General features: G+C 33.0%; 58 protein-coding genes and 1 pseudogene (1 of these 59 running past the window's edge). 43 read left to right on the forward strand and 16 right to left on the reverse strand.

What is annotated here, in order from left to right; all coding sequences use genetic code 11:
• Positions 1-193 precede the first annotated feature (193 nt).
• Together C564_RS0115395 and C564_RS0115400 are read right to left on the reverse strand one after the other, a co-directional pair.
• Complete coding sequence (locus C564_RS0115395) at positions 194-556, reverse strand: DUF3958 family protein (protein WP_018765911.1); 363 nt, start codon at positions 554-556, stop codon at positions 194-196.
• A gap of 40 nt (positions 557-596) precedes the next feature.
• Positions 597-872, reverse strand: a complete 276-nt coding sequence (locus C564_RS0115400) for a TIGR04197 family type VII secretion effector (protein WP_018765912.1) — start codon at positions 870-872, stop codon at positions 597-599.
• A 431-nt stretch (positions 873-1,303) separates the two neighbouring features.
• Here C564_RS0115400 and C564_RS0115405 point away from each other — a divergent pair, with 431 nt between their 5' ends.
• From C564_RS0115405 to C564_RS0115440, 8 genes are all read left to right on the forward strand, one after another.
• A complete protein-coding gene (locus tag C564_RS0115405; protein WP_018765913.1) occupies positions 1,304-2,272 on the forward strand; it encodes a YbgA family protein in 969 nt (322 codons plus the stop codon).
• Between the two features lie 215 nt (positions 2,273-2,487).
• Positions 2,488-3,633 (forward strand): acyl-CoA dehydrogenase, encoded by a 1,146-nt coding sequence (locus C564_RS0115410; RefSeq protein WP_018765914.1) that lies wholly within the window; start codon positions 2,488-2,490, stop codon positions 3,631-3,633.
• Positions 3,634-3,647: 14 nt separating this feature from the next.
• Entirely contained in the window at positions 3,648-4,985 is a 1,338-nt protein-coding gene (locus tag C564_RS0115415) for an acetyl-CoA carboxylase biotin carboxylase subunit (protein ID WP_018765915.1), read from the forward strand.
• A 26-nt stretch (positions 4,986-5,011) separates the two neighbouring features.
• A complete protein-coding gene (locus C564_RS0115420; protein ID WP_003197789.1) occupies positions 5,012-5,227 on the forward strand; it encodes an acetyl-CoA carboxylase biotin carboxyl carrier protein subunit in 216 nt (71 codons plus the stop codon).
• 22 nt (positions 5,228-5,249) lie between these two features.
• Positions 5,250-6,161 carry a hydroxymethylglutaryl-CoA lyase gene (locus tag C564_RS0115425; protein WP_003197791.1) on the forward strand — a complete coding sequence of 304 codons (912 nt, stop codon included), beginning with the start codon at positions 5,250-5,252 and terminating at the stop codon, positions 6,159-6,161.
• A gap of 4 nt (positions 6,162-6,165) precedes the next feature.
• A complete protein-coding gene (locus C564_RS0115430; protein ID WP_003197793.1) occupies positions 6,166-6,954 on the forward strand; it encodes an enoyl-CoA hydratase in 789 nt (262 codons plus the stop codon).
• 2 nt (positions 6,955-6,956) lie between these two features.
• Entirely contained in the window at positions 6,957-8,498 is a 1,542-nt protein-coding gene (locus C564_RS0115435; protein ID WP_006094895.1) for an acyl-CoA carboxylase subunit beta, read from the forward strand.
• A 48-nt stretch (positions 8,499-8,546) separates the two neighbouring features.
• Positions 8,547-10,487: an AMP-binding protein gene (locus C564_RS0115440; RefSeq protein ID WP_018765917.1), complete on the forward strand. Its 1,941-nt coding sequence runs from the start codon at positions 8,547-8,549 to the stop codon at positions 10,485-10,487.
• 201 nt (positions 10,488-10,688) lie between these two features.
• On the opposite strand, the gene C564_RS0115445 is transcribed toward C564_RS0115440, so the two are convergent.
• Positions 10,689-11,369: an ArsR/SmtB family transcription factor gene (locus C564_RS0115445; protein ID WP_003207215.1), complete on the reverse strand. Its 681-nt coding sequence runs from the start codon at positions 11,367-11,369 to the stop codon at positions 10,689-10,691.
• Between the two features lie 94 nt (positions 11,370-11,463).
• Between C564_RS0115445 and C564_RS0115450 the strand changes: the two genes are divergently transcribed.
• The 5 genes from C564_RS0115450 to C564_RS0115470 all read left to right on the forward strand — a co-directional run bounded on the left by C564_RS0115450 (position 11,464) and on the right by C564_RS0115470 (position 14,955).
• Positions 11,464-12,078 carry a flavin reductase family protein gene (locus C564_RS0115450; protein WP_018765918.1) on the forward strand — a complete coding sequence of 205 codons (615 nt, stop codon included), beginning with the start codon at positions 11,464-11,466 and terminating at the stop codon, positions 12,076-12,078.
• 23 nt (positions 12,079-12,101) lie between these two features.
• Positions 12,102-12,632, forward strand: coding sequence for a GNAT family N-acetyltransferase (locus C564_RS0115455; RefSeq protein ID WP_003197805.1), 531 nt, complete (start codon positions 12,102-12,104; stop codon positions 12,630-12,632).
• Positions 12,633-12,882: 250 nt separating this feature from the next.
• Positions 12,883-13,368 (forward strand): DinB family protein, encoded by a 486-nt coding sequence (locus C564_RS0115460; RefSeq protein WP_018765919.1) that lies wholly within the window; start codon positions 12,883-12,885, stop codon positions 13,366-13,368.
• A gap of 23 nt (positions 13,369-13,391) precedes the next feature.
• A complete protein-coding gene (locus C564_RS0115465; protein WP_018765920.1) occupies positions 13,392-13,922 on the forward strand; it encodes a shikimate kinase in 531 nt (176 codons plus the stop codon).
• Between the two features lie 265 nt (positions 13,923-14,187).
• Positions 14,188-14,955 carry a glycosyltransferase gene (locus C564_RS0115470; RefSeq protein ID WP_018765921.1) on the forward strand — a complete coding sequence of 256 codons (768 nt, stop codon included), beginning with the start codon at positions 14,188-14,190 and terminating at the stop codon, positions 14,953-14,955.
• Between the two features lie 60 nt (positions 14,956-15,015).
• On the opposite strand, the gene C564_RS0115475 is transcribed toward C564_RS0115470, so the two are convergent.
• From C564_RS0115475 to C564_RS0115485, 3 genes are all read right to left on the reverse strand, one after another.
• Positions 15,016-16,026, reverse strand: a complete 1,011-nt coding sequence (locus C564_RS0115475; protein WP_018765922.1) for a D-alanyl-D-alanine carboxypeptidase family protein — start codon at positions 16,024-16,026, stop codon at positions 15,016-15,018.
• Between the two features lie 713 nt (positions 16,027-16,739).
• The gene (locus C564_RS0115480) at positions 16,740-17,897 is read right to left on the reverse strand and encodes a sensor histidine kinase (RefSeq protein ID WP_018765923.1); all 1,158 of its coding nucleotides are present in this window, start codon (positions 17,895-17,897) and stop codon (positions 16,740-16,742) included.
• Entirely contained in the window at positions 17,887-18,579 is a 693-nt protein-coding gene (locus tag C564_RS0115485; RefSeq protein ID WP_026008582.1) for a response regulator transcription factor, read from the reverse strand. The genes C564_RS0115480 and C564_RS0115485 overlap by 11 nt, the downstream gene beginning before the upstream one ends.
• A 475-nt stretch (positions 18,580-19,054) precedes the next feature.
• Here C564_RS0115485 and mtnN point away from each other — a divergent pair, with 475 nt between their 5' ends.
• The 6 genes from mtnN (at position 19,055) to C564_RS0115520 (ending at position 24,413) form a co-directional block, all read left to right on the forward strand.
• Positions 19,055-19,762, forward strand: a complete 708-nt coding sequence (mtnN, locus tag C564_RS0115495) for a 5'-methylthioadenosine/S-adenosylhomocysteine nucleosidase (RefSeq protein ID WP_018765925.1) — start codon at positions 19,055-19,057, stop codon at positions 19,760-19,762.
• 46 nt (positions 19,763-19,808) lie between these two features.
• Entirely contained in the window at positions 19,809-20,444 is a 636-nt protein-coding gene (locus C564_RS0115500) for an SDR family oxidoreductase (RefSeq protein ID WP_018765926.1), read from the forward strand.
• A gap of 26 nt (positions 20,445-20,470) precedes the next feature.
• Entirely contained in the window at positions 20,471-21,322 is an 852-nt protein-coding gene (locus tag C564_RS0115505; protein ID WP_026008583.1) for a GNAT family N-acetyltransferase, read from the forward strand.
• A gap of 169 nt (positions 21,323-21,491) precedes the next feature.
• A complete protein-coding gene (locus C564_RS0115510) occupies positions 21,492-21,989 on the forward strand; it encodes an SRPBCC family protein (RefSeq protein ID WP_003197834.1) in 498 nt (165 codons plus the stop codon).
• A gap of 463 nt (positions 21,990-22,452) precedes the next feature.
• Positions 22,453-23,031, forward strand: coding sequence for a GNAT family N-acetyltransferase (locus C564_RS0115515; protein WP_018765928.1), 579 nt, complete (start codon positions 22,453-22,455; stop codon positions 23,029-23,031).
• 575 nt (positions 23,032-23,606) lie between these two features.
• On the forward strand, positions 23,607-24,413 hold the full coding sequence (locus tag C564_RS0115520) for an N-acetylmuramoyl-L-alanine amidase family protein (protein WP_018765929.1): 807 nt from the start codon (positions 23,607-23,609) through the stop codon (positions 24,411-24,413).
• A gap of 483 nt (positions 24,414-24,896) precedes the next feature.
• Here the strand turns inward: C564_RS0115520 and C564_RS0115525 are convergent, their stop codons facing one another.
• Positions 24,897-26,582 (reverse strand): M3 family oligoendopeptidase, encoded by a 1,686-nt coding sequence (locus C564_RS0115525; protein WP_018765930.1) that lies wholly within the window; start codon positions 26,580-26,582, stop codon positions 24,897-24,899.
• A 17-nt stretch (positions 26,583-26,599) separates the two neighbouring features.
• On the reverse strand, positions 26,600-27,538 hold the full coding sequence (locus C564_RS0115530) for a DMT family transporter (RefSeq protein WP_018765931.1): 939 nt from the start codon (positions 27,536-27,538) through the stop codon (positions 26,600-26,602).
• Between the two features lie 125 nt (positions 27,539-27,663).
• On the opposite strand from C564_RS0115530, the gene C564_RS0115535 reads away from it, so the two are divergent.
• The 4 genes from C564_RS0115535 (at position 27,664) to C564_RS0115550 (ending at position 30,741) form a co-directional block, all read left to right on the forward strand.
• Positions 27,664-29,034 carry an aminotransferase-like domain-containing protein gene (locus C564_RS0115535; RefSeq protein WP_018765932.1) on the forward strand — a complete coding sequence of 457 codons (1,371 nt, stop codon included), beginning with the start codon at positions 27,664-27,666 and terminating at the stop codon, positions 29,032-29,034.
• A 22-nt stretch (positions 29,035-29,056) separates the two neighbouring features.
• Positions 29,057-29,404: a hypothetical protein gene (locus tag C564_RS0115540; RefSeq protein ID WP_018765933.1), complete on the forward strand. Its 348-nt coding sequence runs from the start codon at positions 29,057-29,059 to the stop codon at positions 29,402-29,404.
• Between the two features lie 12 nt (positions 29,405-29,416).
• A complete protein-coding gene (locus C564_RS0115545) occupies positions 29,417-30,295 on the forward strand; it encodes an SDR family oxidoreductase (RefSeq protein ID WP_003207199.1) in 879 nt (292 codons plus the stop codon).
• Positions 30,296-30,504: 209 nt separating this feature from the next.
• Positions 30,505-30,741, forward strand: coding sequence for a DUF3947 family protein (locus C564_RS0115550; RefSeq protein ID WP_003197850.1), 237 nt, complete (start codon positions 30,505-30,507; stop codon positions 30,739-30,741).
• Between the two features lie 26 nt (positions 30,742-30,767).
• Here the strand turns inward: C564_RS0115550 and C564_RS0115555 are convergent, their stop codons facing one another.
• The gene (locus C564_RS0115555; RefSeq protein ID WP_003207198.1) at positions 30,768-30,983 is read right to left on the reverse strand and encodes a spore germination protein; all 216 of its coding nucleotides are present in this window, start codon (positions 30,981-30,983) and stop codon (positions 30,768-30,770) included.
• A 321-nt stretch (positions 30,984-31,304) separates the two neighbouring features.
• Here C564_RS0115555 and C564_RS0115560 point away from each other — a divergent pair, with 321 nt between their 5' ends.
• The 3 genes from C564_RS0115560 to C564_RS0115575 all read left to right on the forward strand — a co-directional run bounded on the left by C564_RS0115560 (position 31,305) and on the right by C564_RS0115575 (position 33,487).
• Positions 31,305-31,757, forward strand: a complete 453-nt coding sequence (locus C564_RS0115560) for a CHRD domain-containing protein (protein ID WP_003207197.1) — start codon at positions 31,305-31,307, stop codon at positions 31,755-31,757.
• A 373-nt stretch (positions 31,758-32,130) separates the two neighbouring features.
• A complete protein-coding gene (locus tag C564_RS0115570; protein ID WP_018765936.1) occupies positions 32,131-32,685 on the forward strand; it encodes an undecaprenyl-diphosphatase in 555 nt (184 codons plus the stop codon).
• A 304-nt stretch (positions 32,686-32,989) separates the two neighbouring features.
• A complete protein-coding gene (locus C564_RS0115575) occupies positions 32,990-33,487 on the forward strand; it encodes a DUF421 domain-containing protein (RefSeq protein ID WP_003197861.1) in 498 nt (165 codons plus the stop codon).
• On the opposite strand, the gene pdxR is transcribed toward C564_RS0115575, so the two are convergent.
• Complete coding sequence (gene pdxR / locus C564_RS0115580; RefSeq protein ID WP_018765937.1) at positions 33,488-34,954, reverse strand: MocR-like pyridoxine biosynthesis transcription factor PdxR; 1,467 nt, start codon at positions 34,952-34,954, stop codon at positions 33,488-33,490.
• Positions 34,955-35,102: 148 nt separating this feature from the next.
• Between pdxR and C564_RS0115585 the strand changes: the two genes are divergently transcribed.
• The gene (locus C564_RS0115585; RefSeq protein WP_003197865.1) at positions 35,103-36,020 is read left to right on the forward strand and encodes a DMT family transporter; all 918 of its coding nucleotides are present in this window, start codon (positions 35,103-35,105) and stop codon (positions 36,018-36,020) included.
• Positions 36,021-36,200: 180 nt separating this feature from the next.
• On the opposite strand, the gene secY is transcribed toward C564_RS0115585, so the two are convergent.
• Positions 36,201-37,505 carry a preprotein translocase subunit SecY gene (gene secY, locus C564_RS0115590; RefSeq protein ID WP_003197867.1) on the reverse strand — a complete coding sequence of 435 codons (1,305 nt, stop codon included), beginning with the start codon at positions 37,503-37,505 and terminating at the stop codon, positions 36,201-36,203.
• Positions 37,506-38,161: 656 nt separating this feature from the next.
• Here secY and C564_RS0115595 point away from each other — a divergent pair.
• The 11 genes from C564_RS0115595 (at position 38,162) to C564_RS0115645 (ending at position 47,485) form a co-directional block, all read left to right on the forward strand.
• Positions 38,162-38,953: an arylamine N-acetyltransferase family protein gene (locus C564_RS0115595; protein ID WP_003207195.1), complete on the forward strand. Its 792-nt coding sequence runs from the start codon at positions 38,162-38,164 to the stop codon at positions 38,951-38,953.
• Positions 38,954-39,145: 192 nt separating this feature from the next.
• Positions 39,146-39,796, forward strand: a complete 651-nt coding sequence (locus C564_RS0115600) for a YdeI/OmpD-associated family protein (RefSeq protein ID WP_018765938.1) — start codon at positions 39,146-39,148, stop codon at positions 39,794-39,796.
• 326 nt (positions 39,797-40,122) lie between these two features.
• A complete protein-coding gene (locus C564_RS0115605; protein WP_018765939.1) occupies positions 40,123-41,238 on the forward strand; it encodes an NAD(P)/FAD-dependent oxidoreductase in 1,116 nt (371 codons plus the stop codon).
• Between the two features lie 189 nt (positions 41,239-41,427).
• Complete coding sequence (locus tag C564_RS0115610; RefSeq protein ID WP_003197888.1) at positions 41,428-41,991, forward strand: GNAT family N-acetyltransferase; 564 nt, start codon at positions 41,428-41,430, stop codon at positions 41,989-41,991.
• 126 nt (positions 41,992-42,117) lie between these two features.
• Positions 42,118-42,492: a nucleotide excision repair endonuclease gene (locus tag C564_RS0115615; protein WP_003197890.1), complete on the forward strand. Its 375-nt coding sequence runs from the start codon at positions 42,118-42,120 to the stop codon at positions 42,490-42,492.
• Positions 42,493-42,667: 175 nt separating this feature from the next.
• Positions 42,668-43,291 carry a DUF4352 domain-containing protein gene (locus C564_RS0115620; RefSeq protein WP_018765940.1) on the forward strand — a complete coding sequence of 208 codons (624 nt, stop codon included), beginning with the start codon at positions 42,668-42,670 and terminating at the stop codon, positions 43,289-43,291.
• Between the two features lie 142 nt (positions 43,292-43,433).
• Complete coding sequence (locus tag C564_RS0115625; protein WP_018765941.1) at positions 43,434-44,213, forward strand: undecaprenyl-diphosphate phosphatase; 780 nt, start codon at positions 43,434-43,436, stop codon at positions 44,211-44,213.
• Positions 44,214-44,517: 304 nt separating this feature from the next.
• The gene (locus C564_RS0115630; protein ID WP_018765942.1) at positions 44,518-45,849 is read left to right on the forward strand and encodes an NAD(P)/FAD-dependent oxidoreductase; all 1,332 of its coding nucleotides are present in this window, start codon (positions 44,518-44,520) and stop codon (positions 45,847-45,849) included.
• An 81-nt stretch (positions 45,850-45,930) separates the two neighbouring features.
• Positions 45,931-46,452, forward strand: a complete 522-nt coding sequence (locus C564_RS0115635; protein ID WP_018765943.1) for a GNAT family N-acetyltransferase — start codon at positions 45,931-45,933, stop codon at positions 46,450-46,452.
• A gap of 32 nt (positions 46,453-46,484) precedes the next feature.
• Positions 46,485-47,006 (forward strand): YfiT family bacillithiol transferase, encoded by a 522-nt coding sequence (locus C564_RS0115640; protein WP_018765944.1) that lies wholly within the window; start codon positions 46,485-46,487, stop codon positions 47,004-47,006.
• 5 nt (positions 47,007-47,011) lie between these two features.
• Positions 47,012-47,485, forward strand: coding sequence for a GNAT family N-acetyltransferase (locus C564_RS0115645; RefSeq protein ID WP_018765945.1), 474 nt, complete (start codon positions 47,012-47,014; stop codon positions 47,483-47,485).
• A gap of 177 nt (positions 47,486-47,662) precedes the next feature.
• On the opposite strand, the gene C564_RS0115650 is transcribed toward C564_RS0115645, so the two are convergent.
• Positions 47,663-48,040, reverse strand: coding sequence for a PH domain-containing protein (locus C564_RS0115650; protein WP_003197904.1), 378 nt, complete (start codon positions 48,038-48,040; stop codon positions 47,663-47,665).
• Between the two features lie 191 nt (positions 48,041-48,231).
• Between C564_RS0115650 and C564_RS0115655 the strand changes: the two genes are divergently transcribed.
• The 4 genes and pseudogenes from C564_RS0115655 to C564_RS37455 all read left to right on the forward strand — a co-directional run.
• Complete coding sequence (locus C564_RS0115655) at positions 48,232-49,083, forward strand: patatin-like phospholipase family protein (RefSeq protein WP_018765946.1); 852 nt, start codon at positions 48,232-48,234, stop codon at positions 49,081-49,083.
• Positions 49,084-49,287: 204 nt separating this feature from the next.
• Positions 49,288-50,481 (forward strand): alpha/beta hydrolase, encoded by a 1,194-nt coding sequence (locus tag C564_RS0115660; protein ID WP_018765947.1) that lies wholly within the window; start codon positions 49,288-49,290, stop codon positions 50,479-50,481.
• 21 nt (positions 50,482-50,502) lie between these two features.
• Complete coding sequence (locus C564_RS0115665) at positions 50,503-50,910, forward strand: J-domain-containing protein (RefSeq protein ID WP_018765948.1); 408 nt, start codon at positions 50,503-50,505, stop codon at positions 50,908-50,910.
• Positions 50,911-51,001: 91 nt separating this feature from the next.
• Positions 51,002-51,706, forward strand: a pseudogene (locus tag C564_RS37455) (YwqG family protein); the annotation flags it as partial.
• Positions 51,707-52,480: 774 nt separating this feature from the next.
• On the opposite strand, the gene C564_RS0115675 reads toward C564_RS37455, so the two are convergent.
• Positions 52,481-53,407, reverse strand: a complete 927-nt coding sequence (locus C564_RS0115675) for an LAGLIDADG family homing endonuclease (RefSeq protein ID WP_018765949.1) — start codon at positions 53,405-53,407, stop codon at positions 52,481-52,483.
• 429 nt (positions 53,408-53,836) lie between these two features.
• Here C564_RS0115675 and C564_RS0115680 point away from each other — a divergent pair, with 429 nt between their 5' ends.
• A complete protein-coding gene (locus C564_RS0115680; RefSeq protein ID WP_018765950.1) occupies positions 53,837-55,153 on the forward strand; it encodes an erythromycin esterase family protein in 1,317 nt (438 codons plus the stop codon).
• Positions 55,154-55,698: 545 nt separating this feature from the next.
• Here C564_RS0115680 and C564_RS0115690 read toward each other — a convergent pair.
• The 3 genes from C564_RS0115690 to C564_RS0115700 all read right to left on the reverse strand — a co-directional run.
• Positions 55,699-56,475, reverse strand: coding sequence for a Cof-type HAD-IIB family hydrolase (locus C564_RS0115690; protein ID WP_018765952.1), 777 nt, complete (start codon positions 56,473-56,475; stop codon positions 55,699-55,701).
• Between the two features lie 248 nt (positions 56,476-56,723).
• The gene (locus tag C564_RS0115695; protein ID WP_018765953.1) at positions 56,724-57,182 is read right to left on the reverse strand and encodes a hypothetical protein; all 459 of its coding nucleotides are present in this window, start codon (positions 57,180-57,182) and stop codon (positions 56,724-56,726) included.
• A 185-nt stretch (positions 57,183-57,367) separates the two neighbouring features.
• Positions 57,368-57,671 carry the 3' portion of an NUDIX hydrolase gene (locus C564_RS0115700; RefSeq protein ID WP_006094969.1) on the reverse strand. The gene runs 134 nt beyond the window's last position, so only the last 304 of its 438 coding nucleotides appear in the window; its start codon lies beyond the right edge, outside the window — the gene reads right to left on this strand; the stop codon is at positions 57,368-57,370.

Consider the following 57,671-nt stretch of genomic DNA (forward strand, 5'->3'; position numbering starts at 1 on the left):
CCTTGTGCTAAAGGACGAAAGGTTTGTACAAAAAATGATTTTGCACTGCTATATGTTTGTCCTTGTAGAACCGTATCAATTGCAAAAGCGTCAATCGACTGAATAGCTTGTTCCATACCTCGAATGGTAGCGGTACATACAGCGTTCATACTTTGAGTTTAGCTTTGTACTTCGCCTAAATACATATTTAAACTCATGCATTGACCTCCCTTGCTAGTTGTTGTTGCTGACAGGAAAGGTCGTTTTCTAAGTCACTAAGGTCTCGCTTCTCTTTAAGCAACGTTTCTTTTTGGTTTTCCAATTCGAATGTAAGTTTTCGCTCAATGTGTTGTGCTTCTTGACGCATATTCATAAAAAAATGAGATAATTCTTTATCACCGTGCCAAGTTTCTAGAATTCGGTTAAATAAACGATTATTTCGATTTTTCCATTCGTGAAAATCTGCTTCCGCGTGTTCCTGAGTTTGAATCGCAGATTGATTCCGATCCTGTTCTTTGAATACACTTCGTAATTTTTGATTCAATTGATTGATTTGTTTTTCAATATCTTGACTCATCTTTTTCCTCCTACCGTTTTACTTTACGTAGGTTGTCACATTAGCGAAAAGTGTTGTGAAGTTCGTTATCCATTCTCTCAAACTCGTTAGCTACCGAATGAATATTAGCAACTGCTTGTTGAAAGGCAGCGGAAAATTGTTTCGTCAAATCTAACATTTGTTGATTTGCTTCTTGGGCTTGTGGGTTAACAGATAGCGTAGTAAGTTTTGACTTTTTAATAGACTTATTTGTCGCACTTTGGATAGTATCCGAAGCATTCCTCATTTGAGTAGCGATTTGTTGTGCCGCTTGAAAATTACTTTGAAATTGTCCCATCGCTTAAATCCTTTCTATATTTCTATGAACGCATTAATGAAGGGGAGTGCCTAGTATGTATGTCCATTATCTTACTGTTCTTCATAGGAACACTCCTGGAAAAAATACTGCGGATATAATTATAACAATAAATGGTTAAAAATTCCTCGAAAAATACAGTTTATGTCATATGTGTTTCTCGTAGTTCTTAACAGGCTGACAATATAATAGAGGTAAAAAGGGAGAAAAGAATATAATAGAAGAAATATAAAAAAGTGCTAACAAGTTTGCAAACGAACTTGCTAACACTTATATGAAATAGATATAAATTATCGCTGATATGTCACTGATATATAGTCATAATAAAAAGAGACAATACAAACTAACCTTGCTTAGAATACTCATCGTAGTACAATTTATATTATATGGATTAACGCCGCGGAGGTAATAAAATGCGACAATTTGCTAAACCAACAGTTGTTGTAAGTAAATGTTTAGAATTTGGTGCTTGCCGTTATAATGGAGATTTGATTCATGATGTGACAATTCGAAATCTACAGCCGTTTGTTACATTTATTCCGGTATGCCCTGAAGTGGAAATTGGATTAGGAATTCCACGTGAGACAATTCGGATTATCGAAGATAGTGGCATTCATAAGCTTGTACAGCCTTCGACAAGAAAAGATGTTACAGAGAGGATGCAACGGTTTTCTGATCAATTTTTAAGTACTTTACTGGATGTTGATGGTTTTATTTTAAAAAATCGTTCCCCAAGTTGCGGAACTAGAGATGTGAAAATTTATACAGGATATGAAAAATCACCAGTAAAAGAGAAGGGTGCTGGATTTTTTGGTGGAGCTGTACTAAAAAATTTTTCGCATATTGCAGTAGAAGAAGAAGGTAGATTGTCGAATTTTATTATTCGTGAACATTTCTTTACGAGGTTGTTTACAATTGCCCATTTCAAAACAATAAAACAGAGTAAAACTCTGAAAGAATTAGTATCATTTCAGTCAGATCATAAATATTTATTTATGGCATATAATCAGGTGAAACAAAAAGAATTAGGCCGTATTATTGCAAATCATGCAAAGGATAATATTGAAAATATCTTTGAGAATTACGAAAAAACCTTGTATGAATTATTGAAGCGAACACCTCGCTATACATCGAATATAAACGTATGTCAGCATATTTTTGGATATTTTAAAGATAAGCTAAACAAGCAAGAAAAAGAGTATTTTTTAACGCTACTTCAAAAATATGCAGATAAGAAAATACCTCTTAGCAATTTACTTGTAGTTTTAAAGTCGTGGGGCTTACGTTTTGAAGACCACTATTTATTACGACAAACATATTTTGAACCGTACCCTGAAGCATTAGTAGAAATTTCAGATTCCGGAAAAGGAAGAGATTATTAAAGAAAAAACCACATAATTCGACACTGTTATTCCTATGTTGTTGTAGAACAATGTAGGAATTTTTTTGTGCATGAGTACAGATTCTGTTTTAAAATTAAGTTATGACAGAATTATAACAATTATCTAACTACTATTCTTGTCTTTTAAAAGCAATGTTTGTAGTACAGACTCGCACGCTGTCGAAACTCAATATTCGATAAGGGGTGTGTAGCGGAATGGAATTTACTCTAACTCGCGAAAAACAAATGATTAAAGAAATGGTACGAGACTTTGCTGAAAAGGAAATTGCACCAAAAGCTGTGTATTATGATAAAACAGCTGAATTTCCATACGAAACGTTTCAAAAAATGGGCGAACTAGGATTATTAGGAATCCCATTCCCAGAAGAGTATGGAGGTTCTGGCGGCGATACTCTATCGTATGCGTTAGCTGTTGAAGAAATTGGCCGTGCTTGTGGCGGTACAGGTTTAAGTTATGCTGCAACAATTTCATTAGGTGCTTCTCCAATTTATTACTTTGGTACAGAAGAACAAAAGCAGAAGTATTTAGTTCCAATGGCATCTGGAAAAACATTAGGTGCTTTTGGTTTAACTGAACCGAATGCTGGATCCGATGCAGGTGGCACACAAACAAAAGCATTTTTAGATGGTGATGAATATGTGATTAGCGGTGAGAAGTGTTGGATTACGAATGCAGAGTATGCAAATACAATCATTGTAACCGCTGTCAATGGTGTCGAAGAAAATGGAAAAAAACGTATTTCTGCATTTATTGTGCCGACAACAAGTGAGGGATTAACGATTTCAAGTCCATACGATAAGATGGGTGTTCGTGCCTCTAATACTTGTGAAATCGTACTTGATGGTGTTCGTGTACCGAAAGAGAATATTCTTGGTGATGTAAATAAAGGATTTAAACAATTCTTATATACACTTGATGGAGGGCGTATTTCAATTGCAGCATTAGCTGTAGGAATTGCACAGTCTGCTTTTGAGCGTGCACTTCAATATGCAAAAGAGCGTCAGCAATTCGGAAAAACGATTTCTAATTTCCAAGCGATTCAATTTAAACTGGCTGATATGGCTACTGAAGTGGAATTGGCGCGTAATTTAGTACATAAAGCGGCTTGGTTAAAGGATCATGATAAACCTTTCGGTAAAGAAGCGGCTATGGCAAAGTTATTTGCATCTGAAGCAGCAAGTCGTATTGCGAATCAAGCAGTGCAAATTCATGGTGGATATGGTTATATGCGTGAATATGAAGTAGAGCGTCATATTCGTGATGCGAAGCTTTTAGAAATTGGTGAAGGAACTTCTGAAATTCAACGTCTCGTAATCGCAAGACATTTAGGGTGTAGATAAAAGGAGGATTCACTATGTTTCAAAAAATATTAATCGCCAATCGTGGCGAAATTGCAGTTCGAATTATAAAAACATGTCAAAAACTTGGAATTCGTACAGTTGCTATTTATTCAGAGGCAGATGAAAATGCACTTCATGTAAAACTAGCAAATGAGGCTTATTTGGTTGGCGGTCCACGTGTCCAAGAGAGCTATTTAAATCTCGAAAAGATTATAGAAATTGCTAAGAAAACAAATACTGAAGCGATTCATCCAGGATATGGATTGTTATCAGAAAATCCTTCCTTCGCGGTTCGCTGTAAAGAAGAAGGAATTGTATTTATTGGTCCTTCTGAAGAAATCATTGCTAAGATGGGAAGTAAAATCGAGTCACGTTTGGCAATGCAAGAAGCAAATGTTCCAGTTGTACCAGGAATCACAACGAATATTGAGACTGCTGAAGAAGCGATTGAAATTGCAAAACAAATTGGTTATCCATTAATGCTGAAGGCATCCGCGGGCGGCGGGGGCATTGGAATGCAGTTGATGGAAACTGAGCAAACGCTCACCAAAGCATTCGAGAGCAATAAAACGCGTGCACAAAACTTTTTTGGTAATGGTGAGATGTACTTAGAGCGATACATTGCAGATGCGCATCATATTGAAATTCAACTTTTAGCTGATACACATGGCAATACAGTTTATTTATGGGAACGTGAATGCTCTGTACAACGCCGAAATCAAAAAGTAATTGAAGAAGCACCGTCTCCATTTTTAGATGAAGAAACACGTAAAGCGATGGGGAAAGTTGCTGTACAAGCAGCAAAAGCTCTTGGCTATACAAATGCAGGTACGGTTGAATTTCTTGTGGATGATAAGAAAAACTTCTATTTCTTAGAGATGAATACAAGGTTACAAGTGGAGCATCCTGTTACTGAAGAAATTACTGGTCTAGATCTTGTTGAACAACAATTACTCATTGCGTCTGGTGAAAAGCTTTCCTTTACGCAGGAGGATATAATTCGTAGTGGTCATGCCATTGAAGCACGTATTTATGCAGAAGATCCAAAAACATTTTTCCCATCACCTGGGAAGATTACGGACCTAACGTTACCAGAAACAGTGCGGATTGATCACTTTTTAGAAAATAATGTTACAATCACACCGTTTTACGATCCGATGATTGCAAAAGTGATTACTCATGGTGAAACGCGTGAAGAAGCAATTGAAAAATTACAGGATGCACTTCAAAACTTGAAAGTAGAAGGCATTAAGACAAATACATCCATGCTATTGCAAGTGCTAGAAGATGAAGTGTTCCAAAGTGGTATTTATACAACAAGTTTTGTAACAAAACAACTTGTAAAAAAATAAGGTTTATGAATATTAAAGGGGGAAAAATGATGACAAAAGTATATGCATCGATGGCAGGTAATGTTTGGAAAATTGTTGTGGGAATAGGAGATACAGTAGAAGAAGAACAGGATGTCGTCATTTTGGAATCTATGAAAATGGAAATTCCAATCGTTTCAGAAGAAGCAGGGACAGTTATGAAAATAAATGTGCAAGAGGGCGATTTTGTTAATGAAGGAGATGTATTGGTAGAGATTGAATAGGGAGAAGAAGGGGTGAAATGTATTGAAGCTACCTACTTTTGCTGTCATTAAAGAAGTGGGACCACGTGATGGTTTGCAAAATGAAAAGAAAATTGTTGGCACAAAAGATAAAGTGAAATGGATTCAATTACTTTCAGAAGCTGGATTATCATATATTGAAGTTTCCTCTTTTGTTCACCCGAAATGGGTTCCTGCTTTAGCTGATGCGAGTGATGTATTTACAGAGTTAAAGCGGAATTCAGATATTACATATGCTGCGCTTGTTCCAAATCAAAATGGTTTGGAACGAGCTCTTTTGCAAAATGTAGATGAGGTGAATGTTTTTTTATCAGCGAGTGAATCACATAATAAAAGTAACATCAATAAGTCCATTAAAGAAGCGCTATCTGTTATCCAAGATATTACAAAGCAAGCAGAGTTTGCGGGTAAAAGAGTAAGAGGTTATGTTTCTACTGTATTTGGTTGTCCTTATGAAGGAGATGTGAGCATTGATGCTGTAGACGAGTTATGTAATCAACTCTTCTCATACGGCATTTATGAAGTCTCGTTGGGAGACACGATTGGTGTAGCAAATCCATTGCAAGTAGAACGAGTATTGGAACATTTACTTAAAAAATATGATTCTTCTCAATTTGCGATGCATTTTCATAATACCTACGGGATGGCACTTGCAAACGTCGTTCAGTCATTGGAATACGGTGTTACGACATTTGATAGTTCCTGTGGTGGGCTTGGTGGTTGTCCGTATGCACCAGGGGCATCAGGTAATGTCGCGACTGATGATTTAGTACATATGCTCCACAAAATGGGCGTACAAACAAATATAAATGAAGAAAAGTTATTAAAGGCTAGTCAATTTATTCAAAGTAAGCTAAATATTCAATTGCCAAGTCATGTGTATAAAGCATTGCAACATAAAACAATAAGTAGGTGATAAAATGCTACAATTACAAAACATTTCAGTAGATTATGTAACACCGCATATCGTAAAAATAACATTAAATCGCGAACGGCAAGCAAACTCATTATCTCTTGCACTATTAGAAGAGTTGCAATCTACATTAAATCATATTAATGAAGAAGCCGATGTTCGCGTTGTCATTTTAACAGGCTATGGTGAAAAAGCATTTTGTGCCGGAGCTGATTTAAAAGAACGTGCCAATATGAATGAGGAGCAAGTACGTCATGCAGTTGGGATGATTCGTTCTACAATGGATATGGTTGAGCAATTATCACAACCTGTTATTGCTGCAATAAATGGAATTGCACTTGGTGGTGGTACCGAGTTAAGTTTAGCGTGTGATTTTAGAATTGCGGCAGAAACAGCAAGCCTTGGACTCACTGAAACATCTCTAGCTATCATCCCAGGAGCTGGTGGGACGCAGCGTCTCCCAAGACTAATTGGTGTTGGCAGGGCAAAAGAATTAATTTATACAGCAAGACGTATTTCAGCGCATGAGGCGAAGGAATATGGAATGGTAGAGTTTGTGGTACCAGCTAACTTACTAGAAGAAAAAGTAATTGAAATTGCAAGAAGCATTGCGAGTAATGGACCAATTGCCATTCGATTAGCAAAAGAAGCAATCTCAAATGGGGTACAAGTAGATTTGCATACCGGATTACAAATGGAAAAGCAGGCGTATGAAGGTGTAATCCATACGAAAGATCGATTAGAAGGACTACAAGCATTTCAGGAGAAACGTAAACCAGTGTATAAGGGGGAGTAAATGTGCTAGAACAAAAACAACAATCGAATGCATTTCAAGAACGTGTTGAAACAATTAAACAAGGTGGGGCACCAAAATATCATGAACAAAATAAAGCAAAAGGAAAAATCTTTGTTCGAGATCGCTTAGCTCTTCTATTTGATAATGGTGAATATGTAGAAGATGCATTATTTGCTAATTGTGAGCAAACAGGCTTACCGGCAGATGGTGTTGTAACTGCTACTGGTAAAATACATGGTCGTACTGTATGTGTCATGGCAAATGATTCAACAGTTAAAGCAGGGTCTTGGGGTTCTCGAACTGTTGAAAAAATCTTACGCATTCAAGAAACAGCTGAAAAGTTACGTGTACCACTTTTTTATCTTGTTGATTCTGCAGGTGCTCGTATTACTGACCAAGTTGAAATGTTCCCAGGGCGCCGCGGTGCGGGACGCATTTTTTATAACCAGGTGAAGCTATCAGGTAAGGTACCACAAATTTGTTTATTGTTTGGTCCTTCTGCAGCTGGAGGTGCTTATATTCCTGCTTTCTGTGACGTTGTCATGATGGTTGAAGGAAATGCTTCTATGTATTTAGGTTCTCCGCGTATGGCTGAAATGGTTATTGGTGAAAAAGTAACACTAGAGGAAATGGGCGGCGCTCGTATGCATTGCTCGGTATCAGGATGCGGAGATGTATTATGTAAGACAGAAGAAGATGCGATTGCTCAGGCAAGACAATATATTTCATATTTTCCAAGTAACTATCAAGAAAATGCTCCTATGACTAAGCCTCAAGAACCAAAACAGTTCGAAAAAACGTTAGAACAAATCATCCCAGAAAATCAAAATGCTCCTTTTAATATGAAAGATCTTATTAATCGTATTATCGATGAAGGTTCTTTCTTTGAAGTGAAAAAATTATTTGCACAAGAACTTATTACAGGATTAGGCCGAATTGATGGGAAGCCTATTGGTATTGTTGCAAATCAACCGCGTATGAAAGGCGGTGTATTATTCCACGATTCTGCTGATAAAGCAGCGAAGTTTATTAATTTATGTGACGCATATCATATTCCATTATTATTCCTTGCGGATGTACCTGGATTTATGATTGGAACGAAAGTTGAGAGAGCTGGTATTATTCGTCACGGTGCGAAAATGATTTCTGCTATGAGTGAAGCCACAGTACCGAAAATTTCAATCGTTGTTCGTAAAGCATATGGTGCTGGTCTATATGCAATGGCAGGCCCAGCTTTCGAACCAGATTGTTGTTTAGCGTTACCAACGGCTTCCATTGCTGTAATGGGACCAGAAGCTGCTGTTAATGCCGTATATGCGAATAAAATCGCAGCATTACCAGAAGAAGAGCGTGCAAGCTTCATTGCAGAAAAACGTGAAGAGTATAAAAAAGATATCGATATTTATCGCCTAGCATCAGAAATGGTGATTGATGGTATTGTTCATCCGAATGATTTACGTGAAGAACTAAAGAAGCGTTTCGAAATGTACATGAGTAAATATCAAGTGTTTACAGATCGAAAACATCCAGTTTATCCAGTATAAAAGCCCTATTAAGGGCTTTCTTGTTCGAAAAATGAGGAGGGGAAAACATTGAAACAAGCCGTTTGGTTTCCAACAGAAGAATATAAAGATAAAACACGTCTATATGGGTGGATGAAATCGCTTGGCTATGAAGATTATGAAGCATTTTATAACAAGTCAATTGAAGAAACTGGATGGTTTTGGGGAGAAGCGGAACGTGCAGTTGGTTATCAATGGATGAAGCCGTATACAGAAGTATTAGATTTAGAAAACGGTACACCATTCGCTCAGTGGTACACTGAGGGAACGTGTAATGTAGTAGAATCTGCTTTATCTCGTTGGCTTGCAGATGAAGAAACAAAACAACAACCTGCCCTCATGTACGAAGGGGAAAACGGAACAACAAAATCATTTACATATGAAGAGCTCGATAGCTGGGTGAGCCGAGTTGCAAATGGACTAAAGCATTCCGGAATTGAGAAAGGTGATCGCGTAACGATTTATATGCCAATGATTCCTGAAACAGTTGTTGCCATGCTGGCAGTAATGAAAATAGGTGCGATTATTTCTCCAATTTTTTCAGGATTTGCTTCTGATGCAGTCATGACGCGTGTACAGGCAGCAGGATCCAAAATGATTATTACAGCGGATGGATTCTCGCGCCGTGGTAAAATCGTTTCATTAAAAGATGAGGTAGATAAAGCGTGCGAACATTGTCCATCTGTTGAGAAGGTTGTAATTGTACGTCATGCTGGAAATGATTTTACACCTCATAATTATGATCTTTTATGGAGCGTTTTAGAAAAAGAAAAACCACTTACACATGCTGAAGAAATGAAAAGTGATGACCCGCTTATGCTCATTTATACATCTGGGACGACTGGTAAGCCAAAAGGAACAGTACACACGCACGCTGGATTTCCTCTGAAATCTGCATTTGATGCAGGGTTTGGTATGAATATTAAGCAAGGTGATCGTGTATTATGGGTTACTGATATGGGCTGGATGATGGGACCGTTCTTATTATTTGGTTCACTTATTAATGGTGCAACAATGGTAATGTATGAAGGAGTTCCAGATTATCCGGAAGCAGATCGATTATGGGAAACGGTTGATCGATATCAAATTACGCATCTTGGGATTTCACCAACATTAATTCGAGCATTGATGGCAAAAGGTGATGAGTATGTAAAGAAACATTCCCTAGCAAGTTTAGAAGTTTTTGCATCAACAGGTGAACCTTGGAATCCTGACCCTTGGATGTGGCTTTTTGAAACAGTTGGTAAAGGGAAGGTGCCAATTTGTAATTATTCAGGTGGAACAGAAATTTCTGGTGGGATCTTTGGAAACGTTTTAGTTAAACCAATTGCACCGATTAGTTTCAATGCATCTTTACCTGGAATGGCAGCTGTTGTATTAGATGAACAAGGTAATCCAATTCGTGATGAAGTTGGAGAATTATGTTTAGAAAAACCATGGGTCGGAATGACAAAAAGCTTCTGGGGAGATGACGAGCGCTACGTTAATACGTATTGGTCACGTTTTGAAAATAAGTGGGTGCACGGTGATTGGGTAATCTATGACGGAGAGCAATATATCATTACAGGACGTTCTGATGATACATTAAATATTGCCGGGAAGCGTATTGGACCAGCGGAATACGAATCAATTCTTGTAAAGCATCATGATGTAATAGAAGCAGCAGCAATTGGTGTACCAGATGAAGTAAAAGGCGAAGTTTGTCACTGCTTCATTGTTTTACGTGAAGGAACTATATTTACACATGAATTAAAGATAGAGTTATTAAATTTAGTAAACTCTCACATTGGAAAAGCGTTATGTCCAAAGGATATTCATGTTGTAGAAGACTTACCGAAAACACGCAATTCTAAAGTAATGAGACGAGTAATTAAAGCAGCTTACTTAGGGAGAGAATTGGGAGATTTATCTTCACTTGTAAATCCGGAAGTTGTCTCTTATATTCAGGGATTACAATCTAGTCAAATATAAAACAAAACATGAGCCCCGTATAAAAGGGGCTCATGTTTTGTTTTATGATGGATAGATTTTTTGTATTGAGAATCTCCTTTAATATGAATGAAAAGCACATACATTATCTATGCCAAATTGAAATAAAGATTAATGTTGTAGTTCCTTTGCCGAATAATTCATGTATAAGTCTATAAATATGGGAATTGTTCATCTATAAAACTAAAGTTTTATAGAAAAAGTTTCATAAATTTTTTGCTGTCCTAATGAAGTTATGTGTATTGCTCTTGATTGTTCGAACTTAGTAATCCAATTTTGTTCTAACATTCGTACCAGAATTGCATTTCCCAGTGCACCTGCAATATGGTGTTGTCTCTCGGTCCAATCTAAACAACATCTGGAGAATGCACGTCTTTTATTGTGTAATCGTTCTAAGTTCACACCGAAATCTGAAAAAAATGCTTCACCGACTTTTGTTACTGCAAATTCAGTATCCTTTTTTATTAATATTTGTTTATTTAATAAAGCATTTGTAATCTCAACTCCTAATTTTCCTGCTAAATGATCATAGCATGTTCTTGCATATTGAATTTCTTTATTTTCTTTTGCTTGTTTAAAAGATCGAATTGGTTCGCAGGGGGCAATGTATAATAGCTTTTCTAGTGATTCTGCTAGCTCATGATTTGCCAATTTGTAATAACGATGTCTGCCATGCTTTTCTACTTCAACAATTTGTGCCTCATATAATTTATTGAGATGAAAACTGGCTGTTTGTGGTTTGATTTTTGCAACATATGCTAATTCAGTAGCGGGATGGGCTCGTCCATCCATAAGGTGAACCAAGATGGTTGCTCGTGATGTATCACTAATTAAGGAAGCGATTTTCGCTATATTTTCATTCATCCTCTTCACTCCTTTTTTACATCCATATTTCGATGATAATGGAAGTCTTTATGTTTTACAATACAGATAAAGAATCAAAATTAGGAGTGATAATATGAATTCGGAAATAAGTAAACTATTATGCAAAGAGATACAGCCAAAGATTTTATATTATGGAATGCCAATTTATTTATTATCAACATTAAATGAAGATGGGACAACAAATATCAGTCCAATGTCTTCTTCATGGGCATTAGGAAAATATATGATTTTAGGCATTGGTTTGGGAGGGAAATCGGTTGGAAATCTTGAAAGGAGTAGAGAATGTGTTATTAATTTCCCTTCTGCATTGCAGTGGAAACAAGTAGAAAAAATCGCACCCTATACTGGAGTAGAACATGTCCCAGTTTATAAACAAGAAATGGGGTATACATATCAAAAAGATAAATTTACAATGGCTGGTTTTACACCATTGGATTCACAGTCAGTAAAGCCACAACGTATTAAAGAATGCCCACTACAAATCGAAGCAAACGTAAAACAAATTAGGATTCCAGAATATGATCCTTTCTTTGCAATTGTTGAAACCGAGGTTGTTCATGTACATGCGCATGAAGAGATAATAAAAGGGGAAAACCATATTGATCCGCAAAAATGGAGTCCGTTATTTTATAATTTTAGACATTATTTTTCAATAGGAGAAGAGTTAGGGAAGAATTATCGAGCTTGAAATCTTAAAAGGAGTCAGGGGAAATGATCAAACTTGAGTATTTTGAAAGAAACAATTTTAAGCAACTTATAGATTGGATTGATTCGGAAGAGTTTTTATTACAATGGGGCGGTCCGGCATTTTCATACCCATTACAGAACAAACAATTAGAGAAGTATATAGCGAATGCAAATTATGAAAATGCAAATGTATTTGTTTATAAAGTGATAGATCAAGAAACGAAAAAGGTTATTGGGCATATTTCACTTGGGAAAATTGACCGAATAAATAAATCTGCAAGAATTGGGAAAGTTTTGGTTGGTGATACAAGTATGAGGGGAAAATCTATTGGGAAAAAGATGATGGAAGCAGTGCTCAATGTTGCATTTGTACAATTAAAATTACATAGAGTCTCTCTCGGAGTGTTCGATTTTAATTCAGCTGCTATTACATGCTATGAAAAAGTGGGATTTGTAAAAGAAGGGTTATTAAGAGATGCGAGGAAAATAGGAGATGAATATTGGAATTTGTGGGAAATGAGTATTTTGGAATATGAATGGTTTAATAGAATGTAACTAAAATTTATCTTAAAATGATATGATGTAACTGATGAAGAAGATATTAAACTAATTGGAAAAATTATAAAAATCTAATTTGGTTTCTTTTAAGTGCTCAGGTATAAAATTATAGCTATTTATCTTTCAAACGAATACTCTATTGATATGTTCTTGGATAGCGCTCAATAGTACTATAAAATAAAAGAATTTTCTGTATAAGTAATATAATGGTATTAACTGGATACATATTAAAAAGGAGCGATATTTAGTGGAAACTTTATTTCGATACAATTGGCAAGTAAGAGATCAATGGTTTGAATGGTGTAAACAGCTTTCCGAAGAAGATTTACTCTGTAAACGTGTTGGAGGAGTAGGGAGTATTTTAGAAACTTTATTTCATATTGTAGATGTAGAGTATAGCTGGATACGTGCGCTTCAAGGGAAAGCAGATTTCGAACTGAAGTTTGAAGATTATAGAACGCTAGAAAAAGTGAAGCAGCTTTCTGATTCCTTTCGAACTAAAATAGAAGACTTTACACAAACAGGGTCAAGTAATTTAGAGAATAAAATATTAACAGCCTCATGGACTGATGAGACGTTCAAATATGGCGAGGTTCTACGTCATTTGATTGCTCATGAGATCCATCATATTGGTCAATTATCTATTTGGGCAAGACAATTGAATCTTCAGCCTGTGTCAGCAAATTTAATTAGAAGAGGTTTAATGAAAGAAGCTGGGAATTCTATTTTGTAAAAATCTATAAAGTGGTGGTTGTTTTGAAAAGTATTATACCTAATAAAATTCATATCATTGGTTCTGTTGGAAGTGGAAAAACAACCTTAGCAAGAGCATTATCTTATCAATTAAATATTCCTTATTATGAGCTAGATAATGTTGTTTGGAGAAGGACTAAAAATGGAGATATAAGAAATACACCTAAGGAAAGAGATGAACAACTTTACAATATTGTAAATTCAAATGCTTGGATTGTTGAAGGTGCCCATCATAAATGGGTATCGCAAAGCTTTCAAAAAGCAGATTTAATCATATTCTTAGATGTAAGTGTAGTGAAGAGGATAGTCAGAATAATAAAAAGATTTATTTTGCAGTTACTTAACCTGGAAAAGGCTAACTATAAGCCCACATTTAAAATGTTAATGAAAATGTTTAAGTGGACGAATGATTTTGAAAAAGATAGTAAATCAGAAATTTTGAGGATGTTAAAACAGCATGAGGAGAAATTGATTATTCTGAAAGATAATACAGAGATGAAAGTATCGAGAGTAGGATTGTCACGCTTAAATTGAGACATTTTAATCGGAAAAGTTGTGATTTAAATGAAGATATAAAGCGAAAACACCAAGATATTAGATGTGAGTCCTATACCTTGGTGTTTTTTTGAAAAAGTACATACATTAAGAAAAAACTTTTTGTTTTATAGACTTCAATCATTTCAAAAATAGTAAGGCTTTGTTCATAGTACAACTTGAATAAGCAACGGCGTAATAAGTCGGTTGTAAATATAGTAAGAAAATGAATTGATAAATAAGGTTTACATAGGAGAGATATGATATGGATAGAAATGGTTGTTTTGTCGGAACAGATGGTGAACAAGATGTTAAGTTTTCCATTATCATACCTGCACACAATGAAGAAAAATATATTGGTAGATGTCTTGATTCCATTGTGGTTGCATCCAAATTTTATAAAAATCAAGTCGAGGTAATTGTTGTATTAAATCGTTGTAGTGATTGCACAGAAGAAATTGCACAATCTTATCATTGTATAACTTTACAAGATGAGAATAAGAACCTATCTAAAATTAGAAATGCTGGGGCGAAAATAGCTCGAGGAGAAATCATTGTTACAATTGATGCTGATAGCTGGATGAGTGAGAATATGTTAAGAGAAATAGATAAGCATTTAAAAACTGGAAAATATATAGGAGGGGGAGTAAAAGGGAAATTTGAACGTATTTCATTAGGAATTATTGTTTCAGGATTATTGTTAATTATTCCTCTCATTTTCAAATATGGATTCGTTTCTGTCGGAATGTTTTGGTGTTATAGAAAGGATTTTGAAGCAATTGGTGGTTTTAATGAGGATTTATTAATGGCTGAAGATGCGGAATTTGCAATGCGTTTAAAAAAATACGGTAAGATCCATGGAAAAGGCTTTACTACCATTAAAAAAGCTTATATGACAACATCTTGTAGAAAATTTGATGAGCATGGTGATTGGACTTTAGTAAAGAGACCTCAAATTATTTTGGCATATTTAAAGGGAACAAATAAAAAGTATGCAGATGAATTATACTATGAAAAGAAAAAAGGGAAATAAGGAAAACCGACTTTTTTAGAAAATACAAGCCGGTTTTTTTATGTGAAAGAGGCTTTTTAGTTAAAAATCCTCTGAATCTTTTTTTCGTATATGTACGAATAGTGAAATGGAAATAATAACAAAAATTATTATTGTTTGTAAAAATAGATTTTTAAACTGAAGCAGAGATATCCACGATATCAAATAATCCTTAACAGATTGAAGAGATGGAAGGTGAGTAGGCTCGGAACCATAAGTAAATAGTTTTTTTGCTTCAATAAAAGCACTATTTTCTCCATTTGCCTCCATTACAATCGAAATAAACCTCTTGTTTCCTTGTTTTGCTGTACTAGCAAAACTATATCCAGCAGGATTTGAAAAGCTAGTTTGTAAACCATCGACTCCTTTGAATTTTATTTTACTATCAAGTGAATACAACATTTTATTTGTATTGAAAACATGTATATCTTTGAAGGTGAATTGATAAGAAGTTAATTGGGTGATTTCTAATATCATAGGATAATCCGTTATTAAATGCTGGGCTAGTTTCGAGGCATCTAAGGCTGTTATTTTAGATTCTTCTTGTTTATTTATTACACCGGTTGCATTTGCAAAATACGTTTTATTAGATAATCCTAATTGTGTCGCTTTTTCATTCATTAAATTCGTAAAGTCTTGTTCGTTTTTTGAAATATGTTCTGCTAAAAATACGGCCGCACTATTATCAGATGCAAGAACCATTGCATGAAACAAATCTCGAATCGTTATTTGATCTTCAAAAGTTATATCGATATTATTTCCTTCCATTTGAATGGAAGAATTACTTATTTTTACACGATCATCCCACTTGATTTTTCCTTTTTGTATTTGTTCTAACACAATATACTCTGTCATCATTTTTGATAAACTTGCTGAGGAGAAAGGGGTATCTTCATTTTTTTTATATACAATCTCTTCTGATGTTGCATCTATTAAAATAGCTGATTTCGCTTTAATTAAAGGTCCGTTTACATAGAAATAAAAATAAAAAACAAGAATTGCAGTAATAAGAAAAGACAATATAAGAAGCATCAAATTCTTAAAATGTTGCATAAGCTATCCTCCTTGTATATCGATATTACTAGTGTAAAAATTAATCTTTAACTAGGAGGAAAGAAAAGGTAAAGAATTTCTAAAGAATTATAAGGAATATATAAATTTTGGATAATTATGGTCATCATGAGGAAATAAACATGTATTTTCACTCACATTTAAACATAAAGAAGATTTAGTAGTAGAGGACAGGAATGAATTAGTAATGGATAAATTAAGAATTCTTAAAGAGTAAATTTTTTCAATTTATTTAACGTAGAAGTAAATTATGAAGTGGAAGTAACAGTTAGAGGTGGAGAATTCTCTTAAGTACAGTGGGAGAAAGTAAAGAATCATTTGGAATTATTGGAAAAAAATCAACTTTCGCAGGTACAAACTGTTATTTAATACAATCTACTTAAATAAACAAACTGATTCCAAATCAGTTTGTTTATTTCTCACTATTCTTTAGTCCCTAAAACATCTGTATTTGGAGGCTCATAACCCATCTGGCGTGCCATAGTTACAATCCCTGTGAAATGCGTACATTCTAGGTTTTTATTTTTTATATTGATAGTGATAAGTTGATAGATCGGAAATAAAACCCCATGGAATTTTTCCATGGGGTTTATCAATCAACACAACAAAATCACTATTATATTTAGAATATAGTACTTTTCTTGTTCTAATAGGTGATTTTTTAGTGGATTTTTAGTTGTTGAGATAAATGCTTTTTATTGCTTATATGAAAGAAGCTTCACAGTAAATGTTGTTTGTTCAGTATCGCTATATACCTCAATCGTTCCATCGTGAATCTCCACAATACTTTTTGCAATCGCTAATCCAAGGCCTGATCCTCCCGTGTATGCAGAACGGGATTTTTCAACACGATAGAAGCGTTCAAAAATATGTGCTAAATCTGTACTTGGGATAGGCTGTCCGTAATTTGTAATATCGATTACAATCATGTTTCCGTCTTGATAAGCTGTTATATCAATAAATTTCCCATCATTACCATACGTTATAGCATTCATAATTAAGTTCTCAAATACACGTACTAATTTATCTCCATCAGCAAGGACCATAAGTTTTTCTGGTGGAAATGAAAGTCTACACTCAATATTGGCTTCCTGGAATTGCATACGAAATTGAACAGATAGTTGACCAAGTAGTTCAATTATATCAATAAGTACAGTATTTAGTTGTAACTCGTTATTTTGAACACGCGTATACTCAAATAAGTCATTCATTAGCATGTTTAATCGATTTACTTTGTCATAAATAACTTGAATATAATGACGTAATTCTACTTCATCTCTGTAATTATCATGATGTATGAGATTAACATAGCCAACTATGGATGTTAGCGGTGTCCGTAAGTCATGTGATACATTTGTGATGAGTTCACTTTTGGCTTGTTCAGTTTGACGTTCTTCTTCAATTGAAACTTTTAACTGCTCTACAATGTGATTGACACCAGTTGCTAAGTCTTCTAAATAATTATGTTGTAAAATAGATACTTTATGATTAAAATTACCATCCGCAATATAACGAATTTCGTCAATCATTTGCTTTATGCATACTTCATAATATAGTTTTTTTTCGTGACGATAGAAAATATAAACATAGAATGAAAAAATTGAGAATAAAAACAGATAGGATCCCATCATTGTCCAAAGAGACTCCTTTAATCCCATATACTTTTCGTAGCCGACGATTCTGACAAATTCTCCACTTAATGCCGTTAATATAAGGGAACTGTCAATTACACTCGTAACAAGACGGGATATGACAACCTCGGTAATTGGTGTAAGCAAAATAGATATTAAAAGCCAAAAAACAATTTTCCATTTCGGAATGACTTTTAATATGTCAAATGTCTCATTTCTCAATTTTATAACCTACTCCCCAAACAGTATGGATGAGTTTTTCACCATTCGTTCCTGTTTCAAGTTTTTCTCTTAGGTTACTAATATGAACCATTACAGTTTTATTGGAACCATAACCATCCTCATTCCAAACTCGTTCAAATATTTCCTCTGAACTAAATACTCTACCAGTATTGCTGGCAAGTAAATATAAGATATCAAATTCAATAGATGTAAGTTTAATATACTCTCCATTCACTTTCACAGTATGATTATGTTTATGTATTTCAACAGAGCGGATGCGAATAATACCATCATCATTAAGTGATGTAACTTGTTGGAATGAAGATCTACGTAATAGCGCTTTAACTCTAGCTATTAATTCTAATGGATTAAAGGGCTTAATCATATAATCATCTGCACCTGTCATAAGACCTAGGATTTTATCCATATCTTCGGCTTTTGCACTTAGCATAAGAATAGGTACCGTATTTTCTTCTCTAACTTGCTGGCAAACTTCTAGTCCATTTCGTTTTGGCATCATAATATCTAATATCATAAGGTCAATCTGATGAAGTGAGAGCATGTGTAACGCTTCATCACCATCATATGCTTTATAAATGCTGTAGCCTTCATTTCGTAAATAAACGGCTAGTAATTCTACAATTTCTTTATCATCATCAATAATTAAAATGTTTCTTTCCATCATATACTTAATTCCTTTCTTTGCATTCCCTCATCATTAATATAATAACAAACATTTAGGCATTTGGGAGTTAAGATCATACATAAAATTTCATGTAACGTATTAAAAAGGATTTAAAAAATACATCACTAATAAAAACAACAGGATAATTTGTTTCCTTATGATATGTTGAAACAAAGTTTTATTGAGGAGAAAGTAGCGTGTTACATAAAAAACTATATACATTTGAATCCAGTGGAGCTTGGAAAAGGGATATAAAAAAGTTTTTATTAGATTGGGATTTGAAATATAAAATAAGTGGAATTTGAATTATTTAAAAGGAATAGTAGATTAGAAAGGATCTAGAAGAGGATGTGAAGTACTTACGAAGAATAAAGAATTAATAAGGTATTTACATAAAAAATGGATTCCATGTTATGAGCGAAAAAACATTGGTGAATTATACAAATGAAAATAGGGGGAAGTGAAAAGTGTAATGAAACGTATTGCAATTGTATCCGCATGGGAACCAGAGCTTACATACTTGTATCAGTATTATCCAAGCCATCGTGTAGAAAAACGAGCTGCTTGGGAATTTCATTTTCATTCTATAAATGAATTAGAAATAATCTCTGTAATTACTGGTGTTGGAAAAGTGAACTGTGCTAGTTGCGTACAGTTACTAATAAGTGAATTTAAGCCTGAACAGTTATTTATGACAGGCATTTGCGGAAGTTTATCTGAGAAAGTAAAAAATGGTCATATTGTTGTTGCACTTAACACACTACAGCATGATGTAACCGCTGCGGGAACAGGAACGGATAGTTTCGATTTATATACTGGTAGAGCAGCTCCTATTGAAACAACGAAATACCTTGTAAGACAAATAAAAAAAGTGCGTGCTTATGATCCAGTACATTTTGGAACTTTCATATCCGGAGATCAGCGTATTCGCAGTACGGAAATGAGATATTTACTACATACTGTATATGGTGCAATAGCTGTTGATCAAGAAATAGCTGCTTTTGCATACGTATGTCATGTGAATAAAAAGCCTTTTCTTTGTTTGAAAGCAGCTTCAGATCAGGCAAATGATAAAACTGTAGAGGAACAAAAGGTGTTTAAAATGTTAGCCTGTGAGAGAGCATGTGAATATTTAATTGCGTTTTTACGCGTTTACGAATTAACTACATCTCATCAATAATACGATGTATAAATCTATATTCTTTAAAAGGAGCCTAACTTTAGTCATGAAAATAATAAATAAAGTAGCAATTATCGGTGCAAACGGAGAGGCTGGTAAATACCTTATAACTCAAGTACTACAAGAAGGATACTTTGTACGTATTCTCACACGAAATCCACAAATATTTAAAATATCGCATAAACATTTGGAAGTTGTAAAAGGAGATGCTCGCGATATTTCTGCAATACGTCGATTACTACAAGGCTGCAAGGCTGTTATTAATGCAGTGGGGAAACCTAAAAAAGAATCATATATATTTAGTACGGTGACAAATCATATTTTAAAAGTAATGGAAGAATACAGAATCAAGCGATATATTCTTGTTTCTGGAGGATCATTGGATGTACAAGGAGATCAAAAAAGTATATTAAATAAACTAGGAACAATGTTATTTCGTGTGTTTCTTTCGAATATGATGAAAGATAAGTATAAGGAATTACAAGTGATACAAAATAGCAATGTGGATTGGACTATTGTGCGGTTACCTTTTGTTGTAGACGGACAAGGAAGTGGTAAAATCAAAGAGAGTATCAGAGATTTACCAGGGATTAAGATTCAAAATGGAGATATTGCGCCGTTTGTTATAAAGCAAATTAATGATGAAATGTATAGAAAAAAATGTCCATTTATTTCAAATTAGTGGGAAAGGTAGATGAAAATTTTACTATGTTTCATTATAAAAAATGTAGCGAAGCAGATATAGATTTAGTATACGAGGCTTTTCGAGATGGTTTTTCTGATTACATTATAAAGATGGAAGTTTCAAAAGAAGACTTTATAAAAAGATTTTTCGGTCCAGAAGGTAATAAACTTGAGCATTCTTATATAGCGTTAGATGAAAATAAACCAATTGGAGTTATACTTGGTGGAATTAAAGAATATGAAAGTATAAAAACAATGCGATGTGGCACATTAGCGGTTCATCCGGACTATCGAGGGGTTGGCGTTAGTCATAAATTATTTGAATTTCATAAAGAAGAAGCGATAAAAAATGGATGTCAGCAACTTTTTCTTGAAGTCATTGTCGGTAATGATAGAGCGATTCAATTTTATACGAAGTTAGGGTATGAAAAAGTATATGATCTGTCTTACTATAACTTGAGGGACACTTCTATTTTGACAAGTAAGAGTGTACAAAATATAGAAATAAAGCAAATTAAATTTGGCGAATTTCAAAACGATATACAAAAATGGTTAAACTTCCATATAAATTGGCAAAATGATATCGATTATATAGAGAAAACTGAAAATAATACGTATTATGGAGCTTATATTAATGATGATTTAAAAGGATGTATATGTGTTAGTGACAATGGTAAGATAAATTTATTATTTGTTGATAAAAAATATAGAAGAATTAGAGTGGCTACAAGTCTATTACAAACTGTAAGCAAAGAATTACAGCTTTCCAGTCTTTCTATTGGATTCCCTAATAATGGTTTACTTGAAGGGTTTGTAAAAAAATGTGGATTCGAGAAAAGTTCGTTGGCTCAGTATGAAATGTATTATACATTGTAACGTTTAGAGGAAAATAGAAAAATCTTTTAGCTGCATACTTTAAAAGAAATTGAAGGGTTTATATTTTTATAGACATCATAAGTTTTTATTTGCTTTTTCATGTGTTTTGTGTGAAATTTTTAAAAAACGAGCGTATGTTTGTTTTTCGAGTTTAAATGGAGGTATGACTATGTTAGCTCTAATAGAGAAAATAGATAATGAATATGTAGCTCAATTTAACCGTTCATTAAATCATGCAGTAGAACAAGTTTGGGCTGTATTAACAGAGAATGATAAACTAGCAAGATGGATGCCCAACCTTTATGTAGAGAATCTACGAAAAGGAGGTATTATAAAATTTGATATGATGGATGGCTCAGGGAATTTTATTGATATCAATATTTTAGACTGTCAAGTAAATTCTGTATTAGAATTTACTTGGGGAGAAGATCGTGTTCGATTTGAAGTACATAAAAATCCAGATGGTTGTCTATTAATATTAAAGGAATTTATTCATGAAATAAATGAACACACACCAAAAGATTTATCTGGATGGCATATATGTTTAGAAATTTTTTCTTCTGTATTAGATGGTCATGACATGGATTTTCCAAAAGATGAATGGGAAAAATGGTATAAAAGATATAAGTTAGTAATTAATAAAATCGAAAATAATGATTTAAATTAATCGTATTATTATGTGATAATTACAGATTAAAAAAGCTTTTATCGTGAAATAAAAACTGTTGATTATATTGATGGAATGAAATAAATACAGAAAAGAGTACATAATTGTTAACAATAATAAAAAACAGCGCATAAGTTTGATTTGCAATGTTCTCGACAAAAAATGATTAAATTACATTTCTCTTAGATTGATTAACTGATGCCTAATACAAAAAGCAACAAAACAGGAGAAAACTTGCTTTGTTGCTTTTTAAATACACTTAAATTTCATAAAGAGGAACACAGTGTAGATTGCAATATAAATGTAAAATTAGCACAAATTATCAAAAAAAACTTTTGTTTGAATTATAAAATGTGAATATACAGAGGGTTGAGGAATGTATCACTTTGAAAGAATACAAAACCTAAATATATTGAAAAGAACTTATAAGACCAATTAAGGAATAACCTAAGGAGAGAATAAAATGAATATTGAAATGGTTTTTGGAGATTTCCCAGTATTGGAATCTGTTAATCTAGTATTAAGAAAAATCGAAGAGGTACACTTACAGGAATTATATTCGATCTACGACAATGACAAGGTATTTGAATATGGCGGTATCATTCCTAAACATAACTTACAAACGGTAAGAAAGATGATTGGTCATTTTGATAGGGATTATCATAAAAAAAGCAGAATTAAATGGGGTATCCTTCAGAAGAATCAAAGTGATAAATTGGTTGGAATTATTGAATCTATGGATTTTAATCAAAAAGTGAACATGGTATCTATTGGATACTTTTTGGTAGAGGATTATTGGGGTAAGGGCATTGCAACTGAATCTGTTCGTATGGTAGTAAAATTTTTATTTGAAGAAGTTAATGTAAACAGAATTCAAGCAGAGGTCATGCCTGTAAACGAGGTTTCAAAGAAAGTCCTCTTAAAGAACGGTTTTATAAAAGAAGGGGTGTTAAGACAAGCTTCTTTATGGTCTGGTAAAGGAGTGATTGATTTAGAAATATATGGAATCCTTAAAGAGGACTACATACAAAATTTCAATTAAAATGATAAACCTATTTATTTTCATCTCGCTTTAATGGGATAAAATTTAAAGAAAGAAAAAAGTTAGGTAGTGGATAAAGCCGCGCTGATTAAAGTTTCACTTTATCAAGGATAGTATTAATGTAGGTGTTATTAAATTTGATTATATCAAGATTTTATTATGTAATTATAATACCTTAAAAATAGAATTATAGATACAATTAACCCCCTAGGTAATGGAGAATTGATTCTCACGTTATGTCATTGTTTAAATTAAATTTGTTCTTCGAAATAATAGTAATATATAGGAGGGACTAATGTTTAAAATAAGAGGGTTTTCAAAGCTCTAATGAACAGAGTGGAGAAATGAAATTTTGGAGTCGTCCTGATTTTTTTATTATTTAGTTCTTATTATTATGAAAAACTTTTTTGTGAGGCAATATGTTTTTCTGAAACCATTTTATACGCAACTTGTTATATCCAAGTTCCAATGTTTTTATATTTATTTTATATTCGAACTACACTCATTGTGGTAATATATTTTAATAGAGTATATTTTTACCAAATTACTCTTAACATTATCATAGGGGGATACATATGAAAAAAAGAATAGTTTCAGTTATTTTATCGTCTGCTATTTTATTTCCTACTATTTCACATGCACAGGAAAATTCTAAGCAAGAAAAACAGAATCAAAGATTTCAAAAAACACCTGCTGTACAACAGCAAAAATCAATTCATATAAAAACAGAACTTTCACCAGAAATAAGGAATAGTGATATTAAAGGAAATAAACATGGTATTCAATACTCTAACCAAGAACGTAATATGGTCAAAGCTCCAAGAAATGGATGGTTCTCTTATAATGGATACTGGTATTATTTTAAAAATGGATCGTTATATCATGGTTGGCTACAAGACGGAGGGAAATGGTATTTTTTATTGAATGGTTCCGGGGCAATGGCAACAGGATGGTATAAGGTGGATGGCAAAAACTATTATTTTAATTCCAGTGGTCAAATGCAGACAGGTTGGGTACATGACGGTGTAAGTTGGGCATATTTTAAAGCGGACGGCTCACAGCAAGCTGGTTGGTTTCAAAATGGTGGGTATTGGTATTATTTACCTAAAGATAAATATATGAGTACTGGCTGGAATCATATTGATGGAAAGCTTTATTATTTTAATTCCAACGGTCAAATGCAAACAGGTTGGGTACATGATGGTGTAGGTTGGGCTTATATGAAACAAGATGGATCACAACATGTTGGATGGTTAAAATATGATGGCAAGTGGTATCATTTTTATGCAGGATATCATATGACTAGTGGTTGGATTTTATTAGATGGTTATTATTATTATTTTGATGCAAATGGTATTTTACAATATTCTCAGAAAGCTTGATGTAATTACATAGAAGGAATTTTCTACCCTTTCTTAATGAGTAGGAGTTTATGAGGATTTGTTTATTGAGATTCGATCCCCAGAAAAAGATTTTAATAAGCGGTGTTATCTGATTAAAAGTGAAGGGTTAAAACGAAAAAGCACATTATTGTGCTTTTTTCGTTTTAACAATCATTTAATAGTTCAGTTAGAAGTAAAAGCTTATCCAAAAATATCAAGGCCAATCACTTCATTATTAGCCTCATCGACGACCAAGACAATTTGTTCAGCAAATGTCTGAAAGGATCGAATAGTTATTGATTCCTTTAAATTATCATATAAATACCAACCAGTTGGTGTTTTGCTTGTAAGTCATCATCTCGAAAAATATAATATTATTATGTAAACTAATAATGATAAACTAAGACTCTATTTTGAAAAATATAATTTCAAAATAGAATCTTTTAGTAAAGGTTAAATTAAGTAACACGTAGGCTTGATTACTCATATTTTTTCTAATAACGCTAATTCCTCTTCAACAAAACACATCAAATCCTTAATTGTTTCACCAGAAAAGTCAAATCGAATTCCTGCTGCTTCATATACTGTTTTTACAGACTTAGAACTACCTAAAGATAATGCTTTTTTATAGTTTTGCAATGCTTGCTGAGGGTTTTCTTTATATTGTTTATACATTTGTAAAGCACCAATTTGTGCAATTGCGTATTCAATATAATAGAAGGGTACTTCAAAAATATGCAGAACAGATAACCATTGTGCGACGATCCAATTTTTATAGCCATCTGTATTTACGATGCTTGAATTATATAGAGAAGAAAGTTCTAAAAACTTAGCATTTCTTTCTTCGACAGTATGAGTTGGATTCTCATACAACCAGTGTTGAAATTGATCAATAATCAGTGTAATTGGTAAATACTCTATAATTTGTGTTAATTGTTCTCGCTTAGCTTGTTTAAAATCTTCTTGATTATTATAAAAAACATCCCAGTTGTTCATTGTAAATAGTTCCATTGTCATACTTGCTAATTCAGCAGTCTCCATTGGTAAATGTTGATATTGATGTATCGAAATATCTTTCATTAAATCATGATGAATACAGTGACCCATCTCATGTAAGAAAACAACAACATCATCTTGTGTTTTTGTTAAATTCATAAAAATAAATGATAACTTAGATGCGGGCAAATATTCACAGAATCCACCAGGTGCTTTCCCTTTTCTGCTTTCCAAATCTAGATGGTTATGCATTTTTTCTAGAAGAGCTGAAAAACTTGAATCAATCTCTGCGAAAAGTGTTTTGCTTTTTTCTATTAATTCATTTTCATTTTTTACAGGGTGTAAAGGTTTATGATCTGCAGGTACAGCATGTATATCCCACGGACGTAACGTATCTACCCCAAGCTTTTCCTGTAATTCTTTATGCATTTTTTCTTGAAGCGGCACAACGTATTTACGAATAGATTCAGCGAATTTATTGCATTGTTCGGCCGTATAATCAAAACGCTCGTATTTTTTAAACATGTAGTCACGATAATTCATTAAACCAACGTTCCTAGCTTTTTTTGTTCGAAGCACAATTAACTGATTTAAGATTTCTTGAATTTCATTCTCTACGGATAAAAACTTTTCAGAGATAGCAGTCATCGCTTTTTGACGAATGTTTCGATCAGAATCTTGTAGATATATTCTTAATTCAGAAAGGTTTACCTCTTCACCGCCCCACATAGAAGAGAGATTACCAGTGATTTCAAAGTATTTTGTTATTAACTCATCTTCAGTAACCTCTAAACTAATATTTTCTTCGTTAAAGAGGCTTCGAATGTTTTGGATTTTTGTATCTAAGAATCCAAACTGAGAGGGATCTAACTGGAAGCGATAGGGTGATTCATAATATTTTTGATCTAGTAGACTTTTATAACGTTTTAATGTAGGCTGTACATTTTTTTGATCAAAGTCAAAAGCTTCTTTTACCTTTATATCATTTGTATTTCGTTGAAAAGCAATATAATGTTGCATGAGTTGCTCATTGATAGAATTTAAAGTCTGTGATTGTTGTATTAACCAATTCTCAAGTTCTTGATTAGAAGATATTGATACGTTTAATAATGTATCCAATTCTTTTGTTAGTTCAGCTATATTACTAATATTAATAGGCATTACCTGCTGCATGAAAAATCCCTCACTTTTTATTTACTAATAGAGGTATTCTTTTCTTTTATATGAATTCCTTTTTTACCTAGGAAGTTTGTACCTACTATACCAAGAACAATCATTATGGCCCCAACGATATGATAGTATGCAATTTGTTCGTGTAAGAATAATACTCCTGCACTAATTGTAATAAGTGTAGATAGATTACTAAAGACACTCATTTTAGCTGCTTCCATATAAGACAATGAATAATTTAATAAAAATGCTGTTAGCAAAGAAGACAATAATCCTAAATATAAAATAGATATAAGAAATGTTCCGTTTGTAAATGGTTTAAAGTATATATTTACAGTACCTTCATTCATATGTCCAATGATAGCGATTAAATTGAAACTAAGAAACCCAATCATTGTCATCATATATGTTAAGTCTATTAACTTAAATTTCTTTGTCATTTTTCGTGCTAAAATATTGTAGCAAGCAGATGATAACGCTGATAGCAGAATAAAAGCAACTCCTATAAAATTAGTCTCATGAGTTCCTGTGCCATTCATAACAAATATATAAATAACACCAATTACAGAAATGAGTACAGATATTTTTTGCCATGCATTTGTAAATTCTTTTAAAAAGTAAGAAGCGAAAATCATTGTGAATATCGGAATGACAGCTTGGATAATCCCAGCTTCAGACGAGCTTGTATATACTAAGCCGAAAGCCTGGAACGCAAAGAATAATGCTGGGTAAAAGATTGCTAGTGGTAAAAGTGAAAGTATGTTTTTAAATGAAATATTTAATTTTACAAAACCAAAAATGATAGGAATAGTTGCTATTAAAAAAGCAACTGTAAAACGGTGTGCAAGTGTATCAAGAGGAGTTGTAACCGTTAATGCTAATTTCACAAACATAAATGAAAATCCGATAATAAAGGCATATACTAATGCGGCTGTATATGCTTTAGTTGTGTTTTTCATAATTTCACCTCATATAATTGATTTACTACTGGCCAGTATATGTACATGGTAATCTTTCTGAATCGGTGCTATAATGTGAACAAATACAAACTGTACCGGTACAAAATAGACGTTGAGGTGTAATCATGTATAAATATTTAAATGTATTAAATGATTTAGAAAGCATGATTCAAAAAGGAGAGATAAAAGAAGGTAGGAAATTACCGTCTATACGTTCACTCGTATCACAATTTGAGTGCAACAAAGCAACCATTATACGTGCGCTTCATGAATTAGAGAAGCGCCATATTATTTATTCCGTACCTCAAAGTGGATATTATGTGGTGAAAAAAATGGGGAATTATGAAGAAGATGAAACAGAGAATTTTGATTTTGCATCTTCAGCTCCAGATCCTGATGTATTTCCTTACTTAGATTTTCAACATTGTATTAATAAGGCAATTGATACGTATAAGAATGATTTGTTTATATATGGTACACCTAAAGGGCTGCCATCTTTAATTTCAATTGTGCAAAAACAACTAGCGAACTATCAAGTTTTCGCAAAAGAAGAAAATATCTTTATCACCTCAGGAGTTCAGCAAGCTCTAGTTATATTAACTTCAATACCCTTTCCAAATCAAAATGAAACGATACTTATTGAGCAACCGAGTTATCACTTATTTATTGAATATCTAGAAACAAATCGTACTCCTGTAATCGGAATAAAACGCACTGCTAAAGGTATTGATTTATTTGAGTTAGAAAAGATATTTCGAACGGGAAAGATAAAATTCTTTTATACCATCCCAAGATTTCATCATCCACTCGGCACTTCATATTCTAAGAAGGAAAAAGAAAAGATTATTTCTCTCGCAAAGAAATACAATGTATTTATAGTAGAAGATGATTATTTAGCAGATTTAGAACAAAACCCAAAGGTAGATCCACTATATAGTTACGATAATTCTTCACATGTAATCTATCTAAAAAGTTATTCGAAGATTATTTTCCCTGGATTACGTGTAGGTGTGGCAGTTATTCCTGCTTCTATTGCAGAAGCGTTTCATAAATATAAAAAGCTATTAGATATTGATAGTTCAATGATTTCCCAAGCTGCTTTAGAAATTTACATAAAAAGCGGGATGTTTGAACGACACAAACAAAAAATCCAATTGTCATATTACGCTAGATCTAAGGCGTTATCTGGAGCATTAGAAGAAGCTTATAAAGAAAATCAACATCTGTTTTGTAAAACAGAAAGCAAAATAGGAATACATACGTGCTTATCATTACATAAAAGTATTGTCACGGAAACGCTTATTAAAAACTTAGGGCAAAATCAAATATTTATAGAGACTGTTGATAAAAATTATTTGTCTTCTTTCCGTAAAGAAAAACTTTTAAAACTGAATGTATCAAATATGAAAGAAGATAAAATTAGGATAGGAATTCATAGAGTAATCGAAGAAATGAAACAAGTAAATCGTGTAGATTTCCATTTTAAGAAAGACTAACACTTCATATAGGAGGTTTATTATGAAGAAAAACATAATAGCCTTGTTGATATGTATTGTCGTAGGAACCGGAGTGATAGTAATGGTTATGTATAATAAAGGAAGTGAAAATTGTAAAGGGGTTGCTATTCATATAAAGTCAGTTATTGTAGATGGCAACAACCTTTCTATATCGAATGTTAAAGTTTATGCAGACTCAATCGTAAATAAAGAACTTGCTATTTCAAATTCACAAGGTGAGTTCGAATTTTACACTGGTGTTTGTGGTAAGATTACGCTACAATTTGTTACTCCGGATGAGGAAATATATACAAAAAAGTATGATAGAGGGCATGTACCTAAATTAATTAGACTGGAAAATAAACATTAAGGAGAATTGTATATGAAACCATTACAAGGAAAAGTCGCAGTTGTAGCTGGTGCGACGCGTGGTGCTGGAAGAGGTATTGCAATGATGCTTGGTGAAGCAGGAGCAACTGTGTATGTAACAGGAAGAAGTACAAAGGGTAATTTATCATCAATGGGAAGAACAGAAACGATTGAAGAAACAGCAGAGCTTGTTACAAAACAAGGAGGAAAGGGGATTTCCGTACGTGTAGATCACACAGTGGAAGAGGATATTAAAGCATTATTTACAAAAATTCAAGATGAACAAAACGGCAAACTTGATATTTTAGTAAATGATGTTTGGGGCGGAGATCCGCTTACTGAATGGGGAAAACCATTTTGGGAACATGACTTACATAATGGATTACTTATGCAACAACGTGCTGTCCATTCACACATGATGACAAGTTACTATGGTACCCCCCTAATGGTGAACAATAAGAAGGGCCTTGTAATTGAAATTACAGATGGTGTCGATTATCAGTACCGTGGTAACCTATATTATAGCTTAGCAAAAATCTCAACCATCCATTTGGCAGAAGCAATGGCGAAAGATTTAGAGGAACATCATATTACTGCTGTTGCGGTAAGCCCTGGATTTCTCCGTTCGGAAGAAATGTTAGATTTATTTGGTGTAACAGAAGAAAATTGGCAAGAAGGTGCAAAGAAAGATCCACACTTTATCGCATCTGAAACACCTTTCTTTATTGGTAGAGCAATCGCTGCTTTAGCAAGTGATTCGAACGTTCATAATAAAACAGGAAAATCCCTTAGTTCTTGGGGATTAGCGAGAGAATATGGATTTAAAGATATTGATGGAAGACAACCTGATTGGGGAAAATATTTTGAAGAGAATGTTTTAAAAGGACAATGAGTATTGTATAAAATGAAATGAAGACTAAGAACCATGTATATATCGGTTCTTAGTCTTCATTTTCGTTTTTATAAATATTTTTGCTGCACCTTCATTCCTTCTAACGGTGGACAAAAGGCTGTTAAATATTGTTACGCTTTAGAACTTTTTAAAACTCATATCCATAATATATAAAACAGTGTGTGGATGATTATATAAGAGGGAGTTGAATGAATATGAATGTTCCATATTTTAATAATGAAATTCGAGTTCCTGCTGTAACATATACTTCAGCACAAGGTACACTTCAATCTGTTCAGCAGGCATTACAAGCGCAGGTACAAACAATGCAGATGCAAGATATGCATTTTGACTATCCGTCTGTACAATATTATTATCCTACGTATATGACTCAGAATGGGATATATTTTTCAACAATTCTAATTGGTGCTGTGTACAATTTATAAAACTGATTTTATTACTCTTAATAAAATTAAGCTGTTCCAACTTGATTTTGATCTGCAACATCAGAATCAAATGTATTCGTTGCACTCACACCGTTAAAGGTATTAGTTACAAAAGCAACATTAGATGATCCTGAACCATTATAGGCTTTTGTATTCTCTTTCGGAGAAACATTATAGAAATCACCTAAGTTAAAAGAACCGTTACTATTTTGAACAACAAGATTTCCGACAACAGAGGGCATAGTCTTCACCTACTTTATTAGATTAGGGATTGTTAAAGTCACTATATGATTTATTTTTGTAAAAGTGCAGCTTAGCATAAAGCGAATTTGAGCGGAAGAGAAATGTATCGTATGAACCAAAGACATCATTGAACAAAAAAATGCATAGATTTGTGGAATTGAGATGGACTCTTTTTTATTAATATTTCGTACTATTTTGATAAATGCATTAAGAAAAAACATTGATAAGATTCCATTAACCCAAGAAAATGTATTTATCGTTGTGCATCTAAAAGCGATAAATCTATTTATAGTAAAAACGTGCAAGCTGTTTTCTATCAAATGAATAAAATACATTATTTAATGAATAGGGAAGTGAACTATACTTTGTCTAAATATTTTTTAACTAGATTAACAGGGTGGGAAGAAGTGCCTCTTGTAAAAACAGATGCTTGCGGTTTAGTACTATTTAGATTTAATAATGATTTTACAGGACTTCGATTTAAATTGGTGCTTAATGATATAGAAATATTGACTGCTGCTCACATTCATCTAGGGATGCGAGGCGAAAATGGTCAGGTTGTCGCATTTCTTTTTGGACCAGTAACGCGTGGTATTAGTGTCAATAGAGGAGTGGTAACGGGAATAATTGTAGAAAGTGACCTTACTGGTCCTTTACAAGGTATGTCCTTGTTAGAACTAGCAAGAAAGATGGAAATCGGCAATTCGTATGTAAACGCTCATACGGAAAACCGTCCAAACGGAGAAATTCGAGGGCAAATAAAAAGGTTTTAATCTTTCTTAACTGTATATAGTCTGTTCTTACAGGTTATAATTCCATATTTTTATTACTTATAAATATGATGACAAAAACCTTTAGTCATAATTATGACTAAAGGTTTTTGTTGTGGGGAAATTTATATAGAACCAATAATTTTTAGGGAGGTAAAGTTCATGGAAGATAATAAAAAATCAATTCTCGCTTTTATAGTGTTATTTCTAGGTTTAGGACTCATTGTTGGAGGGATGGTTTATAGTTTGTGGGGACCATTTTAAATTCATTGGTGAACAATTGCCACCCAGGCAATTCAGTCATAAACTGTTTTCCATTTTTTTATTAGTTAATGGACTTTATATATCATTTCAGAAATAAAGGAGAACATTTATAATGAATTATATGCTGTTTAAGGTTATAAATCGTCTTGCTGGACGAGGAACTACTATGGATGCGATAATGGTTTTTCTTTCACAGAAGACGCGTTATCTATACCTTTTCATATTAATATTTATGTGGTTTAGAAACAATTTCTACAAAAAAATTATTTTGTATGCAGGAATTTCAGCAGGAGTTACTTTATTTATAAACCGTATCATCCAACTTTTTTATTTTAAACCTCGTCCTTTTATTTTCCATCGAATTCGTTTGCTTATCCCATCAAAGAGTAATTCCTCATTTCCAAGTAAACATACTGCCTTAGCTTTTGCTGTAGCGACTTCCGTTTTACTTCGTGAACGTTTAATTGGCTCTATTATGTGGTTATTAGCAGTTTGGACAGGTTTTTCACGTATTTGGGTAGGACATCATTATCCATTTGACATAATCGGGAGTGCTGTTATAGGTAGTCTAACAAGTGTGATTATTGATAAGAATACATATACATTTCAGTCTCTTATTACTTGGATTATAAATATATATTCATCGTTCACAAAATTATTTAAATGAAAAAAGAGAAAAATCCCCTATGTCATTCTTGGGAATTGTACCAAATAAAAAGAGAACATCCGCTTCTTTTGTTTTGTGCAGTAGAGCGAGAGAAGGCGCAAATTGAAAACTTTTGGTGAGATTTGAAAAAAATCTAGTTGAAGGATGAGGAGAAATAAGGATTGACTAGGATAACTAAAAACAAGTACATACTAGATAGGGCTAGTATATACTTGTTTTTAGTTTTTAGGAACTGTGTGAACAATAGAGAATTTAATTAATGGTAATGTTATTCATAAATTAGCATTAAAGGAATGGATTGTTGATGAATATTTTTTTTGAAAGCATAATTTTAATTGTTACGGGTATCCTCGCTTTAAAATTAACCGGAAGTAAATCAATTAATCAGATGACAAGAGCTGAAATTATTATCGTTGTCTCTATTGGGCGTATTATTGTAGAACCAGTGCTAAGTAGAAAAGTAGGACCGTCTATCCTTGCTGCTTGTATATTTTCAGGTGTTTTATTTATTATTCATTATGTAGAAATGAAATCAAGAGGGATGGAACAATTTTTAAATGGTAATAGCATTGTTATTATTGAAAATGGAGAAATTTTAAAAAATAATTTGAGACGTACGAAAATGACAGAACAGCAACTGCTGATGTATTTAAGAGAACAAGGAATTCATGATATTAAAACATTACAACAAGCAACGGCAGAACCGAACGGTCGCGTTGGTTATCAACTAACAGCTGGAGCACAACCAGTTACTTGCGAAATGTTAGAAAAGATATTGCACCAATACAACCTGAAAAAATAGTTAATATGGAGATATATTAACTGTTTTTTGTTGTTTTAGGGAGTTTAGCAATACGTTATGAAATCTTTTTAATCCAATCAACATGTCTTTTTCATTTAACATAGAATAACTAATTCGTAAATAGTTATATTTTGATTCATGATTCAAAAAACAAGCCGTTCCTGGTAGAAAAGAAACGTTCGCTTCATTCGCTTTTTTAAGTAACATAAAAGCATTGATTGAATCTGGAAGTGTAATCCATAAATTAAAACCACCTAGAGGTTTTTGAAAATGAATTTCCCCTGTTAGAGAAGTTAATATTTCTAGTGTTGTATCGCGTCTTAGTTGTAATGCGGTGCGTAATTTTTCTAAATGATTTTTCATTCTTTCTGCTCGTAAAAATGGAAGAAGTGCCTTTTGTGTTAGTAACGGACTTCCTATATCCATCGAAGCTTTCACAGCATATAACCATTCAAAAATAGGTCCTTCTACAGCTAATGCTGCAATACGAAGGCCTGGCGCTAATGTTTTACTGAATCCTTTTAAATATATAACGTGACCATTTGTATCAAAGGTTTTAAGTGGAGGTGGAATTATAACTTCATCAAAATATATTTCCCCAAAAGAATCATCTTCAATTATAAAAAAATGATACAGTTCTGCTAGTTCTACAAGTTCATTTCTCCTTTGGCTACTCATTATAGTACCTGTAGGGTTTTGAAAAGTAGGATTTACATATACTAAAACGGGTCTCTGTTTTTGACAAACTTCATCGATTAAATCAGAGCGAATTCCTTGTTCATCAAGCTCAATTGGTATGATTTTAACCCCTTTGTTTATAAATACATCAATTGCTGCACCGTAGCACGGGCTCTCTATTATAACTGTATCACCTGGTTGTAACAATGTTTGAGCGATTAAATCAATTCCTTGCTGGGCGCCACTTGTAATTAATAAATTAGAAGGATCTACAGCTAGTCTTTGATAATCTTTTAAGTATCTTGCAATTTCTATTCGAAGCTCTTCATCTCCTTGAACTGGTCCATAAGTTGCTAATATCATTTGATCTTTGTCTATTATTTTTTGCATTTCATCCGAAAGAAATGGATTAGGTAAAAGACGAGGATAAAGAATGGCCTGTGAAAAATCATAATATTTCCTATGTTGATTCATTACATATTGAGATCGCATGACATTGATTGATTTCGTATGTTGCCAATCATACGGCGTAGGCTGATGCTTCCGATGTTCATGTTTATGTATATACACACCTTTTCCTTGTTTAATTTGTACATAACCTTTTGTTTCCAGCTGTTTATAGGCTTTACGAACGGTTAATATACTTATTTTCAAATCATCTGCTATAGTACGTAAAGAAGGTAAGGAATCACCATGTAATAACATTCCACTTTGAATCCGCTCAACAACTTGCATATAAATTTGTTGATAGAATGGTATATTAGACTCTTTGCGTAGTACAATTTTCATGATCTCACCTGAGTTTCTTTTTAATTTAATTAAATCTAAAAACATATGTAGGAGCAACTATAGATTTATCCAACTGTTATATACGTTGATATACTGTTATACACTGTTTCCTCTATACTCATCTTAAAAATCAAAAGGAGGAAACATAATGGTCATTTTTAATTATATTTTAATTTGTATGATTTTCGGCACAACATTTTTAACGATAAAAATTGGGATTGAAGCGGGGGCACCACCATTATTCTCGGCGGGAATCCGTTTCTTTTTAGCAGGTGTTATTCTAATCATCATATTTACCTTAAAACGGAAAGGTATTATACCATATCTACTTTCAAAACGAATTATATATGCTGGTTTTTGTTTAACCTTTATGACATTTGCAACATTATATTGGGCTGAACAGTATATTTCTTCGGGTTTAGCAGCTGTTCTTTCTGCAACAGGGCCAATGATGATTTTGTTATTACAATCGAAGAGAAATAAAACAAAACTACAACGGGAGCAATTTTTCGCTCTAATCATAGCGCTTATTGGAGTTGTTTGTATCTCCTTACCAGGGATACACCAACAACTCACTTTTATATGGAGTATAGCTTGCCTTGTCATATTAGTCGGCGAATTATTTTATGGCATAGGTTCCATCCATTCAAAAGAAATACTTTCAGATCTGCCAAAAGTATCGCCGTTTCTCATTAACGGAATCCAAATGTTTTACGGTGGACTTTTTCTTCTGATTAGTTCTATTTTTATAGAACAGCCAAATCTCGATATATTAACATCTTGGAGTGTTCAATGGCCTATTCTATATCTTATCTTTGTAGGGTCAATTGGTGGGCATGGTTTATATTATTGGCTCTTGTCAAAGACCAATCCAGTATTCCCATCAACTTGGCTGTATGTATCCCCATTAATTGCTGTTATTACAGGATACGTATTTTTAGGGGAACCAATTAATCCAGTAATGGGAATCGGAGCGTGTCTCATCTTGATTGGTGTATTTTTAGCAAATCGCTCTACACTTGGAGTGTACTTTAAACAGGGGAGATTATTGAAAAAAGAAATGTAACATGATTGTATTTTAGTTGTGAAATAGAAGAATAAAATAGTGTGTTTATGACAATGGAATTGATATGTAATTAAATGTTTTTTTATATGTATACTGTTGTTTTTCAAAGTTACATAAATAAAAACCCTCTCATATAGAAAACGAGAGGGTTTCATTATGCCTAATTTGTATGTAAAAATATTAGTTTACTTTCTTTATAAACCCTTTATAGTGACGTTTCACAAGCTGGCTTTCTAGTGTTTTCATTGTTTCTAACGCTACCCCTACAATGATGAGTAAACTTGTACCACCAATTTGAGCAGAAGGTGGTAAAGTAGCCACTTTCGTAAATACAATTGGTAAAATTGAAATAGCACCTAAGAAAATTGCACCAATAAACGTTAAGCGATACAAAATTTTTGTTACATATTGCTCTGTCGATTTCCCTGGTCGAATACCTGGAACGTAGCCATTTTGCTTTTTCAAGTTTTCGGCCATTTGTTCAGGATTTACTTGAACAAATGCATAGAAGTATGTGAAAGCAATAATGAGTCCAACGTAAAGGATCATTCCAACTGGATGTGTAAAGTCCAGATTTGTACTTAACCATTTAGATATATCAGAGTTAGGGAATAACTGCGCAATGGTCCGTGGTGTCATTAGAAATGCAGAAGCAAAAATAACAGGAATTACACCCGCACTGTTTACTTTAAGCGGTAAATGTGTATTTTTTGCCCCTTGATATTGATTATTCCCTGAAACAGCTTTTGCATATTGAATAGGTATTTTACGAATTGCCTGTTGGATGTAAATAACACCAACAACGATCGCTAAAATAATGAGTCCAATCAATACTACTTTTACAATATGCATAAAGAGTTGATCTCCAGCATTTTGAAATTGTTGTAAATAAATTTGATTTACGACATTTGGAATCGCTGCAACAAGTCCTGCAAAGATAAGCATTGAAATTCCGTTACCTACGCCGTTTGCAGTAATTTGTTCACCTAACCAAAGTAAAAATGCAGTACCGGCAGTTAGCACTGTAGCGATAAATAAATACGTAGTCCATCCTGGATTAGAAATTAGTTGCCCGCCTGCTATATTGTTAAAGCCAATAGACATTCCAATGGCTTGAATAAATGCGAGAATGATTGTAAAGTATCGGGTAAACTGAGCTGATTTTTTACGGCCCATTTCCCCTTGCTTTGCCCACTCTGTAAATTTAGGTACAACATCCATCTGTAACAACTGTACAATAATGGAGGCTGTAATATATGGTGTGATACCTACAGCAAAGATTGAGAAGTGTTGTAAGGCTCCTCCGCCAAATACATTAAGCATACCTAAAACATTGGCTTGATCTTGTACTTTTAATACCTCTGCGTTAGTATGAGGAACTGGTATAAACGTGCCAATTCGAAAAACAATTAACATTGCAAGTGTAAAAAAGATTTTCCTTCTTATCTCAGCTACTCTCATAAAGTTTGAAATCGTACGAAACATCGTGTCGCCTCCTGTATTTTTTAGCAGTTATCTAAAAAGAAAACTGTTTTTTTATATCCTGATGAACGAACTACAAGCCTCCTTCCGTGTAGAATTCATTTGACAAATGGATTTTCATACATTTTGTAGTGTTGTTATGGATATAAAAAATACAAACGTTTTTATAAGCGATAGATTTATTTTCGTAATCATTCAATAACCATAATATAACTAATAAATAAAAAAATGTACATAGATACGCATGAAAAATGAATGAAAAGGGTAATTCTTTACATTGTTATATGAAGAGTTGATTACATAAGTTTGTAATTGTTATCTATGTATAAGTAGAGAATTATCTACAATTGATAGCAGTCAAGTTGTGGCTGTAGCGTGGGATTAAGTGTTAATAGGAAGTGTGTTTACTCCAAGTGATATTCATACACCTTTATGGTTATGGAATCAATATTTCTGGACCTTGTTGTTCAAAACACATTAAAATAAAATGAAAAAGAAGTAGATGCTGGTGTTTCAAACATCGGTATCTACTTCTTTTTATTAAAAATCAGGAATTTTGTACCGGTACAGTTATTGTAAATGAACATTGTTGATGCTCTTCATAGCTTTTAAAATTAGCATATAATACATTCACTCTAAATATTGAAGGGGTGCTTTATATGACAGAGTTACAAGATCAGTTTTTTGCAAGGTTAAACCTAAAGAAACAACAGATTGTGAGATTTGAGGACTTGAACAAAATAATTAGCGCAATTGCGTATGAAATTCCGTTTGAGAATTTAGATATCGTAACAGGTAATACGAAAGAAATTTCTAAAGAGAATTTACAAAAGAAAATACTAATGAGTTCACGAGGTGGGCTTTGCTATGAAATGAATTCTATTCTATATTACTTATTAAAAGATTGTGGATTCGATGTGAAGTTGGCATTAGGCACAGTTTATAAAAGTGATTTAAATGTATGGGCTCTTGAAGAAGGCCATATTACAATCATTTTAAATTATGATTCAGTATCGTATTTAGCTGATGTAGGAATTGCTTCACTTGTACCTCTCACACTTGTACCGTTTACTGGTGAGATTGTTACTTCAAAAAATGGCGAATATCGTGTTAGGAGAAAAGATACAGATAAAGGAACTTATATTTTAGAAAGACGAGACACTCATTCGTGGCATGACCCACATGAAAAGATAGAATGGAAAGTATGTCATGCTTTTCGTACGGATCCTATTGATGAAACAACTTTAAATGAAGTTCAAAGAAAAGTCATAGAAGATGAGAATTCTAGTTTTAATAAAGGGCCGATTGCAGTAAAACTTACGCATTCTGGATATGTCTCTTTGACGAAAGATAGTTTGACTCAAGTAATGAATGGCCAAAAAAGGAAAAGTGTAATTACAGAGAATCACTATAGGAAGCTCTTACATGATATATTTAACATTGAAATGTAAACCTTACCTTTGCATTCAAAATAGAAATAGTATGATCCTTAATGTAAAAGCGTCATGGTAAATAAATGAAAAACCAAACTATTTATTTGAAAAACGAATTAAATAAATGGTTTGGTTTGCACAGCAAGGTCATTTTCTTTTATGGTAATATAGGTACGATAAAAGTAACAATGAATAAAAAAGGAGTCTACTATGTCAGTTATCGATAAATTGAACCTTAGTAAATATAGTAATATGGCAGTGATTAATCAACCAAACGATTATGCCCTTTTTACTGAACACGCAATTAAGTTATCTAAAGATCATGATGCTATTTTCATTTTTGTAGAAACAATTGATGAGATGGTGAAGTACACGCAACTTATTATTAATAAGCAAATATTACTCGAAAAAGGTTATTTATTTTTTGCTTATCCCAAAAAAGGTAACACTCGTTATGAAACTTTTATTCACAGAGATGAAATATTCCCAGCAATGAACGTTGGAGAAGATGGATATGTAGGTAATAGTGATATTAAGTTTGCACGGATGGTAAGTATGGATGATGTCTTTACTGTCGTTGGTTTGAAACGCGAAAAAAAGAAAGTTAAAAAGACATCTGCTGCTAGTCAATGTGTTTCTGATTATGTAGAGAATATTAAAGATGTAGAAGCATTATTAGCTAATCACCCAAATGAACTTCAGTTTTATCAAAGTTTAACACCAGGCTATCAAAAAGATTGGGCACGCCACATATTCTCAGCAAAACAGCAACAGACACGTGAAAAGCGTGCGCAGCAAATGGTTGAAATCCTTTCACAAGGTTATAAATCAATTGATTTATTCCGCAGAAAGAAGAAATAAAGAAGATTTAATAGTAAAACTAGGATATTCAAAAAGAGTGGAATTTTTTTAAAGTGTAGTTATAGGTACCGTAAGTCTAATTTTAAGATGTAAAACATATTCTTGATCTCATCAAGAATATGTTTTTTTATGAACTTCCGTTTTCGATATCAAAATACATAATGATGACACAATTAATAGAAGAGAAAAGTTGAAAAAACATCTCCTTCAAGTATACTGAATATGACTCAGAATTTATGAGAGTGGCTTTTTACAGCACATAAAATGTGTAGAGCTCTCGTGCAGTAAATAGAATATAAAAGAATGAATAAGAAAAGGTGTTTGAAATGAAATCGTATATTGTAGTTGGAGCTGGAATTTTAGGGGCGTCTACTGCTTATCATCTCGCTAAAGAGGGAGCTCGTGTTACTTTGGTTGATCGCCAGGATTTAGGACAAGCAACGGATGCAGCAGCAGGAATTGTATGTCCATGGCTTTCACAACGGCGTAACAAAGCTTGGTATAAAATCGCGAAAGGTGGAGCGAGATATTACGCTTCTTTAATCCAGCAATTAGAAGAAGATGGTGAAATAGATACAGGTTATAATCGAGTAGGTGCTATTAGCTTACATACAGATGATAAAAAGTTAGATCAAATGGAGGAGCGAGCATATAAACGACGTGAGGATGCTCCTGAAATTGGCGAAATCACTCGTCTATCACCAGAGGAAACAAAAAAAATATTCCCGCCGTTATCGGAAGAATATGGAGCTGTGCATATAAGCGGTGCTGCTCGGGTAAATGGACGAGCACTTCGTCAATCTCTTGTAAATGCTGCGAAAAAACATGGTGCTACCCTTATAAAGGGAGATGCTGTTTTAATTCATGAAAACAATTATGTTAAAGGTGTTCATGTAAATGGTGAAACAGTAACGGCAGATCAAGTAATTGTTACTGCAGGAGCATGGGCAAATGAGTTGTTAAAACCTCTTGGTGTTAACTTTCTTGTGACCTTCCAAAAAGCACAAATTGTTCATTTACATATGCCGAATACGAATACTGAAAATTGGCCAGTTGTTATGCCGCCAAACGATCAATATATTTTAACTTTTGAAGATGGCCGTGTAGTTGTAGGTGCAACACATGAAAATGATACTGGTCTTGATTATCGTGTTACAGCTGGTGGTTTGCATGAAGTCTTTGATAAAGCATTGTCTGTGGCACCAGGGTTAGAAAATAGTACGATGCTGGAAACAAGAGTTGGTTTTAGACCATTTACACCAGGTTTTCTTCCAGTCATTGGTCCGTTACCTAATTTTAAAGGTATACTAGTTGCGAACGGCCTAGGTGCTTCTGGATTAACAGCAGGTCCATACTTAGGTTCAGAACTTGCAAAACTTGCTCTTGACCAACCGATAGAATTAGATTTAAGTCATTATGATGTAGCTGGTGCACTTGAATAGTGATTAGATCTAGAAACAAAAAAAGATTAGGAATAGCTACCTAATCTTTTTTTGTTTCTTTTTATATTTGCAGAGGAAATTTTGAGCATTTTGGAGAAAAGCTATATTGATTGTAAATTTGAAATAGATAGCATGAAAATTATAAATCAATTACACATACAATTTTAGAGGATTAAGGAGTTGCCTTAAGTGTATAACGTTGAAATAAGAAGACCAATCATTGGTGATTATGAAGAGTTACATCGATTGTTTCATACAGTCATTATAGATACGTTTGCTGGAGAAGGTTTATCGGAGTTCGCTGGCGATATAGAAAATGAAATTGAAACTAAAAAACAGTACTTGAAATGTGACTTTGATAGCGATGGGAAAAATCGATATTTTTTGATCGCTGTAGACAAACATTGTAATAAAATTATCGGCACAATTGAATTTGGGCCATCTAGTAAACTGATTAATAATTGCACAGATGGCGCATTAAAAGACTTATATGAGATAGGGACTGTATTTGTACTCCCGAATTACCAAAGACGCGGCATAGGTAATTTGCTTTTAAATGCGATTTTTCTTACCTTATTGGATAAAGGAATAAAAGAATTCTGTTTGGATAGCGGATATACTAACGCACAAAAAATATGGAAGAAAAAATTTGGAGAGCCTAACTTTTTGTTAAAGGATTATTGGGGCGAGGCGTATGATCATATGATTTGGAGAAAATGCATAAATGATATACCTATAATATTTAGTAGATAATGAAAGTTGTTTTAGCAAATCGATTGTATAAATTTAATTAAATTACATTTATAATCAACACGCATAGCTTTTCTTTCATACTTATGCTATTATTTACCTTTACTATAAAAGAGGACGTGAAGTAACTTGATTAAAATTGATTTACCTGCAGTTGATGTTTCTATAACAGAAAGAAAACAAGTAATAAAAGGCGATGAGCCAAGAATCACTCCAATTCATGGATTCATTGATTTCCACCTGTTTCCAAGAGATAAAGGCGGCATTTTTATGTTTTATAACATTAATGATGAACTTCTTTTTGTTGGGAAAGCACGTAAAATAAGACAACGTATTAAAAAACACTTTGAAGACAATGTTTCACCAATTCAAGCACATCGCGATGAAGTATACCGCATTGATGCATGTATTGTAGAAGATCCAATGGAAAGAGAAATTTACGAAACATATATTATTAATGAGTTTCAAGCGAAGTATAATGTTGATAAGGTATTTTATAAATAAAATAAGAGTAATTTAAAACATGATCTTAGTATTATATTAAGGTCATGTTTTTTTATTTAATAAAAAACATTTGATCCCCTTAGACTATTCGACAAAATATAACAATGCAAAAAATTGTTTTTTGCTATGATAAATAGGAAATTTATATATTGTGTTTATTGGGGGATAAAAAAGGATGTTGAAAAAATTTACTACATGTATTTTGGGTGGCGCTTTAGTATTTAACTTATCTGGGTGTGGAAGTACATCTGACAAAACTTCTTCTGAATCTAAAGAAACCACTTCTAAGCAAGAAGAAAAGAATGTGAAAACAAACGATACAACGAAAGGGAATACAGATTCGAAAAACACGGAACAAACAAAAGAAAAGACAAAAATAAAAGAAAAAGAGTATTCATTAAACAAAACTTTTAATACGCCAAAATTTGATGTAACTGTGAAAAGAGTTGTAGAAAGAGATAAGGTTGGTAAAGAAAGTATAGGGATCCAAGAGCCTGAAAATGGACATGTCTTTATTGTTATAGAGGTTGAAGGGAAAAATATCACAAACGAACCGATGAAATTAGCAGTTTTGCCATCAGTTGATTTAGTGGATGAAAATGATAATGCTTACCAAAGTGATGTGTGGGCAACTAGTAGTTATGAGGTTGAAAAAGGCGAGACCTCTACTATTAGTAAGGAATTAAAACCTGGTGATGTAAAGAGAGGAAATAAAGTTTATGTGATTAATAAAGAAAAGTTTGATACAGGTAAATGGTATGTTCTTGTTAATCATGAACATAAAGAACAAATTAAATAAAGTTTATGTTAAGAGGGTATATACCCTCTTTTTTTGTTGTTTGGAAAAGTCCTTAAATCTTGAATTCCTTTACCTTTCTTTTCTTTCATAACAGGTAAAAACAAACATATACTGGTACAAGCAAACAAGAAAGGAGACAATCATGAACTGGTTAGAAGCTTTTATATTAGGAATTATTCAGGGATTAACGGAATTTTTACCTATAAGCAGTACTGGACACTTGTATTTAGGAAGACATTTGTTTCATTTAGATGAAGCTGGGCTTTTTTTAGACACGATGCTGCATATTGGTACCCTGTTAGCGGTGTTTATTTATTATAAAAAAGAGTTTATCTATTTAATTAAAAATCCACTTTCAAAGCTTACATTTTTACTCATTGTTGGAACAATCCCAGCAGTTATAATTGGCTTATTATTTAAAGATTTCTTTGAAGAGATTTCAAAAACGGGTGTAACAATCGGATGGGAGTTTTTAGTGACAGGTTTGTTTTTATATATGGCAGAGAAACAAAAAAATGGACGTAAGAAAATGGATGACATTACATATCAAGATGCTTTTATTATTGGTTCGTTTCAAGCGTTTGCTATTTTTCCAGCAATCTCTCGTTCTGGTATGACGATTGTCGCAGCACTTTGGAGAAAATTAGATCGTGAAACAGCTGCATATTTTTCGTTTTTGTTATCTACTCCCGCTATTGTTGGAGCAATCATTTTACAGTCTGTAGACGTATTTCAAGGGAAAGCTGAAAGCATTTCAAGTACATCGTTAATCGTTGGCACCTTATCTGCTGCATTTTTTGGATATATTGCAGTATCTTGGATGATTCAATATTTAAAGCAGCATTCTCTTAAAGTATTTGCATATTATGTTTGGGCTCTAGGCATTATTATTTTAACTTTACAGTTCACTAGCGTATTTTAAGGAGAACGACCTTGAAAAAATACAGTCATGCAATAATCTTATTTTATGCTGAGTCTTGCTGGTGAACGTTATTAGATAAACAATGCTATTTTTAGCGGAATTACATGTTGATTCTTTGCTTAAATAGTACTTGTAATTAAGAGGAAAGACGAATAAATGTTGATAAAAAAATCCTGTTGCGCAATTTTATAGCAGGATTTTTTATTTTATGATTCTATTAATATGTCAGAAGAATAAAGAGGAAAATGAAAAATTTATTTTAGCATCATGAAAGTAGCGGAAATATCTTGCGGGAGGTAAAAAAATGTTAGGAAAAGCAATCGTTATTGGTGGAAGTATAGCTGGGAAACTAGCAGCAAAAGCTTTATCTGATTATTTTCAAGAAGTAATAATTTTAGAAGCAGGCGAAGAATGGAATGAAAAAAGGCCTAGAAAAAGAGTACCTCAAAGCCATCATCCTCATGTGTTATTAAAAGGTGGTGAAGTAGCAATTGAGAAATTATTCCCGGCAATTATGAATCAATTAAAAGAAGATGGTGGTATCGAAAATAATTTTACTGGGGATTTGAAATGGCATCATTTTGGTTTATGGAAACAACCATTTATCGGAGAGTTGAATGCGGTTCAACAAAGTCGTCCTATGCTTGAGTGGCACATACAAAAAAGAATGAGTGAAGTAACTAATATTACAACAAAATATGAAACAATGGTTGAACAATTGATAATCGATCAGCAGCATAACAAAATCTCTGGAGTAAAAGTGCGATGCGTGAAGACCGGAAATAAAGAAAATTTCCACGCAGAACTAGTTGTGGATGCAAGTGGATTTGGTTCGAAAACTATAGAATGGTTAGAAACACATGACATAGAAGTAAAAGAAGAAAAAGTATGGATTCAATTATTTTACGCGACTAGGGTATTCCGTCTAAAAAAGAATGAATATCCTGATTGGTGTAATTTACTTATTTCTCCTAGCTTTCCTGAAAATCCTTATGGCGCCTTTATTCAAACCATTGAAGACAATCGATATTTCGTGACTTTTAGCGGATATGCCAATGAAAATGCACCAAAAACAGATGAAGAATTTCTTGCATTTGCTCATAAGTTACCTGCACCAGATGTCATTCATTTTCTTGAACAAGCAGAGCCAATTACAGATATAAAAATACATAAGATTCCATACCAAGTTCGTCGTCGATTCGATTTAGTGAAAAATATGCCAAAAGGATTTTTAGTAATTGGAGATGCTCACTGTCGCTTTGATCCAGTTTTTGGACAAGGAATTTCTGTCGCTGCTATGGAAGCTGAAGAATTACAAATGTGTTTAAAGAAGGGGAAAGTGCTAGAGAAAGATTTTACGCGTGACTTTTATAAGCGAATTTCAAAAATTATTGCAACGCCGTGGGAAATGGTTACTACAGAAGCTTTCCGTCACCCTAAGATAAAAGGAGAAAATCCTTTTATACAACCATTTCAACAATGGTATACGAAAAAAATATACCAACTTTCCGCGAGTAATACAGACGTTTACATTCGTTTAGTTAGGGTCATGAACCTTATGCGTAGTCCCCTACATCTTCTTCATCCTAAGGTATGGCTTGCTATTCTTACAACTCGAAAAAATAAAGGAGGTTAATCTCATTACAAGCAGTAGGATTTTAACTATTAAATGGAGAATTTATAAGTAGATAATTGATTAAAAAGGAATGAGTCATGAATGGAAATATACATAGAAAAATTAAAGAAACAAGATGCGGAAGAATTGTTTGCTTTTGAGAGTTATAATAGAACTTTTTTTGAAAAGATGGTACCGAGTCGTGGTGATGATTACTATGTTTATGAGATGTTTCAATCTAAACATGATGAATTGTTAAAGGAACAAAAAGAAGGCACTTCCTACTTTTATCTTATACGGAATATGGAAAAAACAATTGTAGGTCGAATAAACTTAGTAGACATAGAGAAAGATAGACAATTGGGATATCTTGGTTATCGTGTAGGAGAAAATTTTATCGGAAATGGAATTGCAACTAAGGCCGTCCAATTACTCTTAATTCAAGCAGCAGACCATCAAATTATCGAAATTCATGCAAAGACAACAAATAATAACATTGCTTCACAACTAGTATTAGAAAAAAGCGGCTTTTCACGTACCGCAATTGATAAAAAAGGTATAGAGTTAAATGGTCAAATGATTAATTTCATTCATTACGTTTGGAAACATACTAAAGTATTATAAAGGAAATTTTAAAACAAAAGGGGAACAATACAATGCAGGACTTACGTTATCCAATTGGGAAGTTTACTTATGAAGGAAATATTACGGAGGAAATGGTAGAAAAGTGGATTCAAGAAATTGAAAATCTCCCTGCAAAACTAACAAAAGCAATTAACGGTTTAGATAAAGAACAGCTAGATACACCTTATCGAAAGGGTGGATGGACAGTACGGCAAGTTGTTCATCATGTTGTTGATAGTCATATGAATAGTTATATTCGTTTTAAGTTAGCTCTTACAGAAAATAACCCGACAATTAAACCATATATGGAAGAGAAATGGGCAGAGCTCCCTGATTCAAAATTACCTGTAGATGTTTCCCTTGTATTATTAGATTCATTACATAAAAGATGGGTAAATGTATTAAGCTCTTTAGAGCAGATAGATCTTGAAAAAACTTTTAATCATCCTGAATCAGGTGAAACAAAACTGGAGGTAGCAATTGGATTATATGCATGGCACGGTCGGCATCATACTGCACATATCACTTCTTTACGGGAGCGATTAGGGTGGTAAATGTTATGGGAATAACACTAGAAAGAGCAATAAGTTTTGATGCGGAATATATTTTCAATATTCAAGTACAAGCATTTAAACCGTTATTAGAAAAATATAAAGACTATAAAACGAATCCTGCTAATGAAACAATTGATAAAGTAATTACAAGAATAAACAATCCTTATGGTGGATTTTATAAAATATTAGTTGATAATACTCTTGCGGGGGCTATTTGTATATTTTGGAAAGAAAAGACAACGGAATTCTGGATAAGCCCTATGTTTATTTTGCCTATTTATCAAGGGAAAGGGGTAGCCCAGAAAGCACTCGTTTTAATAGAGAAGATGTTCCCACAAGTAACTAGTTGGGAATTAGCTACCATTTTAGAAGAAGAACGTAATTGTTATCTGTATGAAAAAGTGGGCTACATTCAGACGGGGTTAAGAAAGAAGTTGAATGATAATACAACACTTGTTTATTATAAGAAAATATTATAAAAATAGATTTTAAAAGGATAGATACAACAGAGTATATCTGTATTATCTATCCCTTTATTTTGGTCCTATATAATACAATGCTGTGAAGTTTTTTTGTATTTTTAAAACAAAACAATGCATGTTGTTCCAAAAAACACGGGGTTATAACTTTTGTTTTTGTATAAAAATGCAAAGGTGTTATTTTGTTGTATATTTTACTAATGCTTTTTGAACGCTTAAAATACTGTCATCACTTTTAAATTCCTTTGTAATCGGTTCATGCATACTAGATACCCAAATTTTAAGTTCTGCATCTAAATCAAAATGACCTGCTGTTTCAATGCTAAATTGTGTAATGCTTTTATATGGAATAGAATGATATTCTGTTTTCTTACCAGTTACTCCTTGTTTATCTACTAAAATCATTCGTCGATCTGTAAATACAATTAAATCTCGAATCAATTTATACGCATACTCAACTTGTTCATCATCAAGCATAATCTTCTGTAAGTCACGCTCAACATTTTCTGTACTCGTATCAGATGCATTTCCGAAAATACCACTAAATAAACCCATATAAAATTCCTCCTTTATGATCTGTGGAATGAGTTTCTTTTATTGTATCATGTTATAGACTAAGAGATTCTTACAATGCAGCAAGAGCTTTTTTAAGCAAATGCAATGAATTTATTGATACTTCATCATAATATCTTGTGCTAAAATATAAGTGTTTAGAAAATCAAGAAACAAATATAGAGGGATTATAAATGAAAAATATCGGTTTAGTATTAGAAGGTGGAGGCATGAAAGGGTTATATACAGCAGGGGTACTTGAGTACTTTATGGAAAATGATTTGTTTTTCCCATATGTAGTTGGAGTATCGGCAGGAGCATGCATGGGTGCAACTTATTTATCGCGTCAAAAAGGAAGGAATAAAAAAGTAAATACAGAGTTAGTATCTGATCATCGTTATATATCTTATCGAAACTTAATACGAAAAAGAGAATTGTTTGGTATGGACTTTCTTTTTGATGAAGTGCCTAATAAAATTGTACCATTTGACTTTCAAACTTTTTTACATGAAAATGAGCAATTTGTAATAGGCACAACAGATTGCGAGACAGGACAAGCTGTTTATTATAATAAGCAAGAGCATGGGAATGATATATTGAAAATTATTCGCGCATCAAGTTCTGTTCCATTTATTGCTCCAGCTGTGGACTATGATGGTAAAAAACTTTTAGATGGGGGAATCATTGATCCTATCCCTGTTCGAAAGGCACAAATAGATGGATTTCAAAAAAACATTGTTATTATGACAAAGCCAAAAGGATATGAGAAAAAGCGTAATAAGTTTTCACCAATGGCAAAATATTTATATAGACGATATCCGAAAGTCTCTAAGCTTTTAGTAGATCATTATCGGTTTTATAATGAGAGCATTTCATACATGTCTTCAGATGAACAAAAAGAAAACTTTTTTGTAATTCAACCAAGCATGCAGCTTCCTGTTAGTGGGATTGAAAGAAATAAGGACAAGCTTGTTAATTTATATAATCTTGGGTATCAGGATGCAAAGAATCAGTATGAGCAGTTATTAGAATGGATAGAGAAATAATAACTATAGGGGTGAACAGTGGATACTAGGAAACAGCACGTAAATTATCACTTTACTATCTTGATAAATAAGAATGTAAACACACAGACTATATTGTTTGTGTGTTTTTGTTCATAAAATATACAATATTAGTACCCTGTTTATATAGGGATTTATTTACAAAAAAAGAAGTACTAATATACTGCGGTGGAGGAGGGAAAAGGAATGAAGTCAATACTAAGCCCCAAAATAACAGAGCTTACAGATCAATTAAGCAATGGAGATACACGAGCTTTTCATACATTTTTAGATGAACTCAAAGCAAATGAGACGCCACTTATAGAAACTTGTCCAATGAATAATCAGTATCATCTTATTACTTACATATGGCTAGGCGATAAAGACACAGAAAATATTTATGTATTTGGTAGTTATCCTGGTTGGGATCTTCATTCTAATCGACTAGAACGGCTTTCAGACACGAATTTATGGTACAAAACATTTAGAACGAACAAAAGGTTTATTTCTATCTATCACTTTTCAGTTAATGATTATTTTGAACAAAATTGGATAGCGCGTAGTGAACAGTATCAGTTAGATCCATTTAACAGTCATATATTCGGAGAAGGAACAGATAGAGCAGCTGTTTTAGAAATAGGAATGGAAATGCAGTACGATAAAAGATTCCCTAAAAATTATAATTCTCAGGGAAAAGTTGAAACATATTCTTTTTACAGTTCTGTTTTAGGCAATACACGAAAGATATATATTTACACACCTCATGATTATTCTCTTACATCAAGCCTTCAAAATCTTATCCTCACATTTGATGGAAACTCATTTATGCAAAATCTTTCAGCACCAGCAACACTCAATCATCTCATTCATAAACAAGAAATACCTTCGTGTATTGTTGTTGGAATTGAACACGTAGATCGATTAAATGAGCTTACTTATAACGACAAGATGAATGCATTTTTAATAGAAGAGCTACTTCCTTGGATTCAAACAAAATATCATGTATATAAGGATCCGGCGCATGCAACAATTGCTGGTTTAAGTTTAGGTGGCCTAGCGGCGTTTTATGCAGCACTTCAGAATCCTCATGTTTTCGGAAATGTGCTGTCATTGTCAGGTTCTGTACATTGGAAAAAGGACGGGTATGAAGAAAAACTTCCCTGGATGGAGAAACAATTTTTATCAATTAGTAATACGCTGAGATTACGTATGTATATGGCAGCTGGAACTCTTGAGAACGAACCGCTGTTACAAGCCAATAGGAGCTTGTATAAGGCGCTTAGAGAAAAAGGATACCAAATTACCTATAGTGAGTTTCAAGGCGGTCACGACGAGATTTGGTGGCGAGAGCAACTTGCTGAAGGTTTATTAGCATTAAATAATTCAAGATCGTTATCTTAAAAAGAAATGAGGAGGTAAAATATGAATCAAAAGGATTTAGATAAAGAGTTAAAAAAACAAGAGATTTTAGTAAAGGATGAGAAGGTTTGGGATTTCACGTATGAAGATCATATTAGTTCTATCGTTAAGCGGGCAGAAAAATCAGGAGCTTTTGATGACCTACCTGGCAAGGGGAAACCACTTAATATTGATAAAAGCCTTTCGTATAATCCTGAAAAACAACTTTATAAAACATTGAAAGATAATCATGTTTTACCTAGGTGGATTGAGCTTTCGAAAGAAATTGATTATTTAAAGGAAAAGCTGAAAGAGATTACAGATTCTAAAGAAGCAGCAAAGCTAGTTCGGACTATTAATAAAAAAGTTTTGGAACATAACCTTTTGTGCCCAGCATCTGCACAAAAAATGAGAGTGAAAATGGATTTTTAGTATTTTTCAATAAGCCTATTTCTTGTTATATAATTAAAATAGGCTTATTTCATATATTATGCAAAGGAGGAGTAGAGGGTGACAAATACATACCATATTTGAAAGTGAATTTGGTGGGTATCCGTATGTACCTATTCATCATGAGCATCCAAAGGATTCGAATGGACAGCCTATGATGTTACTTGTGCAGTTGAATTTTAGAGAGATTCCGCATATTGAATCTGTGCCAAAGAAAGGATTACTATAGTTTTTTGTAAGCAGAGATGCTGATCTTGTTGGGGCTGATTTTGACCATCCAACAAAACAAAAAGATTTTCGTATTATTTATCATGCAGAATTAACGCAAGATGAAACTCAAATTGTAACGGATTTTAGCTACTTAAATGCTATTGATTCAGAGAATTTTATTGTGCCTAGAGCAGCAAAGTTAAGATTTGAAGCAGGTTATCAACCTGTAACACTAGGAGATTATCGATTTGAAGAGTTTTTTAGAGATGCAATTCATTTAGAAGAAATCGATGACGATAGCGTAGAAATGGAATTTCATAGATTGTACAATAAACACTTTGAAAGCCAAGGGCATAAAATTAGAGGATATCCATTTTTTACACAAACGGATCCAAGAGAATGGGAAGAAACCTATCAAGAACATAACACCTTATTGCTACAAATCGATACAGATGATTCTCTAGGAATTATGTGGGGAGATTGCGGCATTGCTAACTTTTTTATACGAAAAGAAAATCTACTAAACCTAAACTTTTCAAATGTACTTTATAATTGGGATTGCTGTTAAGTCTAAAAACACCTTTAATATAGCGGAAAATAGGGAAGAGGGGTTGAAGTATTTCGCTATATCTGTGTGAATTACCGGTTATAGCAAGAATCTTAGTGTGAAATCACAATTTTAAAACTTATGTACGTAGTTACATGAATAAAAAGTCAATATAATTTACAAAAAGAAATATAAACCAATATAAAAATTCTTCCTAAAAAATAGGGAGAATTTTTATAGGAATAGTATCGGGTTATGTTAACTAAGATAAACAATACAACGCAATAAACAACTTGTTATAGATAAACCCTAAATTTAACCATATTAAGAAAATAAGATGTAATTATAAGGGAATGTATAAATGTATAATAGATGATGAAAAACTTAAATGCGCATGCGGAAACAATGTAATAACAAAAAAAATTTTAACGAATTACGTAATAAATTTATGTTCATCAATGTTTTTGTATGTTGTAAACTCAGCAAAATTTTTATTCTAAAAATGCTGTAGAGAAATTTAATCGTAAATTTACTATAAAATCTATAAAAATTTAAATAAGTAATATGTAAAGCCGATTTCATAAAAAATATCCGTTTCATCTCATTTTGTATAGTATACTTGTGTTTAGAGACAGGGAAACATTTCTTTTGTATAACTACCTATAATATATATTATGTTAACTTCGAAAATGAAAATAACTTACTTTTTGTTTCATTCCCCCTTTTTTGCTATTATTTAACGAAAAAAAGATTAGTGTTAGAGTGCAGCATTCACACTAATCTTTAAACGGAATTTTAATTTGAATGTATTTGTTCAAAGCGATTTTTGAATTCTAAATCATTTTTTAACCAGCTTTTAAATGTCGCTTTGCTCATATTAAGATATTCGCAAGACTTATTTATACAATTGTGTTGCTTATATTGTATGAGAAAATCATTTTTCCTTTGAGCAACTGCTGGTTTTGTTCTTTTTAATTTTCTATCATGTAATTGTTCTAAATCTAAGGTTTCCATTTGAAATATCTCATACTTTCTTTGTAAAAATAGTTCTTTATCTTCATAGATCCAATCAGAAAAAAGTTTAATTGTTTTTCGACCGCTGAGGATTACACGAAAATGCGTTTTTTTATTTATAAAGTTTGGTTTGAGATTTTGTTCTTGTAAGGTTTGGATTAAAGAATTCATAAAACTATGTGATCCACCTACGAAACTTACAGTATAAGTTGGATAGTTCACATAGCCATCTCCATCAAAATATCCCCTAATAAAATGATGCAGATACTCTTTTGGGACAAATGGGAATTGTACATCGTATGATTTACAAGGCATGATTCCGTGTAAGTCCATGAGATCGTTTTTCATGATTTTGCTATTTAGATTCAACATATAAACGCCAGTATTCTTGTTTTGGTATAACGGCTGGTTTGAATTGAGTTCTATTTTTATATCTTCTAAGATTCTGGAGTCTTTTTGAGAAATGCTTACAGTTTGATTATCTTTTGTAATGACACCATCTGCAATGAAAAACCCTAAAATATATGCCATATTATTAGACCAATGTTTAAAGTAATCTTCATTTAAATTATATTTTCGTTTCCAACTCCCTCTTGCTCTTCTTTCGACATTGTTATCTGCTAGAACCATACGAACATATCTTGCGGAAACGTTAGCTATTTTTGCGATATTTGACGTGCTCTTCCCTTCTAAATAAAGTTTAATCATTTCTGCTTTTTTCAGTGTGCATTTAGACTTCTTTTTACTCCTTTCAAAGATATAACTTAAGTGTGTACTGTCTTCTATATCATATAAAAGAACGAATGTTCCGTCTGTTTTATCTATCGAAATTGAAGATAATATTTTTATTCGCTATAAACCCCGTATCCTCCCTTCTTTTTGCAACTATCTACTCTCCCTACACATTGCACATACATTTTGCTCTATTTTTGTAGCTGCTATGGAGCGTATTTCCTAGAGCGCTCTTCTGACAATTCTTCATTTACACTTACCTTATATAAAATATATCCATTAATATGAATATACGAATCTAATTACACCTATTCTTTTTAGATAACTCATAGATGATTAGATTTATGTGATAAAGTTTATAAAAAACCAGGAGGGATATGTGTGTTTTCGAAATAGAAAAAAGGATTGGTAACTACTTTATTTGCATTAACAACGTTTTCGACAGTAGCATCCGCTGAAGAACTGCCTGCAGATCAACAAAAATGGCAAAAATGGGTTAGTGAACATGCGGTTAAATTACAGGAACCAACCGCTAGTTCTAATGAGGATTTGTCATTTTTAAAGCAAACCTTACAAGATAAACGGATTGTCTTACTAGGTGAGTCTACTCATGGTTCAACAGAAATGAATCAATCAAAGGTTCGTATGATTAAGTATTTGCATGAAGAAATGGGTTATGATGTGCTTGCGTTTGAATCAGGCTTTGCGGAAACAAATGCCGTGTATCAAAATATAGATGATTTAACAGCTAGACAAGCTATGAAGAAAGCTATTTCTAACGTGTGGTCTACAGAAGATGTGGAAGAACTATTTCAATACATAAAAGAACAGAAAGAAAAAGGAACGCCTATTATATTAACGGGATTTGATATACAAATTCCGTGGGATGCCTCTACTGCTACATTTGCAATATTTGCGAATGAATGGATTGGCAAATTGAATCCTGAAATAGGTAAACTACTCGTAGAAGCAGAAAAAGAAATCGTGAAATATCGTTCCGTTTCTACTTATGAAAAATTCCAAGCAATGCAGGCACCCCTTTTGGACAAGTACGAAAGGATAAAAGAATTTATCCAAAAACATAAGAATCAATTACAACAAGTAGCGCCTAAAGCATCCTATGATGTGAATTTGCTAGAAAAGTCAATCAAGATTCGAATTGATACCCTTAAAACGTATATTCCAAATCAAGTAAAAGAAGAATTAAGCATCCCCCCTCAGCCAGTTTTTTCGGATTTTTCATATTACTCACATGACAAACAAATGGGACAAAATTTAGCGTGGTTAAGTGAACTGCAGTATAAAAACAAAAAAATGATTGTGTGGGGACATAATTATCATATACGAAAACAGAACGCTAAAATGTTAAAAGCAGATCCTTATCCAATTCCATTTCCAAATATGATGGATGTTATGCCAAAATACTTGAAAGATCAAATGTATTCTGTGGGATTATATGCGTATAGCGGGAGCAGTTTAGGTTCGAATAACAATGGCCCTTTTCCTGTAAATGAAAAACATGCAGCTAATAGTATCGTAGAAATTTTGAAATCTGCGCAACATCCGCATTTAAAAGGTGAAGAAAATCGTCCTGAAACCTCTTGGATGTATATGCCAATTATCGGACTGCATTGGGGACAAAAGGAAGAAATCATGATTCCTAACCAACAATATGATGGTATTCTATGGTTAGAGCATATTACACCTTCTCAGATTAAATAAAATAAAAAGCGCACCATCCATTTTCTTGGTGCGCTTTTTATTTTATTTGGTCACTAGGAGATATATTTTTCTTTAACCAATCTTCTTTATGAAGGATATAGTGATTTTCTATAAAGCTCTTCTCCCGCCTTTTATGTCTTAGGATGTTAAACAAATCATTCATGTATAGCAAACACGCATAACTATTTTAACTATCGTATGTAAATTATACACTTTTTATTTTATCTAAAACTTATTTTATGAAATTATTAGTTTAAATGTATTCTGCTTAAAATGAACAAGAAAAGACACCTTATATAGGTGTCTAAGAATCTTATGTATCATACAAATCAAATGGAATTATTCTTTTTTCTCTTCATCTGTCTTCCCGTAAGCGAAAATCTCAAAAACGAATTCACATAGACCAACTACGACTTCCCCAATTACTTCGTGCATTTTCCCACACTCCTTTTTTGTAAATCTATCTTAAGTATATGAGTGGGATGTTTTTAAGTGCTATTGGAGAAGGTGACATAAACATTACAAATTTGTAATGTTACTCTAGTTTAAATGACACCAAATTTCTTTAACGCGTAAGATATTCCTCCTTCGCTTGCTCTTTTGGTAACGAAGTCTGCTTTTTGTTTTAACGTATCTTCTCCATTTCCCATGGCAATTCCCAAACCCACATACTCCAACATGTCGATATCATTTCCGCCGTCACCGAAAGCAATGGCTTCGGATTTGCAAAAGTTGAGATGCTCCAATACTTTTTTAATCGCAGCTGATTTGGATACTTCCGTTTCTTCAAGTACATTCATTACGTAGCCATGAAAACGCTCGAATCTAAGTTTTGAAAATCTATCTAGAAATTTTTGCGCTTCACTGTCGTCCGCATACAAACATATACAGTAAATTTCGTCTGATAGAGATTTCATTTTTTCGGGATATTGTGTAAGGTTCAAGGTTTCTTTTAATGCCCCCATGACCCGCTCATCATCGGAACCCATGCCGTTCATCGTAAATAGCTTGGTAAAATAAGAAACACCGTGTCCGTTCAACTCAGCAAAAGCTGAAACATCTTGAACTGTTTTTGTTGAAAGTACTGATTTATGTATAACCTTCTCATTACATGTTATAAGCGCACCATTAGCAGAAATAAACGTATCAATGCCCATAGTCTTAAACTTTTCGCACAAATTGTACGGTCTTCCTGTTGTAACTACAATTTTTATTCCTCTCTCGATTAACTTCTCAATTGCTTCTTTTGTGCTTAACGGTATACTTCTATCAACTTCGTTTAATAGGGTGCCATCGACATCAAAAAATACAATCTTGTACATATTTCAACCTCCCTTACTATATAAAGACATCTTTATCCAGTATCTTAAAGGCGTTTGATTTTGATAGAGTTGCGTTTTTTACTACTTGTATTTATCGCAGGAGATGTGTCATAATCCATGGTGATACCAATGTTTGAAACACCAGCATCTTTTACCTCTTTTTTCAGTTATTTTTATGTATTATTTTTTGTAATAACGACAAGAAAATATATAAAACGTTTCTAATTTTAATATAAAGCAACCATTACTTATATAATCGTATAGTCATCAAAATATTGATCGATACTTTTTAATTTCTCTACTTTAAAATTTATAATAGCAAAAGAACTCTCATGTAAATGTAACTTTTCATCTAAGGTAATAATGTTGCCGTCTGTATCAATCAATATGAACGAATAAACCCCCTCTATAGTAGCTGTGACTTTTCCTAACGCTTTTTTATCCAACCATATAGATAATCCTGCAAACAAAGAAGCAGTAACAAACACTTTGTTATCTATTAATTCAAATTTAATATAGTCTGGACTGTCAATATCAAATAGTTCAACGTAATTACATTCCGAATTCTCGTATTCTTTTGTATAATAATCAATAAAACTACTAATAAACATTTCTTTGTTATTCGAATTTTCTAGTATTTCTCCGCTTTCATTCAGTATAAGTTCCTCAAGTTTTTCGCTTGAAAGTATTTCGTTATATATTTGCATAGTTATTTCTCCTAAGCCCCTATTATTTCTGTGCATAATAATTAAAAAGGTAACGATTTGTATTTTAATAAACCTTTTTCCATTCATGTTTTGAATCAATTACTCTAATTTATTTTCAATGGGATATTCTTGGTTATTAAGTATCTTTCTTCTCATATTTGTTTCAACTTAAAATATTAGCTTTATTATTTGTGAATAATTGTCCCATTAAAAATATATGGTACAGTTTCTTTTCTTTGCAATAGATTTTTTAAATGTTCGGGAAGTCGTAAATATGTTTCTGCAATTTGTAGTTCCATCCACGTAACTTCCTCGATCTCTTCTGGTCGTGATATATGTATTTCTCCACCTGTAATTTTCCCAATAAAGTTAATGAAAATAGCATGGTGACCTCTTTCTTCAAAAAATGCTTCACTTATTGAAAAAATCCCATCTACCTCTATATCTAATCCTGTCTCTTCTTTTACTTCGCGAATTGCTGCTTCTTCT

The organism is Bacillus sp. 105MF (assembly GCF_000374885.1).
Classification (GTDB): domain Bacteria; phylum Bacillota; class Bacilli; order Bacillales; family Bacillaceae_G; genus Bacillus_A; species Bacillus_A pseudomycoides.

Bases quoted from the DNA above. Each gene is read 5' to 3' on its own strand.
- C564_RS0115600 (WP_018765938.1), top strand. From the start codon at position 39,146: ATGTCAGTTATCGATAAATTGAACCTTAGTAAATATAGTAATATGGCA.
- C564_RS0115655 (WP_018765946.1), top strand. From the start codon at position 48,232: ATGAAAAATATCGGTTTAGTATTAGAAGGTGGAGGCATGAAAGGGTTA.
- C564_RS0115645 (WP_018765945.1), top strand. From the start codon at position 47,012: ATGGGAATAACACTAGAAAGAGCAATAAGTTTTGATGCGGAATATATT.
- C564_RS0115405 (WP_018765913.1), top strand. From the start codon at position 1,304: ATGCGACAATTTGCTAAACCAACAGTTGTTGTAAGTAAATGTTTAGAA.
- C564_RS0115420 (WP_003197789.1), top strand. From the start codon at position 5,012: ATGATGACAAAAGTATATGCATCGATGGCAGGTAATGTTTGGAAAATT.
- mtnN (WP_018765925.1), top strand. From the start codon at position 19,055: ATGAAACGTATTGCAATTGTATCCGCATGGGAACCAGAGCTTACATAC.
- C564_RS0115530 (WP_018765931.1), bottom strand. From the start codon at position 27,538: ATGAAAAACACAACTAAAGCATATACAGCCGCATTAGTATATGCCTTT.
- C564_RS0115475 (WP_018765922.1), bottom strand. From the start codon at position 16,026: ATGCAACATTTTAAGAATTTGATGCTTCTTATATTGTCTTTTCTTATT.
- C564_RS0115665 (WP_018765948.1), top strand. From the start codon at position 50,503: ATGAATCAAAAGGATTTAGATAAAGAGTTAAAAAAACAAGAGATTTTA.
- C564_RS0115535 (WP_018765932.1), top strand. From the start codon at position 27,664: ATGTATAAATATTTAAATGTATTAAATGATTTAGAAAGCATGATTCAA.
- C564_RS0115450 (WP_018765918.1), top strand. From the start codon at position 11,464: ATGAATTCGGAAATAAGTAAACTATTATGCAAAGAGATACAGCCAAAG.
- C564_RS0115550 (WP_003197850.1), top strand. From the start codon at position 30,505: ATGAATATGAATGTTCCATATTTTAATAATGAAATTCGAGTTCCTGCT.
- C564_RS0115640 (WP_018765944.1), top strand. From the start codon at position 46,485: ATGCAGGACTTACGTTATCCAATTGGGAAGTTTACTTATGAAGGAAAT.
- C564_RS0115400 (WP_018765912.1), bottom strand. From the start codon at position 872: ATGGGACAATTTCAAAGTAATTTTCAAGCGGCACAACAAATCGCTACT.
- C564_RS0115595 (WP_003207195.1), top strand. From the start codon at position 38,162: ATGACAGAGTTACAAGATCAGTTTTTTGCAAGGTTAAACCTAAAGAAA.
- C564_RS0115540 (WP_018765933.1), top strand. From the start codon at position 29,057: ATGAAGAAAAACATAATAGCCTTGTTGATATGTATTGTCGTAGGAACC.
- C564_RS0115485 (WP_026008582.1), bottom strand. From the start codon at position 18,579: ATGGAAAGAAACATTTTAATTATTGATGATGATAAAGAAATTGTAGAA.
- C564_RS0115525 (WP_018765930.1), bottom strand. From the start codon at position 26,582: ATGCAGCAGGTAATGCCTATTAATATTAGTAATATAGCTGAACTAACA.
- C564_RS0115520 (WP_018765929.1), top strand. From the start codon at position 23,607: ATGAAAAAAAGAATAGTTTCAGTTATTTTATCGTCTGCTATTTTATTT.
- C564_RS0115660 (WP_018765947.1), top strand. From the start codon at position 49,288: ATGAAGTCAATACTAAGCCCCAAAATAACAGAGCTTACAGATCAATTA.
- C564_RS0115545 (WP_003207199.1), top strand. From the start codon at position 29,417: ATGAAACCATTACAAGGAAAAGTCGCAGTTGTAGCTGGTGCGACGCGT.
- C564_RS0115415 (WP_018765915.1), top strand. From the start codon at position 3,648: ATGTTTCAAAAAATATTAATCGCCAATCGTGGCGAAATTGCAGTTCGA.
- C564_RS0115575 (WP_003197861.1), top strand. From the start codon at position 32,990: ATGAATATTTTTTTTGAAAGCATAATTTTAATTGTTACGGGTATCCTC.
- C564_RS0115620 (WP_018765940.1), top strand. From the start codon at position 42,668: ATGTTGAAAAAATTTACTACATGTATTTTGGGTGGCGCTTTAGTATTT.
- C564_RS0115500 (WP_018765926.1), top strand. From the start codon at position 19,809: ATGAAAATAATAAATAAAGTAGCAATTATCGGTGCAAACGGAGAGGCT.
- C564_RS0115560 (WP_003207197.1), top strand. From the start codon at position 31,305: ATGAATAAAATACATTATTTAATGAATAGGGAAGTGAACTATACTTTG.
- C564_RS0115690 (WP_018765952.1), bottom strand. From the start codon at position 56,475: ATGTACAAGATTGTATTTTTTGATGTCGATGGCACCCTATTAAACGAA.
- C564_RS0115505 (WP_026008583.1), top strand. From the start codon at position 20,471: ATGTTTCATTATAAAAAATGTAGCGAAGCAGATATAGATTTAGTATAC.
- C564_RS0115555 (WP_003207198.1), bottom strand. From the start codon at position 30,983: ATGCCCTCTGTTGTCGGAAATCTTGTTGTTCAAAATAGTAACGGTTCT.
- C564_RS0115455 (WP_003197805.1), top strand. From the start codon at position 12,102: ATGATCAAACTTGAGTATTTTGAAAGAAACAATTTTAAGCAACTTATA.
- secY (WP_003197867.1), bottom strand. From the start codon at position 37,505: ATGTTTCGTACGATTTCAAACTTTATGAGAGTAGCTGAGATAAGAAGG.
- C564_RS0115570 (WP_018765936.1), top strand. From the start codon at position 32,131: ATGAATTATATGCTGTTTAAGGTTATAAATCGTCTTGCTGGACGAGGA.
- C564_RS0115395 (WP_018765911.1), bottom strand. From the start codon at position 556: ATGAGTCAAGATATTGAAAAACAAATCAATCAATTGAATCAAAAATTA.
- C564_RS0115650 (WP_003197904.1), bottom strand. From the start codon at position 48,040: ATGGGTTTATTTAGTGGTATTTTCGGAAATGCATCTGATACGAGTACA.
- C564_RS0115585 (WP_003197865.1), top strand. From the start codon at position 35,103: ATGGTCATTTTTAATTATATTTTAATTTGTATGATTTTCGGCACAACA.
- C564_RS0115445 (WP_003207215.1), bottom strand. From the start codon at position 11,369: ATGAATGAAAATATAGCGAAAATCGCTTCCTTAATTAGTGATACATCA.
- C564_RS0115470 (WP_018765921.1), top strand. From the start codon at position 14,188: ATGGATAGAAATGGTTGTTTTGTCGGAACAGATGGTGAACAAGATGTT.
- pdxR (WP_018765937.1), bottom strand. From the start codon at position 34,954: ATGAAAATTGTACTACGCAAAGAGTCTAATATACCATTCTATCAACAA.
- C564_RS0115510 (WP_003197834.1), top strand. From the start codon at position 21,492: ATGTTAGCTCTAATAGAGAAAATAGATAATGAATATGTAGCTCAATTT.
- C564_RS0115630 (WP_018765942.1), top strand. From the start codon at position 44,518: ATGTTAGGAAAAGCAATCGTTATTGGTGGAAGTATAGCTGGGAAACTA.
- C564_RS0115675 (WP_018765949.1), bottom strand. From the start codon at position 53,407: ATGATTAAACTTTATTTAGAAGGGAAGAGCACGTCAAATATCGCAAAA.
- C564_RS0115515 (WP_018765928.1), top strand. From the start codon at position 22,453: ATGAATATTGAAATGGTTTTTGGAGATTTCCCAGTATTGGAATCTGTT.
- C564_RS0115625 (WP_018765941.1), top strand. From the start codon at position 43,434: ATGAACTGGTTAGAAGCTTTTATATTAGGAATTATTCAGGGATTAACG.
- C564_RS0115430 (WP_003197793.1), top strand. From the start codon at position 6,166: ATGCTACAATTACAAAACATTTCAGTAGATTATGTAACACCGCATATC.
- C564_RS0115695 (WP_018765953.1), bottom strand. From the start codon at position 57,182: ATGCAAATATATAACGAAATACTTTCAAGCGAAAAACTTGAGGAACTT.
- C564_RS0115410 (WP_018765914.1), top strand. From the start codon at position 2,488: ATGGAATTTACTCTAACTCGCGAAAAACAAATGATTAAAGAAATGGTA.
- C564_RS0115635 (WP_018765943.1), top strand. From the start codon at position 45,931: ATGGAAATATACATAGAAAAATTAAAGAAACAAGATGCGGAAGAATTG.
- C564_RS0115605 (WP_018765939.1), top strand. From the start codon at position 40,123: ATGAAATCGTATATTGTAGTTGGAGCTGGAATTTTAGGGGCGTCTACT.